Annotated in this window: 54 protein-coding genes; 19 read left to right on the top strand and 35 right to left on the bottom strand. The window is 39.5% G+C overall.

Annotated elements, in window-relative coordinates:
• Positions 1-757 precede the first annotated feature (757 nt).
• Together ACSLUH_RS17450 and trmA are read left to right on the top strand one after the other, a co-directional pair.
• Positions 758-1201, top strand: a complete 444-nt coding sequence (locus ACSLUH_RS17450) for an RNA recognition motif domain-containing protein (protein ID WP_448569381.1) — start codon at positions 758-760, stop codon at positions 1199-1201.
• 165 nt (positions 1202-1366) lie between these two features.
• Complete coding sequence (gene trmA, locus ACSLUH_RS17455) at positions 1367-2464, top strand: tRNA (uridine(54)-C5)-methyltransferase TrmA (protein WP_448569383.1); 1098 nt, start codon at positions 1367-1369, stop codon at positions 2462-2464.
• Here trmA and fabR read toward each other — a convergent pair.
• A complete protein-coding gene (gene fabR / locus ACSLUH_RS17460; protein WP_448569385.1) occupies positions 2461-3084 on the bottom strand; it encodes an HTH-type transcriptional repressor FabR in 624 nt (207 codons plus the stop codon). The two genes, trmA and fabR, sit on opposite strands and share 4 nt — an antisense overlap.
• A 192-nt stretch (positions 3085-3276) precedes the next feature.
• Between fabR and ACSLUH_RS17465 the strand changes: the two genes are divergently transcribed.
• Both ACSLUH_RS17465 and sthA read left to right on the top strand, forming a co-directional pair.
• Positions 3277-4395: a fatty acid desaturase gene (locus ACSLUH_RS17465; RefSeq protein ID WP_448569387.1), complete on the top strand. Its 1119-nt coding sequence runs from the start codon at positions 3277-3279 to the stop codon at positions 4393-4395.
• 78 nt (positions 4396-4473) lie between these two features.
• A complete protein-coding gene (sthA, locus tag ACSLUH_RS17470; RefSeq protein WP_448569389.1) occupies positions 4474-5910 on the top strand; it encodes a Si-specific NAD(P)(+) transhydrogenase in 1437 nt (478 codons plus the stop codon).
• 166 nt (positions 5911-6076) lie between these two features.
• Here sthA and hemE read toward each other — a convergent pair whose 3' ends face one another.
• From hemE to ACSLUH_RS17485, 3 genes are all read right to left on the bottom strand, one after another.
• Positions 6077-7144 (bottom strand): uroporphyrinogen decarboxylase, encoded by a 1068-nt coding sequence (hemE, locus tag ACSLUH_RS17475; protein WP_448569391.1) that lies wholly within the window; start codon positions 7142-7144, stop codon positions 6077-6079.
• 424 nt (positions 7145-7568) lie between these two features.
• Entirely contained in the window at positions 7569-8054 is a 486-nt protein-coding gene (locus ACSLUH_RS17480) for a hypothetical protein (RefSeq protein WP_448569393.1), read from the bottom strand.
• Between the two features lie 240 nt (positions 8055-8294).
• A complete protein-coding gene (locus ACSLUH_RS17485) occupies positions 8295-10217 on the bottom strand; it encodes a metallophosphoesterase family protein (protein WP_448569395.1) in 1923 nt (640 codons plus the stop codon).
• A gap of 137 nt (positions 10218-10354) precedes the next feature.
• Between ACSLUH_RS17485 and ACSLUH_RS17490 the strand changes: the two genes are divergently transcribed.
• Positions 10355-11245, top strand: a complete 891-nt coding sequence (locus ACSLUH_RS17490) for a S1/P1 nuclease (RefSeq protein ID WP_448569397.1) — start codon at positions 10355-10357, stop codon at positions 11243-11245.
• 96 nt (positions 11246-11341) lie between these two features.
• Here ACSLUH_RS17490 and fkpA read toward each other — a convergent pair whose 3' ends face one another.
• Complete coding sequence (fkpA, locus tag ACSLUH_RS17495) at positions 11342-12100, bottom strand: FKBP-type peptidyl-prolyl cis-trans isomerase (protein ID WP_448569399.1); 759 nt, start codon at positions 12098-12100, stop codon at positions 11342-11344.
• A gap of 102 nt (positions 12101-12202) precedes the next feature.
• On the opposite strand from fkpA, the gene ACSLUH_RS17500 reads away from it, so the two are divergent.
• Positions 12203-13225 (top strand): WD40 repeat domain-containing protein, encoded by a 1023-nt coding sequence (locus ACSLUH_RS17500; RefSeq protein WP_448569401.1) that lies wholly within the window; start codon positions 12203-12205, stop codon positions 13223-13225.
• Positions 13207-13449, top strand: coding sequence for a SlyX family protein (locus tag ACSLUH_RS17505; RefSeq protein ID WP_448569403.1), 243 nt, complete (start codon positions 13207-13209; stop codon positions 13447-13449). The genes ACSLUH_RS17500 and ACSLUH_RS17505 overlap by 19 nt, the downstream gene beginning before the upstream one ends.
• Before the next feature lie 14 nt (positions 13450-13463).
• On the opposite strand, the gene ACSLUH_RS17510 is transcribed toward ACSLUH_RS17505, so the two are convergent.
• Positions 13464-13664: a YheV family putative zinc ribbon protein gene (locus ACSLUH_RS17510; RefSeq protein ID WP_448569405.1), complete on the bottom strand. Its 201-nt coding sequence runs from the start codon at positions 13662-13664 to the stop codon at positions 13464-13466.
• A 91-nt stretch (positions 13665-13755) separates the two neighbouring features.
• On the opposite strand from ACSLUH_RS17510, the gene ACSLUH_RS17515 reads away from it, so the two are divergent.
• From ACSLUH_RS17515 to ACSLUH_RS17540, 6 genes are all read left to right on the top strand, one after another.
• A complete protein-coding gene (locus ACSLUH_RS17515; RefSeq protein ID WP_448569407.1) occupies positions 13756-15654 on the top strand; it encodes an ATP-binding cassette domain-containing protein in 1899 nt (632 codons plus the stop codon).
• A gap of 94 nt (positions 15655-15748) precedes the next feature.
• Positions 15749-16489: a tetratricopeptide repeat protein gene (locus ACSLUH_RS17520; protein ID WP_448569409.1), complete on the top strand. Its 741-nt coding sequence runs from the start codon at positions 15749-15751 to the stop codon at positions 16487-16489.
• 93 nt (positions 16490-16582) lie between these two features.
• Positions 16583-16714 (top strand): DUF3149 domain-containing protein, encoded by a 132-nt coding sequence (locus ACSLUH_RS17525; RefSeq protein ID WP_448569411.1) that lies wholly within the window; start codon positions 16583-16585, stop codon positions 16712-16714.
• A gap of 174 nt (positions 16715-16888) precedes the next feature.
• The gene (locus ACSLUH_RS17530; protein WP_448569413.1) at positions 16889-17578 is read left to right on the top strand and encodes a flagellin; all 690 of its coding nucleotides are present in this window, start codon (positions 16889-16891) and stop codon (positions 17576-17578) included.
• Positions 17579-17649: 71 nt separating this feature from the next.
• On the top strand, positions 17650-18621 hold the full coding sequence (locus tag ACSLUH_RS17535; RefSeq protein WP_448569415.1) for a hydrolase: 972 nt from the start codon (positions 17650-17652) through the stop codon (positions 18619-18621).
• A gap of 8 nt (positions 18622-18629) precedes the next feature.
• On the top strand, positions 18630-18869 hold the full coding sequence (locus tag ACSLUH_RS17540) for a YheU family protein (RefSeq protein ID WP_448569417.1): 240 nt from the start codon (positions 18630-18632) through the stop codon (positions 18867-18869).
• Here the strand turns inward: ACSLUH_RS17540 and ACSLUH_RS17545 are convergent.
• Genes ACSLUH_RS17545 through nudE form a run of 3 tightly spaced genes read right to left on the bottom strand, consistent with a single transcriptional unit; the run spans position 18866 to position 20885 of the window.
• Entirely contained in the window at positions 18866-19456 is a 591-nt protein-coding gene (locus tag ACSLUH_RS17545) for a YceI family protein (protein ID WP_448569419.1), read from the bottom strand. The two genes, ACSLUH_RS17540 and ACSLUH_RS17545, sit on opposite strands and share 4 nt — an antisense overlap.
• Before the next feature lie 56 nt (positions 19457-19512).
• Positions 19513-20331 (bottom strand): 3'(2'),5'-bisphosphate nucleotidase CysQ, encoded by an 819-nt coding sequence (cysQ, locus tag ACSLUH_RS17550; RefSeq protein WP_448569421.1) that lies wholly within the window; start codon positions 20329-20331, stop codon positions 19513-19515.
• The gene (gene nudE, locus ACSLUH_RS17555; protein ID WP_448569423.1) at positions 20331-20885 is read right to left on the bottom strand and encodes an ADP compounds hydrolase NudE; all 555 of its coding nucleotides are present in this window, start codon (positions 20883-20885) and stop codon (positions 20331-20333) included. Before nudE ends, cysQ begins: the two co-directional genes overlap by 1 nt.
• A gap of 102 nt (positions 20886-20987) precedes the next feature.
• On the opposite strand from nudE, the gene yrfG reads away from it, so the two are divergent.
• Positions 20988-21656 (top strand): GMP/IMP nucleotidase, encoded by a 669-nt coding sequence (gene yrfG, locus ACSLUH_RS17560; protein WP_448569425.1) that lies wholly within the window; start codon positions 20988-20990, stop codon positions 21654-21656.
• Here yrfG and gspN read toward each other — a convergent pair.
• From gspN to gspC, 12 genes are read right to left on the bottom strand one after another with little or no spacing between them, the layout of a single operon-like run.
• On the bottom strand, positions 21645-22385 hold the full coding sequence (gene gspN, locus ACSLUH_RS17565) for a type II secretion system protein N (RefSeq protein ID WP_448569427.1): 741 nt from the start codon (positions 22383-22385) through the stop codon (positions 21645-21647). The genes yrfG and gspN overlap by 12 nt on opposite strands.
• Entirely contained in the window at positions 22385-22855 is a 471-nt protein-coding gene (locus ACSLUH_RS17570) for a type II secretion system protein M (protein WP_448569429.1), read from the bottom strand. Before ACSLUH_RS17570 ends, gspN begins: the two co-directional genes overlap by 1 nt.
• Entirely contained in the window at positions 22852-24093 is a 1242-nt protein-coding gene (gene gspL / locus ACSLUH_RS17575; protein WP_448569431.1) for a type II secretion system protein GspL, read from the bottom strand. The genes ACSLUH_RS17570 and gspL overlap by 4 nt, the downstream gene beginning before the upstream one ends.
• Before the next feature lies 1 nt (position 24094).
• Entirely contained in the window at positions 24095-25093 is a 999-nt protein-coding gene (gspK, locus tag ACSLUH_RS17580; RefSeq protein WP_448569484.1) for a type II secretion system minor pseudopilin GspK, read from the bottom strand.
• Positions 25077-25727 (bottom strand): type II secretion system minor pseudopilin GspJ, encoded by a 651-nt coding sequence (gspJ, locus tag ACSLUH_RS17585; protein ID WP_448569433.1) that lies wholly within the window; start codon positions 25725-25727, stop codon positions 25077-25079. The genes gspK and gspJ overlap by 17 nt, the downstream gene beginning before the upstream one ends.
• A complete protein-coding gene (gspI, locus tag ACSLUH_RS17590; protein ID WP_448569435.1) occupies positions 25724-26110 on the bottom strand; it encodes a type II secretion system minor pseudopilin GspI in 387 nt (128 codons plus the stop codon). Before gspI ends, gspJ begins: the two co-directional genes overlap by 4 nt.
• On the bottom strand, positions 26100-26717 hold the full coding sequence (gspH, locus tag ACSLUH_RS17595; RefSeq protein WP_448569437.1) for a type II secretion system minor pseudopilin GspH: 618 nt from the start codon (positions 26715-26717) through the stop codon (positions 26100-26102). The genes gspI and gspH overlap by 11 nt, the downstream gene beginning before the upstream one ends.
• Positions 26718-26740: 23 nt before the next feature.
• Complete coding sequence (gene gspG / locus ACSLUH_RS17600; protein ID WP_448569439.1) at positions 26741-27184, bottom strand: type II secretion system major pseudopilin GspG; 444 nt, start codon at positions 27182-27184, stop codon at positions 26741-26743.
• Between the two features lies 1 nt (position 27185).
• A complete protein-coding gene (gspF, locus tag ACSLUH_RS17605) occupies positions 27186-28409 on the bottom strand; it encodes a type II secretion system inner membrane protein GspF (protein ID WP_448569441.1) in 1224 nt (407 codons plus the stop codon).
• A gap of 11 nt (positions 28410-28420) precedes the next feature.
• Positions 28421-29974, bottom strand: a complete 1554-nt coding sequence (gspE, locus tag ACSLUH_RS17610) for a type II secretion system ATPase GspE (RefSeq protein WP_448569485.1) — start codon at positions 29972-29974, stop codon at positions 28421-28423.
• Positions 29967-32048: a type II secretion system secretin GspD gene (gene gspD, locus ACSLUH_RS17615; protein ID WP_448569443.1), complete on the bottom strand. Its 2082-nt coding sequence runs from the start codon at positions 32046-32048 to the stop codon at positions 29967-29969. The genes gspE and gspD overlap by 8 nt, the downstream gene beginning before the upstream one ends.
• Positions 32049-32064: 16 nt before the next feature.
• Positions 32065-33012, bottom strand: a complete 948-nt coding sequence (gene gspC, locus ACSLUH_RS17620; protein WP_448569445.1) for a type II secretion system protein GspC — start codon at positions 33010-33012, stop codon at positions 32065-32067.
• Positions 33013-33195: 183 nt separating this feature from the next.
• On the opposite strand from gspC, the gene hslR reads away from it, so the two are divergent.
• Positions 33196-33603, top strand: coding sequence for a ribosome-associated heat shock protein Hsp15 (gene hslR, locus ACSLUH_RS17625; protein ID WP_448569447.1), 408 nt, complete (start codon positions 33196-33198; stop codon positions 33601-33603).
• A 3-nt stretch (positions 33604-33606) separates the two neighbouring features.
• Positions 33607-34470, top strand: a complete 864-nt coding sequence (gene hslO, locus ACSLUH_RS17630; protein ID WP_448569449.1) for an Hsp33 family molecular chaperone HslO — start codon at positions 33607-33609, stop codon at positions 34468-34470.
• Positions 34471-34627: 157 nt separating this feature from the next.
• On the opposite strand, the gene ACSLUH_RS17635 is transcribed toward hslO, so the two are convergent.
• Genes ACSLUH_RS17635 through ACSLUH_RS17645 form a run of 3 tightly spaced genes read right to left on the bottom strand, consistent with a single transcriptional unit; the run spans position 34628 to position 36860 of the window.
• Positions 34628-35383: a TIGR04219 family outer membrane beta-barrel protein gene (locus tag ACSLUH_RS17635; RefSeq protein WP_448569451.1), complete on the bottom strand. Its 756-nt coding sequence runs from the start codon at positions 35381-35383 to the stop codon at positions 34628-34630.
• Between the two features lie 7 nt (positions 35384-35390).
• Positions 35391-36383 carry a DUF2333 family protein gene (locus ACSLUH_RS17640; protein WP_448569453.1) on the bottom strand — a complete coding sequence of 331 codons (993 nt, stop codon included), beginning with the start codon at positions 36381-36383 and terminating at the stop codon, positions 35391-35393.
• 3 nt (positions 36384-36386) lie between these two features.
• Complete coding sequence (locus ACSLUH_RS17645) at positions 36387-36860, bottom strand: copper chaperone PCu(A)C (protein ID WP_448569455.1); 474 nt, start codon at positions 36858-36860, stop codon at positions 36387-36389.
• A 68-nt stretch (positions 36861-36928) separates the two neighbouring features.
• On the opposite strand from ACSLUH_RS17645, the gene ACSLUH_RS17650 reads away from it, so the two are divergent.
• Entirely contained in the window at positions 36929-37669 is a 741-nt protein-coding gene (locus ACSLUH_RS17650; RefSeq protein WP_448569457.1) for an enoyl-CoA hydratase-related protein, read from the top strand.
• Between the two features lie 218 nt (positions 37670-37887).
• Here ACSLUH_RS17650 and ACSLUH_RS17655 read toward each other — a convergent pair whose 3' ends face one another.
• From ACSLUH_RS17655 to ACSLUH_RS17690, 8 genes are all read right to left on the bottom strand, one after another.
• On the bottom strand, positions 37888-38232 hold the full coding sequence (locus ACSLUH_RS17655) for a hypothetical protein (RefSeq protein WP_448569459.1): 345 nt from the start codon (positions 38230-38232) through the stop codon (positions 37888-37890).
• A 43-nt stretch (positions 38233-38275) separates the two neighbouring features.
• Complete coding sequence (locus tag ACSLUH_RS17660; protein ID WP_448569461.1) at positions 38276-38485, bottom strand: PspC domain-containing protein; 210 nt, start codon at positions 38483-38485, stop codon at positions 38276-38278.
• Between the two features lie 69 nt (positions 38486-38554).
• On the bottom strand, positions 38555-39217 hold the full coding sequence (pspA, locus tag ACSLUH_RS17665) for a phage shock protein PspA (RefSeq protein WP_448569463.1): 663 nt from the start codon (positions 39215-39217) through the stop codon (positions 38555-38557).
• A gap of 10 nt (positions 39218-39227) precedes the next feature.
• Positions 39228-39518, bottom strand: coding sequence for a hypothetical protein (locus tag ACSLUH_RS17670; RefSeq protein ID WP_448569465.1), 291 nt, complete (start codon positions 39516-39518; stop codon positions 39228-39230).
• A 300-nt stretch (positions 39519-39818) separates the two neighbouring features.
• Entirely contained in the window at positions 39819-40682 is an 864-nt protein-coding gene (locus ACSLUH_RS17675) for a sulfurtransferase (RefSeq protein WP_448569467.1), read from the bottom strand.
• A 116-nt stretch (positions 40683-40798) separates the two neighbouring features.
• Positions 40799-40936 carry a hypothetical protein gene (locus tag ACSLUH_RS17680; protein WP_448569469.1) on the bottom strand — a complete coding sequence of 46 codons (138 nt, stop codon included), beginning with the start codon at positions 40934-40936 and terminating at the stop codon, positions 40799-40801.
• A 335-nt stretch (positions 40937-41271) separates the two neighbouring features.
• Positions 41272-42258 carry a tRNA dihydrouridine(20/20a) synthase DusA gene (gene dusA / locus ACSLUH_RS17685; RefSeq protein WP_448569471.1) on the bottom strand — a complete coding sequence of 329 codons (987 nt, stop codon included), beginning with the start codon at positions 42256-42258 and terminating at the stop codon, positions 41272-41274.
• Positions 42259-42801: 543 nt separating this feature from the next.
• Entirely contained in the window at positions 42802-43647 is an 846-nt protein-coding gene (locus tag ACSLUH_RS17690) for a hypothetical protein (RefSeq protein ID WP_448569473.1), read from the bottom strand.
• 1460 nt (positions 43648-45107) lie between these two features.
• Between ACSLUH_RS17690 and ACSLUH_RS17695 the strand changes: the two genes are divergently transcribed.
• Positions 45108-46079 carry an alpha/beta fold hydrolase gene (locus ACSLUH_RS17695; RefSeq protein WP_448569475.1) on the top strand — a complete coding sequence of 324 codons (972 nt, stop codon included), beginning with the start codon at positions 45108-45110 and terminating at the stop codon, positions 46077-46079.
• Positions 46080-46308: 229 nt separating this feature from the next.
• On the top strand, positions 46309-47769 hold the full coding sequence (locus ACSLUH_RS17700; protein ID WP_448569477.1) for a coiled-coil domain-containing protein: 1461 nt from the start codon (positions 46309-46311) through the stop codon (positions 47767-47769).
• A gap of 39 nt (positions 47770-47808) precedes the next feature.
• Here the strand turns inward: ACSLUH_RS17700 and ACSLUH_RS17705 are convergent, their stop codons facing one another.
• The 3 genes from ACSLUH_RS17705 to ACSLUH_RS17715 all read right to left on the bottom strand — a co-directional run.
• Positions 47809-48405: a peptidylprolyl isomerase gene (locus ACSLUH_RS17705; RefSeq protein ID WP_448569479.1), complete on the bottom strand. Its 597-nt coding sequence runs from the start codon at positions 48403-48405 to the stop codon at positions 47809-47811.
• Between the two features lie 40 nt (positions 48406-48445).
• Positions 48446-48715, bottom strand: coding sequence for a hypothetical protein (locus ACSLUH_RS17710; RefSeq protein ID WP_448569481.1), 270 nt, complete (start codon positions 48713-48715; stop codon positions 48446-48448).
• A gap of 307 nt (positions 48716-49022) precedes the next feature.
• Positions 49023-49264: EF-Tu C-terminal domain-related protein (locus ACSLUH_RS17715; RefSeq protein ID WP_448569483.1), on the bottom strand; the 242-nt coding region annotated here is incomplete at its 5' end.

Raw genomic sequence — 49264 nt, forward strand, 5'->3', positions numbered from 1 at the left:
TCAAACTCTTCAATTAAAATCGTTTGTGAGAAATAAATTCTCGGCTCAATGAATCTGTACATATAAAACTTGCATTACTTAAAAAGTAAATTTTGTCTTGTGTGTCATCATCATTAAGTTTAGTTTTGCTACCTAAGTAGCTGGTAAAACCAACATCAATGTGAGTGCCCACACAAATTGCATGATAACTACTTGTTAAAGAACTTCTTCAAAACACATTTGCTTGAAGAAAAAGTTAAATCGCATTCGTTTAACTCATTCCGCTTTAGGCCTTGCCCGAAGCGAGATGCGCATTTTACGCACCTGGTTGTTAATGTCAACATTTATTTTGAAAAAAGTTTTAAAAAGTTCAACTCGTTTTCAACTGTTTCATTAACCCGTTCCTGCTCAATCTCTTGACAAAAACGTCGTAAAATAATCTTTTAACCTTTTGTTTAAAACGAAAGCGTTAAAAACATTACTTTACTGCTTTCAACGTTTCCCCTGAAAGCGGATGCGCATTGTAGGCATTTGAGAAAAAGGATCAAGATCTTTTTTCATATTTTTTACTGTTTGTTGGTAAAAACAGCAAATTGTCGATTATTAAAGCTTTTAACTATTTTTAATGGCCATAATTCAATAAAAGAACAGAGTAAAGACCGCCAAGAAACGATAATTGTAAGAAAATTATACAGATTATCTTGCACAATACTAAAAGCTGGGTAACATAGAATCGGCACTGTTTTGATTTTTATATAATAATTATTAGGTATTTCGTATGAAATCTTCTCACATTACTACGCTCATCATAGCTATTGTCCTAGCTGGTATAGCGTTTTTTATCGCTCAATCTATTGAAGTTACCGGAATAATAGCAGCAGCTATTGCATTTATCAGCGCAATTCTTCCGTCACTGTTTATCAGTAAACCTACTTCAGAAGACGAAGCTACTCTTGAAATAAAAACCCTTTATGTTGGTAACTTACCCTACCGAGCAAATGAAGGCGCAGTTAGAGCGCTATTTGCTGAATATGGTCAAGTGCAATCAGTTAGGTTAATGAAAGACAAACAAACCGGAAAAAGAAGAGGTTTTGGTTTTGTCGAAATTTCCGCATCTGATGCTGATCACGTAATTCGAAAACTCAATGATTCTGAGTTTCAACAACGAACATTAAAAGTTCGAGAAGCTAAAGAACGACCAGAAAAGTCCGACGACGAATAAAAGAATCCGCCAATTGGCGGATTTTTTTTATCTTAATTTACGCGCCATCATTAATTTAAGTTATCACGCTCCCTTCGCTATAATTAATTGCCAGCAAGTACTGGACAAAACTGCGTGTAACGATAAAATTCGCGCTTTTATTTTCCCCGATAGATAGGACAACACATGCTCAGTCATATTAATCCCAAGTTTTACGATGCGCAGTTATCAGAAAAAAAACAAAGAATGACTGACTTGTTTGCCAAATTCAATGGACCAGAATTTATTTTGTATTGTTCAGAGCCTTTAAACTATCGACAACGTGCTGAGTTTAGGGTTTGGCATGATGGTGATGATTTGTATTACATCATGTTTGACTCAAGTACCAAGCAAAAATTCAGAGTGGATGAATTTCCTGTTGCTAGCACGCTGATTAATACACTCATGACAGCCTTGATTAAAGAGATTAAAGATTTTCCGATATTAAGAGAGCGCTTATTTCAAGTAGACTTTCTTTCGACATTAAGTGGCGAAGCATTAATCAGTTTGTTATATCATCGCCAGCTTGATGACGAATGGCAAAAAGCGACATCTGTATTACGTGAAAAGCTGTCAACCATTGCACCTGTCGATATTATTGGTAGAGCACGTAAACAAAAAGTCATTATAGACAAAGACTATGTCACGGAAACACTTAATGTTGGTGAAGACGTTTTTCGTTATCAACAAGTTGAAAATAGTTTTACTCAACCTAATGCCAAGGTAAATGAAAAAATGCTGTTATGGGCCCAAGAGGCGACTCAGGGTAAAGGCGGCGATCTTATCGAGCTCTATTGTGGGAATGGCAACTTTAGTATTGCTTTGGCTAAGAATTTTAACCGTGTATTGGGTACTGAAATTTCAAAATCATCGGTGAATTCTGCGCAGTTCAATATTAAAATGAATAACCTGGATAATATCGATATTGTTCGTATGTCGAGTGAGGAATTTAGCCAAGCAATGAACGGTGAGCGAACTTTTCGTCGTTTAGAAGGCTTTGATTTAACGGGTTATGATTATGATACGGTGCTTGTTGACCCTCCGAGAGCAGGTTTAGATCCAGACAGTGTTGAACTTGTAAGCCGTTTTAATGACATTATTTACATTTCATGTAATCCACATACATTAAAAGATAATTTGCAGCACTTAACTAAAACCCATGAGATAAAAGAGCTTGCTCTCTTTGATCAATTTCCTTACACCGACCACGTGGAAACGGGTGTCATACTGACACGAAAAAACTAAGTTTTATGACTTTCTAGGCGTTGACTGAATTCAGCTGCGCCTCGCGCGATAAAACGCAGTTGTTGAATAGTTCGCTCTGAAAGTTGCTCTCGTTCCTTTTTATTCATATCTAAAGCATCTGAACCTGCACTAAAGACAATAGTTACCGCAGCATTGGCTTGCATATATGCAACTTCAGCATTCATCTTATTAGCCTGCTGCAAGTAATCACACAACTCCAAAGTAAAATAACTGATTTCTCTGTTGACCGCGGCACGAAAAGCAGCGGAAGTACCGGAACGTTCTCGCAATAACAATCGGAATATATTGCCGTTATTTTCGATAAACTCCATAAAGGTTAAGACGGAAATTTTAATAACAGAGCCGCCTTTTTCAATTCGCTGTCTTGCTTGGCGCATCAATTGTCGTAGCGTCAAACCCGCTTCATCCACCAGCGTTAAACCTAGTTCATCCATATCACTAAAATGACGGTAAAAAGATGTTGGTGCTAGTCCTGCTTCTTTGGCCACTTCACGTAAACTAAGACTTGAAAAACTGCGTTCACTGCTCAGTTGCCCCAATGCAGCATCAATTAATTGTCGCCTGGTTTTCTCTTTTTGCTGTGCTCTAATACCCGCCATTAATGATGGCTCCTACTCGTTTTCGATCTTGGTCATAATACTGAAATATTCGTGTATTGCTAGTCGCTTAGATTATATCCACTAATTTCTTCACTAAAAATTACCACAAAGCACTTGACTCAAATTACGTCAACATTAAAATAGCGTACATGTGTACACTGAAATATTAAAGATAACTCTGCGGACAACTCAATGAATAAACCTAAAATCATTTGGCTGAATGTCAGCGTATTCCTGATCACCTTCCTTTTTGCTGCCATTGCCGTTCCTTATCGAGCTATAACTCATGGATTTGATAGCGCAGAAATTATTATGGCAATTATTTGTTTTATCTATTGCGGTATGTCAATTACGGCGGGTTATCATAGATTATGGTCCCATAAAACTTATCAAGCCCATTGGTCGCTACGATTACTTTATGCGCTAGGTGGGGCTTTTGCGCTGCAAAACAGTATATTGCATTGGTCTTCTGATCATCGTATACATCACAAACACGTTGATAATAATGATGTCGATCCATATTCAGCAAAACGTGGATTTTGGTATTCACATATCGGTTGGATGTTAAGAGAGTACCAAGCGCATCGTTATAACAATTATGACAATGTAAGAGATTTGCAAAAAGACGCTATTGTGATGTGGCAGCATAAGCATTATCTATTGTTAACTGTCTCGCTAAACTTTGGTATTCCATTAGCCTTTGGTATGTGGCATGGTGATGTAATTAGTAGCTTATTACTCGTCGGCTTCTTACGCCTGGTATTGAGCCATCACACCACATTCTTCATCAATTCTTTAGCGCATATATGGGGTAAGCAAACCTACACCGAAAAGAATACAGCTCGAGACAATGGTTTTTTAGCATTTTTCACCTTTGGAGAGGGCTACCACAACTATCATCATATCTTTGAAAATGATTACCGTAATGGCATTCGTTGGTGGCAATTTGACCCAACAAAATGGTTGATAAAGAGTTGTTATTATTTAGGACTGACGCGAAATTTACGCACCAGCCCAGAAGATAAAGTTGAAAAAGCACGCCTAGCTATGGTGTTAAAACGAAAACAACAGAAATTAAAATATCACCCTGACGCTGAACAGCTGCTGCTTAAGCTTCAACAAGAGTACGATGCGCTTATTGTTAGATTGAATGAATTTTACGATGCCAAAAAACAATTACTGGCAGTGAAAAAACAACAACTGGTTGCTGACGTCGAGAAATCTGAGTTGATGAAGCGTTATCAAGAACTTAAGAAGCATCTTCAAGAACAACAACAAAGTTGGCATGGTTTTATTGAAAAATATGCTTAACTGGTGATTAGCTAGTTACCTCTCGCCTAATTCCTGCTACTATTTTTTTAATTTTAGTGTGGAATTAGGATCATTGCTTTGACCAAGAAAAATAATCAAACCGAAACAGATCAGCCTCGCACCACGTTTGACTACGACGCCATCATCATTGGTACAGGCCCCGGCGGAGAAGGGGCTTCGATGGAGCTAGCAAAGAAGAACAAACGCGTTGCCATCATTGAACGTTATAAAGATGTTGGTGGCGGTTGCACTCACTGGGGAACCATTCCTTCTAAAGCATTAAGGCAAAGTGTTTCGCGATTAATCGAATACAATTCAAATCCACTATTTCGACAACATGAAAAAGCAAAGCACTTAACCTTTTCAGATATTTTAAGTCATGCTTCTGCTGTTATTCGCAAGCAAGTTCAATTACGTAGTGGCTTTTATGACAGGAATCGCGTTAGCCATATCGTAGGTGAGGCCTCGTTTATCGATCGCCATAGCTTAAAGATTGTTAAGCCAGATGGTTCAATTGAAACATTAACCGCCGAGCAAATCGTCATCGCTACCGGTTCTCACCCATATCGTCCCAATGATATCAACTTTGACCACCCAAGGATCTATGATTCAGATACTATTTTATCACTGCAACATGATCCTCGCTCTGTGATCATCTATGGTGCAGGTGTTATTGGTAGCGAATATGCGTCAATCTTTAGAGGGTTAAGCGTTAAGGTAGACTTAATTAATACGCGCGATCGCTTGTTGTCATTTCTAGATGACGAAATGTCAGACGCACTCAGCTATCATTTTTGGAACAATGGCGTTGTTATTCGTCATGGTGAACAAATTAAGCGGGTAGAAGCAACAGACGATCATGTTGTGGTTCATTTAGAGTCAGGCAAGAAGATGAAGGCTGACTGCTTATTATGGGCAAATGGCAGAACCGGCAATACTGCCGCACTAAATTTAGAGAACGCCGGCTTAACCGCCGATGGCCGCGGGCAATTAAAGGTTAATGACCATTATCAAACCGCCATCGACAATATCTATGCTGTAGGAGATGTGATTGGTTATCCAAGCCTCGCCAGTGCAGCCTATGATCAAGGTCGTTTGGCTGCATCAGCAATGCTGGATAATAAGAGTACCGCCAAGTTAATTGCCGATATTCCAACGGGTATCTACACTATCCCTGAAATAAGTTCAGTCGGCAAAACTGAACAGGAGTTAACGGAAGCTAAAATTCCTTATGAAGTTGGACGTTCTCAATTTAAACATCTCGCCAGAGCACAAATAGCGAACAGCTTAGTCGGTTCTCTGAAAATTCTTTTCCATCGAGAAACTAAGGAAATATTAGGTATCCATTGCTTCGGTGAAAATGCCGCGGAGATCATTCATATTGGTCAGGCAATAATGCAACAAAAAGGTAAGGGCAATACGATAGAATACTTTGTCAATACTACCTTTAACTACCCAACCATGGCAGAAGCATTTCGCGTTGCGGCATTAAATGGCTTAAACCGCCTATTTTAGTTAGCTAAAATTACCATGGGTAAATAGTATTTAGCGAGCCAGTCACAGAAAAGCTTGGGTGTTACTGGCATTGGCAGAGATTTAAAACGAAACCTTAGCGAAAACTGTTGTTTATCATTAAAAAAGGAGCATTAGCTCCTGTTTTAATGATTGGCGATTATTTTGGTTATTTATGATAAGGCTGACTTAATCGACGCACCGCATCGATAAAATAACCCGCATGCTCAGGATTAACATCTGGATGAATGCCATGCCCAAGGTTAAATACATGACCGGTACCCGTATCGCCAAAGCCAGCCAAGATTTTAGCCACTTCCTGTTCAATGCGCTCTTTAGGCGCATAAAGCATTGAAGGGTCCATATTACCTTGTAACGCTACCTTATCACCAACTCTGGCTTTAGCGTCTTCAATATCGATAGTCCAATCAAGACCTACCGCGTCACAACCTGTTGCAGCAATAGACTCTAACCACATGCCACCATTTTTAGTAAACAAAGTTACCGGAACGGTACGACCATCAGCGTGGCGAGTTAACCCATCAACAATTTTCGCCATATACTGTAAAGAAAATTCTTGATAATCACGTGGTGATAAAACCCCACCCCAGGTGTCAAATACCATCACCGATTGCGCACCATTCGCGATTTGGGCGTTGAGATAACTGATCACCGATTCTGCTAACTTGTCTAATAACATATGCAAAGTTTGTGGCTCAGCAAACATCATTTTTTTAATTTTTGTAAAGGCTTTTGAGCTGCCACCTTCAACCATATAGGTAGCCAATGTCCAAGGGCTACCAGAAAAACCAATTAATGGCACTTCACCTTTAAGCTCTCGACGAATTGTCTTTACCGCGTTCATCACGTAACCCAATTCATCTTCAGGATCAGGAACGGCAATTTTTTCAACATCTGCTTTTGATAAAATTGGTCGTTCAAATTTTGGACCTTCACCGGTTTCAAAATAAAGCCCTAATCCCATTGCATCGGGAATGGTTAAAATATCACTGAATAAAATTGCCGCATCTAATGGAAAACGACGTAAAGGTTGCAAGGTAACCTCACATGCAAACTCTGCATCACGACACAATGACATGAAATCACCTGCGTTGGCTCTTACTTCACGATATTCAGGTAAATAGCGCCCTGCTTGTCTCATCATCCATACTGGGGTGTAATCTACAGGTTGACGCATTAGTGCGCGAAGGTAAGTGTCGTTTTTCAATTCAGTCATTGACCAGATTCCAATAATTAAAGTGCGCGCATTCTAACAATTAAATTTTTTTTGATCCATGTTCTACATCAAAACTTATTGTGAATTCAAAATACAATTTTCGCTTATCATGATAATCGCTTTGTATGTCATAGCATTAAAAAAAACGTTGCCTTTATGTTAAGAAATTTAGAATTTAATACGAAAAAAGTCGTGGTATAAATGCTCTAATAAAGTTGTTGCATGGCTAAAAATGCTTTGCTATAAAATACCCCGCGCTAGTTAAGAAGATAACTAAAAAGAAGCTAGATAATAACTAGACCATACAGCGAGCATTTCAGGCCTTACCTTTTGGTAAGGCTTTTTTATTACCAAAGTTTCCCCACGAACGCACGGACATCCTATTAAACTAATTTATCAAAAAGCGAGGGGCGCCTCTTCAGATTTAATTGTCCTGACTTTCATCAGTTAATTGCTCCTTTAGTCTACTAATTATTCCCTTTTCACGATTAATTAGAGAATTATATTTATTAGTAACAGCAATCATTTCTTGGCTTAATGCATCCTGATAAATAGCTCCCGCTAGGTTGTTATTTGCATAAGTTGTTCTTACTTTTAACAATTCAACTTCTTTTTTCATCTTATTGGTGTACATGCTGATTTTAGCTTCATGTCGTCTGATCTTTCGCTTCAGGATAAATGACTGTGTGTTGTCACTTTTGACTTGGTTACTATGCGTATTAAGTTGCTCCTTTGGTCGCCCTCCAACAACATTCGCACTCTCTACAGTTAGTTTTTCTTCATTTACACCACAGGGTATTTGACTATAAGTGGTAACGCCATCTACTTCACACTGATATACCTCAGAGGCTCCTATGGAAGAAGAAAACGTTATAATATAAAGAAATGTAAAATTCCAATGCACTTTCATACACAATCATCCTTAATTTTTAATGTAATGCCGATACAACTATATAACAAAAAAAAATACAATATCCCTCTTCAAAAAACAAAGCCACTTCACAGAGGAAATACATTTATAAGCAAAAATTCTACAATTTTTCAGGCTTAATAGTAAAAACGTATACTAAATCTGGGATAAAGAGCTTTGCTTTTAAGCACTCACTTCGCTCTTTCCTTTAATACAGAAAGTTTTTAGATGTACATTGTATTAAAACCGCTCATCACTCTCTTGAGCCCGCTGAAAGCGAATGGTTTGCTGATCACTGGTCAGCAACACAGTCTCTATTTCAGAGGCATCATCAGATAGTTGCAACAATCCGATACCACTCTGATTAACTAAGGTACTTCGAGCAGGTTTACCAGCTAACATCGGTTTGCGTACCTTAACTTTCATACCACGGCGCTTAGTAAACCAATTTAGCGGTGAGTAGCTGGCATATAAAAAGCGGTTTAGCCGCTCAAACCATAACAATAACTTAGCAGGAAACTGGTTTTTAATGCCGCTACAAGTTACTTGCAATATTTTAGAACTACTGCGTTTAAAGCGGTGAGTGACCTCATAGACAAAAGAGTAATGGACATCGCCGGAGAGAATTATAAAGTTCGGCGGCGTTTTTGCGTGACGAAAAATATTTAACATGACATTAGCGGTACCTTTGTGAGCCATCCAGTTTTCGGCATCAACCATCAGCGGCTGACCAAAAAAGGTAAATATCCGCTGTACAGTTTCAATCAATTTCACGCCATAAATCGGCGCGGCTGACACCAGAATAACACTTGGCTCATTGATTAGCTCTTGTTGTAATTCAGACAGCGCTTCCCAATCCATTAGCCCTGAAGGTTTACCCGCATTGCTTTCCGAGCGCCAACGCCGAGTACGGGTATCAAGAACTATCATTTTAGGTGACGTTGCTAAACTGTAATGCCACTGTTGCCAATTAAGCATGATTTCAATGAATTCATCGAGAGATTGGTAACCTTGTTCGGAAAAATATTGATGATGCTTTTCAGTGATGTCACCGAAGTTATCCGGTGCATTCCCCCACCCTTGGCAAAAATAATAGCCAATAAGGGCATTACCAATAATACGTTTTGAAAATGGGTGATTGTAGGCGGCTTCTTCCCAACCTCGGGTTAAGTTCCAATCATCGGTAACGTCATGATCATCAAAAATCATATACACAGGCAAATGCGCCAGCACCCTTTTAACGTTGGCTAAGCCGTTAACAAACGACTCAATCGATGCCTTTTCCTTTTGGTACAACGCAAGATGCGGCTCTGCGATCGCATGTTTAGATAAATCAACGCGTTTCCACAGTTCATCAGACCACACTAACATATACATTGCCAGTACCTCTGCCAAGGTCACTAGATGGTTTTTCGCATTAACAGAGGTAAAAATAGGTTTTTTGCTGGCAGCAAAAAATTTGTCATACAATACTTTATTAGCGGAATTGTAGGGCAGCAATTTATCACGCTGATAATAGCAATAAGGACTTTCAAATAACGCTTGGCTGTTATTAGCCTGAGCACCTTGCCAGCTTTCTTCATAGAGCCCTAATAGCTCAATAACTTGATGGATAGCGACAATCATCGGCCCAGAAACATCATCGGTATAAACCTGATCACCAGACATCACCAGCAGGTTAGGCCTTAGCTCTGGCTTAATTAAGCACTCACTTACATGTTCATCTAGTCTAACTAAAGCATCGTCACTATCGCAATGCGGTTTTCGACAGGAGCCATGAGCGACCGAATGCAAGGTACTATTAATAATAAAGCTTGGATAATCCTGTTCTGCGTAGCAAATCTCAGGCATCAACTCGACTAAACGTTGTTGTTTTTGCTCATGCTGTAAAAGCAGATCGTAGTAAAGTACCTGTTTAACGGGTAAAGGCTTATCGAGTTTAATCGAGAGTAGATTAATAAACGCTCGCTCACCAACTTGCACTTGATTGACCTGCTCTGGCAACAGCTGCTGGTCAAAAAGTGGTTGAGAACCACCTAGTGCCTGTAACCAAAAGCCAAACTGAAAAGGCTTACTGGTCACCAACCACAGCGTTATTTGATTTGGTGTCACATGACGCAAAATGGGCCCAGCTATAATCGCTGGCAATTGAGCTACATTCAATTCACTATGTCCAATACTAATTTATTTTTAGGTAAAGATGTTATCGTCTTGCCCTGCTTACAATCAACCTTTATAAACTCGCTTTTCTTTTTAAACCAATATATCTTTGCTTTTAACAATATTTCTTCAACAACATTATGCGAAACAAAATAATTATCCGACTGTTGGCTTTACTAACGCTATCTTTCCCGCCTCTGAGTTATGCACTGAGTAAATTAGGACATCAACTCGTGTGTCAGCTTAGTTATGACTTATTACCTGCCCAATCACAAAAAGAGATTGACGGCATTCTTAGTACGTTATCGAAAGCGGAAGTGACATTAATTAACCAATATAATTATCAAAAGGGCGACGCTATCGTTAATTTTGCCAGTGCCTGCACCTGGGCCGATGCAATCAAGAGAGATAGTCAATATGACCGTTACAAATCATGGCACTTTATTAATGTGCCTAGAAACCAAGCGAAAATAACAGCAAGATCTTGTCAGCAAAACTGCCTCACTCAAGCAATCATTTTTCATGCTAGGCAATTAAAACAGGCAAAATCGATAAAAGAGAGAAAAGAAGCACTTTTGTTTTTGGGGCATTGGCTTGGTGATATCCATCAACCTCTACACGTTTCTTATGCCAGTGACTTAGGCGGAAGCAAAGTCAAGGTTGTGCCAAAGTTTGGCCGTTGTAATAACCTCCATTGGTACTGGGATCAATGCTTACTCTATATCGAAAAGCTACCCGTTGACTCAACACCTTTTGCCTACCTTTACCAACAGTTAAAGCACTTGGATTTATTGTCCGCTCAATCAGTGTGGCAGGAAGGGCATGTCTATCAGTGGGCTAGCGAATCAATCTCATTGGTTCGCAGTCAAAGGTTTCAATACTGCACGTTAGCGGGGGAGTTTTGTAAAAGTAAAGATGAACAAGCGATAGTTATCACTGAAGGTTATCATCAACACTATCAGGACGTACTTCTTAAAAGAATTCATCTCGCCGCGCAACGATTATCAAATATTTTGCGTTATACTTTATAAAAACGTAACAAATCATAGAAAAAGAAAAGGCTTTGCAATGCAAAGCCTTTTTTATCATCAATAAACAAAGGTCTACAGACCCAAGTCAATGACCAATTATTTTTCACCTAACTCTTGCGGAGCTTCTGGTTTTTGAATCTCAAGTAATTCAATTTCAAACTCTAATACCGAGTTACCAGGAATGCGTGGTGGATTACCATTTGGACCGTAAGCTAGGTCTGATGGAATAGTAAACTTATACTTAGAACCAACTGGCATTAATTGAACACCTTCTGTCCAACCTGAGATAACACGATTTAATGGAAACTCAGCTGGTTGACCGCGCTCTACAGAACTATCGAAAACTTCACCATTTAAGAAAGTACCAGTGTAGTGAACTTTAACGGTATCAGTAGCCGCTGGCTTGTCACCGCTACCTTCAGTGATCACAGAATATTGAAGGCCCGATTCAGTGACTTGAACGCCTTCTTTCTTAGCATTCTCTTTTAAATATTTTTGACCTTCTGCTAAGCTTTGCTCTGCCGCTAACTTAATTTGCTCTTGTTGCTTAGTTTTCATCGTTTGATCTAAGCTCATAAGTAACGTCTGAATTTCTTCTTGTTCGATTACTGATTTGTCAGCCAAGCTATCCATAAAACCACGAACGATAAGATCTTGGTCTAAAGTGACACCTAACTTCTCTTGCTCAGCTAAGTTGCGTGTCATGTACATACCAATTGACGCACCTAAGCCATAAGCTTGCTTTTGAATTTCAGTATCTAATACCGGCGCTTTTTCTTCTTGTTTTGCTTCTTGTTGACAACCAACCATTGAAACTAACGCAATTGCCACTAGCGTGGGTTTAAACAATTTCATTTAATTCTCCGTTAAAACCAGCCGTGCAATCTTATTTCACGACCTTCAATTATTTTGGTAATGGTATACATTACTTGTAAAAGGCACTTATACTAACGATAAATGAACCGAGAAAAAAGCATTAATCGATTGGAATTTAGTAAGCACGCTTTTCGCCCGCTAATTTGGGCTGTCTTTGCCTTGACATCAATTGCCTGCCAACCCGTTGCAGAGCAACCTATCCAGCGCTGGCAACATGCTGGAGAGGCCGCTTATGCTGCAGATATATCGTATGATGCAAAATATAGTGTTGTTTCCTCAGTGCATCATGGAATCAACCTCTGGGATCTCGAAAGCAACACGTTAAAATACAATTGGTCTCAACAACAAGATGACGCCGATAATTTGGTTCTCGCCTTAGATATTGCTTATGACAATAGCCATGTACTCGCCGCAAGTCGCAGTAACTTTTCAATTTGGAGTATTGAAAGTGGCGAGGCTATCGGTTTTTGGAAAATAAGCGACTCAACGATTCGCGACGTTGCACTGGCCAATAACGCTAATTCATTGTTACTTGGTCAAGCAGACGGGAAAGTCATTCACCTTTCGCCAAAAACGGGGCGTAGACTCGAATTTCTAGGCCATAGCGAAAAAGTTAATTCGGTTGATTTACTGCCCAATGGTCGCATCGCATTATCTGGTGGCAATGACTTTATCGCCTATGTGTGGGATACACAAACAGGACAAGTGATTTATCGCTTTAATCATCCTAGTCGAGTCACGTATGTCGCTATCGATTCAAAAGGACGTTTTGCCTTTACCGCAGATAGCAAAAAATCCGCGAATATATGGAGCTTAAAAACTGGAGAATTGATCAGTCAGCTTCATTTTAGCAATCGACAAGAAGTTTTTAGCGCGGTTACTTTTTCAGATGATGGCTTATTTGTGGCAACAGGTGCGCCATCTCGAAAAGTCAGTATTTGGGATTTACATACCGGCAAGCGCCTGAGAAGTTGGCGTGTCACCCCTAAAAAAGGTACTCGTCCCGCCGGCGCAGTTGTTTATGCTATCGCTTTTAGCGATAATGCCCACATTATTACTGAATCTTCCTCTGGGTACGCTGAATTATGGCCGATAAGCCAATAGACCTAACCATCGAATATCTTGAAAGTAAAATAGAAACGCTAGAGTCTCGTAACGCTTTTCAAGATGATGTTATTGAACAATTAAATCATGAACTCGCCATTCATCAATCGCAAATAGGTGAATTAAAGGCACAATTACAGTTACTGGCAAAACGAATTAAAGAATCTAATCAACAAACAGGTATCAGCAGACCTGAAGATGAACCACCGCCGCCACATTATTAGAAACCGTTCTAAATTTAAGGTTTGAAGACGCCGATCACCTGTTCGTTTGCTCTAACTTCCTTTTCGACTTGCTGTTCTGGTTGCGTCATTTTTTCACCACAACTAACACAGGTAACGGTTTCAATATTGTTTTCTTTGGTCAGAGCCATGGTATCCATTGCCTGACATTTGGGGCAAATAGCCCCTGCGATAAATCGTTTTTTCACACTAATCATTATAATTTATAAGCCTAGCCCTCATTTTACCTTGAAAGCAAGGGGGTGTAAAAGCGACAATAGTACCCAGCGTAGTTTTTCAAGGAAATATATGATCATTGCAACTGATTTAAGTTTAGACCGCGGGGTAAAAAACCTCATTAATCAGTCAAACTTTACCATTCATTCCAACCATAAAGTCGGATTAGTAGGTGCTAATGGTTGTGGTAAATCATCGTTGTTCGCCGCTTTGTTAGGTCAATTGCAACCTGATGCAGGAGATCTAACACTTCCAACAAGCTGGAAAATTGCCACCGTAAAACAAGAAACCCCGGCACTGGAATGCTCAGCGCTAGACTATGTTATCGATGGCGACAAAGAATACCGACAATTAGAAAGCGCACTTGAGCAAGCTAGAGCTGACCAAGATGGTAACAAAGAAGCCACGATATTAAATCAAATCGATACCATTCATGGTTATAGTCTTCCTGCAAGGGCAGGTGAATTGCTTCACGGTTTAGGTTTTTTACAAGATCAACTTACACAACCCGTTAAAAGCTTCTCTGGTGGTTGGCGAATGCGCTTGAACTTAGCACAAGCATTAATTAGCAGAGCCGATTTGCTGCTGCTAGATGAACCGACTAACCATTTAGATCTCGACGCGGTAATTTGGTTACAGCGATGGTTAAAGCGCTTTACTGGCACCTTGGTCTTAATATCTCATGACCGAGATTTTCTGGATGATGTCGTTGGACAAATCTTACATATCGAACGTCAGCAAGCGAAATTATACTCTGGCAACTATAGCTCATTTGAGCGACAAAGAGCTGAGCAACTTGCGCAGCAAGAAGCCCAATATCAAAAGCAACAAAAAGAAGTCGCTCACTTAACCGCATTTGTTGACCGTTTTAGAGCTAAAGCCAGTAAAGCTAAACAAGCTCAAAGCCGTTTAAAGCGCTTACAAAAATTACCAGATTTAGCGCCAGCTCATGTTGATAGTCAATTCACCTTTCAATTTGAAGCGCCCGAACATATGCCATACCCGCTACTGTCGCTCGACAACGTTGATTGCGGCTATGGTGAGCATATTAAAATTTTAGAACAGGTTTCATTAACCTTAGTCCCTGGTAGCCGTATCGGATTGTTGGGGCGTAACGGGGCGGGTAAATCTACGCTAATTAAAACACTTGCCGGTGACATTCATTCGCTTTCAGGACAGCGCTACTGTGCCCAAGAGCTTAGAATCGGCTATTTTTCTCAACACCAACTAGAGCAGTTGCACGCAAGCTCAAATGGTGTCGAGCATATTTTAAGAGCCAAACCTGAATATGGTGAACTGCAAGCAAGAAGCTTTCTTGGTCGTTTTGGGTTTAGTGGTGACCAAGCTCTCGATCCAGTTGCTACCATGTCAGGGGGTGAAAAAGCGCGTTTAGTTTTAGCACTTATCGTGTTAGAAAAACCGCAATTATTGTTACTCGATGAACCCACCAACCATCTCGATTTGGAAATGCGCCAAGCGCTTGTTTTAGCGTTACAAGATTTTGATGGCGCAATCATCCTAATTGCACATGACCGCTATTTATTGGAATCATGTGTCGATGAATTTTACTTGGTTGGCAATGGCAAAGTTATCGACTTTGATGGTGATATTGATGACTACCAGCAATGGTTAAACGACGATAAAAAATCCATTGTTAAATCAACAAAATCTTCTCCTACTGTTACCATTGATAAGAAACAATTGCGCCAGCAACAAGCTAATTTGAGACAACAAGCAGCACCTCTTAAAAAAGCAGCCACTAAGTTAGAAAATCAGTTAAGTGATTTACAAAACGAACTAGAGACAGTGGAGCATATCTTAGCCGATAGTGAAATCTATCAGTCTGAACACAAAGATAAACTATCAGCGTATCTCAAGCAGCAGGCTACGTTAAAACAATCAATTGAATCTGTTGAAACTGAATGGTTAGCGTTAGAAGAGAAAATTGAAGAAATCATGTCACAAAGCTAGGTGAAAAATCTAATGCTTTGCTACACTTAGGCTAACAACAAGATAATATTTTCAGTTGATGTTATCAAACTAATGCAGAGAGATGGGAATTCCAATGAAAACAATATCACTAGCGGCGCTATCACTGGCTCTTGTATTAAACCTACCTGCACAAGCTTTTGACGGTGATTATGAACTCGGCATGTTTGAACTTAATCGTGGAGAGTTCAAAGCAGCAATCGCTCAATTTACTCCGTTACTTGAAGAAGAGTATGCTCCAGCTCAATACCAAATGGGGCAAATTTATCTTAACGGCTATGGCGTATCAAAAGACCCTCAAAAGGCGGTTGAGTTAATTACTAAGGCTGCAATGCAGAATTACCCCGAGGCTCTTTTTAACTTGTCTGTTATGCATTCAGAAGGAACCTTGGTACAAAAAGATCTCAAAGCTGCTTTTGAATACATGAAGAAAGCCGCGGATAAAAATTTACCAAGCGCACAGTTTAACCTCGGCGTTATGTATGCTAATGGTGAAGGGGTGCCAAAGGACAGCTACCGGGCGGTTCGCTGGTATGAAAAAGCTGCACGACAAAACTACCCACTAGCTCAGTTCAACCTTGCTTTGATGTATTTTGAAGGAAATGGCGTAAAACCAAGCGTTATTGAGTCTTATATTTGGAACACCATTGCTGCAAAAAGTGGTTACGAACCCGCGATAAAAAGTCGTGATATGGATGAGCGCAAGTTAAGTATTGAAGATATCAAAGAAGCAAGAGCTGCAGCCGAGAAACGATATCAACAAATATTGGTGCAAGTAGACTTACGCACTAAAATGTTGTCCGAGAATAGCTTTTAAGTACTTTATTGATCCTGATCACGCTTTTAATATAGCCCCTTAATTACAATAGTTTCAGTAAATTTATCGAACTTTGTAATTAAGGAATTTCGCATGAACTTTTTTAACATGTTACTCAATGATCCTGTGGTTTATATTTCTATCATCGGCCTTTTAGTCGTCCTCGGCATATGCAGTTACTATGTTTACTTTTTTATGAAACATATCGCAGAAGATAAACAATAACGGTTAGACCCTAAGCGCATATTGGGCAAAAAAACGCTAACAAATTACAATTAAATTTCACCTAATTACAACCATCTGCTTGAGAGAAGCAGAATTAACCCTGCAAAAATTAGAGCCTCAGTCATAGATCTGCTAGAATTAGTGTTAGGTCTTTGCAACTTGAAGGACAACACTGTGGCTCTAACCATTACACAAAACAGCAATGCTATCAGCACACTTAACAACATTAACGAAAACCGAAAAGCTGAAGATGAAAAGCTCGCATCAGGTACTCGTATTAACCGAGCCTCTGACGATGCCGCTGGTTTGCAAATTACAGAAAGACTGACCACTGAGATTAATGAAGCTGAACAGCGTAGTGTTAATGTTCAAGACCAAATCAATCAAAACAACACCACTGAAACTGGTCTAACGGCCATTAATGAAAACCTGCAAAGAGCAAATCAGCTATCGATTCAATCCGCCAACGGCAGAAATGACAATAGCGCGATACAACAAGAGCTTGACCAAATTACCGAGCAGGTTAATTTGCTAGCGGAGGAAGTCCTTGGAAGCGGCGGCTTTGTTAGCGGTTTAGATGCCAATGACCCACAAGCCACGCAACAAGCAATTAGTGATGCGTTAACAACAATCACTCAATCTAACTCAAATTTAGGGGCAAATAGTAATACCCTTGCTAGCCTTGGCAGCACCTATCAAACAGCGCAAGTAAATACCACACAAGGACGCTCAACAATAGAAGATACCGATTATGGAGCCGTGACTTCTAGCGAACAACGCAACCAATTGCTTCTTCAAACGGCAATAACCAATAAGAAAGATGAAGAAACTCGCAAAGGTTTGTTAGTTAATCAATTGGTATAGCTAGCCAGCAATAAATCGAGAGTTATAAAGTACACTTTGCTATAGTATCGATTTTTAGACGGAACCGTAGTTTGCAAACGAAAGATTTTACACCAGCATGGTGGCTTCCCAGCGCCCACTTACAAACCATGGCAGCAAAATGGCTTCGCAGACATCAACACATTACCACATATCGGGAAGTTGTTGAGACTCCTGATCACGATCACCTTGAGTTAGCTTGGACAGAGATCCCGCAAAGAGATACACAAAAGCCGATGGTGATTTTACTACATGGGCTCGAAGGCTCTGTCGATAGTCACTATATCAAAGGGATGCTGCAGGCAATTTCCGATAAAGGTTGGATTGGTGTATTAATGCACTTTAGAGGATGTGGGCAGTATCCCAATAAGCACGGTCGTTCTTATCACAGCGGTGATACAACAGATATCAGTTACTGCTATCAACTACTGTCAAAAAGATACCCGTTGACAAAAAAAATGATGATAGGCTTTTCCTTAGGAGGGAATGTCTTAGCAAAATTTTTAGCACAATCAAACGACGTTGACCTTTGCGCTGCTGCGATTATCTGCGCGCCACTCGATCTTGCTAGTTGTAGTAAGCGTATTAATGTTGGCTTGTCTAAGATCTACCAAAAATACTTGTTAGATATGCTTAAACATAGTGCGCGAGAAAAAATAAAGCGTCAGCTTGTTACCCATATAGAAAGCTCAACACTTGAACAAATCAATACCATGTGGGATTTTGACCATCATTACACAGCACCTGTTAATGGCTTTTCCAGCGCCGAAGATTACTATCAAAGGGCGAGTAGTAAACCTTTACTTGAAAAGATTACAACCCCATGTTTAATCATTCACGCCAAAGATGACCCCTTTTTATGCCATCGAAGCATCTGTCAAAACCTAACATTGAGTGAGCATATCTCTTTTGAAATACTCAAGCGAGGTGGTCATGTCGGTTTTATTGAAGGCAATAGCCCTTTAAAGCCAGAATATTGGCTTGAAAAACGTATTCCATTATTTTTACAACAATATTTAAACTAAGAGACGTTATGATCATTCCTTATCAATCTTTAGCATCGACAACACTTGAGAATATCATTGAGTCATACATTTTACGCGAGGGTACAGACTATGGTGAATTAGAATGTTCCCTCGACGACAAAAAAGCCCAACTTAGACATCAAATTAAACAGGGTGAGATTGTTATCGTTTATTCAGAGCTTCATGAAACAATAAATTTACTCCCTAAGCAGCAATTTAACCAATCAGGGAGCCAACACGTCGATTAGTCTGAATGTGCTCGAAAGTGCAGTGCGAAACTAACTGGCACGGTCTGACCAATACTCGTTAATCCGGCTAACTCTTGTAATTTTTTGATACCATCAACGAGCTCAAAATCCGAAGCTTTTACCAGAACTGGCGCTGTACTAACAACGGTAAAGCTATTCTCTGATAATGGCGTCAGTAAATAGTCAATGGCTATCGTTTTGACTTGTCCATGCAATGAAAGCTCGCCTTGCAATGTCCCTCTCTTAATCTGCCCTACTTGCATGTCTTTTAACAAACTTTTCATCGATTGCGCTGACGTAAACTGCGCTTGGGTGTATTTTTCGACGTCAAACAAGAATTCTTTCATGCGAGTGTCACGAATAGCGATCCCAGTATCAACACTACTCAAATCGATAGTGAACGCTAATTTTCCGTCAGCATTAACGTTACTTTCAAACGCTCTAAATTGATGGTGTTCAACAACATGCTCTTTCTTTGTTGAGGAAAAATGAATACTTGAGTTCTCTTTGACTAATTGCCATTTTGCAAAAGCGTCCAATGGTAAAGTGACAAGTAAAATGACGCTTAACGCGATAAAGTTTTTCATAAAAAGTCCTATTTGAGTTAAACAATTAATAAGGAAGTTACCTACCTAAGGTATTGTCAACGCCTTGCTTGGTGGGGTTTAATAACGCGTTGCCAAGGAATTTCACTCGTCCCTAGTGAGATAAAATCAGGATTAAGCAAGCTTTCACGTCGATTATAGGATAGTGGTAAAAATTCACTGTCAATAATCGTTCCGCCAGCCTGCTCCAATATGCACTGACTCGCCCCAGTATCCCATTCACCGGTTGGACCAATGCGCAGATAGCAATCGGCTCCACCTTCTGCAATCAAGCAATTTTTAAGCGAACAGCTACCCAAGGCGATATATTCAAAATCAAACGATTTTTCTAAATATTGCCCCATCAAGCTTAATTCTTGTCGGCGACTAATAGCGACTTTAATTTTTCGCTCGCCATCATAGGGGCTCACATGAATGCGATGACTTCCTAGGTTATCTTCTTTAAATGCGCCTTTATCTTTTTGAGCAAAATATGTCAGCTGATGATGAGGAGCATGGATAACACCAATAACAGGCCAACCATCCTCTATTAGCGCAATATTTACTGCAAAATCACCACTACCAATAATAAACTCACCTGTTCCATCTATTGGATCGAGCAACCAGTAGCGTTGCCAACTTTTACGCTCTGAAAGTGGCAGCGCACCAACTTCCTCGGAAATTATAGGTATTTCAGGGGTCAAGCGTTTCAGCTCATTCATAATAACATTATTAGCTGCAATATCAGCGCTGGTTACCGGACTGTCATCATCCTTAACTTCAGCGGTATAGTTGCCTTTGTGGTAATACTGAGCAACTTTTTTACCGGCTTTTTTGCTGGTACTTATCGCGATATCTAACAAGTCATCTAATGTCATTACTTTCCTCTAAGCTGATCAACGACAAGCATCAACGCGGCTATACTGCGCGCTTCTTGAAAGTCATCTCGTGCTAATAATTCCATATAATCTGATATTTTCCAAGGCACGATATCAAGCGGCTCTGGCTCATCCCCAGGGAGTCTTTCTTGATATAAACTTTTACCTAGATAGATTTTCATAAAACCAGAAAAAAAAGCCGGAGCCATAGCAACCGATTTAAGCAAGGTTAACGAGTCTGCTCCATAACCAATTTCTTCTTTTAGTTCGCGATTGGCTGCTTGCTCTGCAGCTTCGCCTTGGTCTATCAAACCTTTAGGAAAGCCTAGCTCATAACTATGAGTGCCGGCACAATATTCCCTAACCAGTAGCATTGTCTCATCATCTAGCATAGGCACAACCATCACCGCACCTCGGCCACTGCCTTCCATACGCTCATAGTCTCGCTCGGCTCCATTACTGAATGTCAACGCCAACTGTTCAATGCTAAACAATTTACTTTTAGCAACATTCTTACGCTGGCGAATTATCGGTAATGTCTTGTTTTGTTCCATAAAAATCGTCGCATGTCGTGAAGGCTCTTTATCAATTTAATACAATTGATTAAGCTTGTTCGGTATACTTTCTATAATAAGTCGTTTTAGTAGAAGAAATCTATGCTTGATTGGTCAAAAATTACAACAGTTTTACTCGATATGGACGGTACCATTTTAGATTTACACTATGATAACCATTTTTGGTTGGAGTATCTGCCTAAGCGATACAGCGAAATGGCCAATATGAGTTTTGCGCAAGCACAACAAAACTTAGTTGAGCATTATGAACGAGTTCAAGGGACAATTGCCTGGTATTGCCTAGATTACTGGGCTGAGCAAACTAAGCTGCCTATTGTCGAGTTAAAAAAAGAAATCGCACACTTAATTAGTTTAAGAGAGGATGCCAAGGCCTTTTTAATCGCCTTAAAAAAGAGTGGCCGAGACATAGTGTTAGTGACTAACGCTCATCCAAAAAGCTTATCATTAAAAATTGAACGTACACAATTAGATCAATACTTTGATACCTTATATTCTACTCACGAATTCGGAGTAACCAAGGAATCACAAGCACTATGGCAAAAACTACAAGCCCATCATGGTTTTGCAAAAGAGCGCTGTCTTTTTGTTGATGATAGCCCGACAATCCTCGAATCAGCTCAACGTTTTGGTATCGGTCAATTGCTTGCTGTCGCAAACCCAGATAGCAAACGTCCTAATCAAGAGATCACAGGTTTTGAGACAGTGACTGACTTCACCACCTTAATCCCTGCACTTCACTTAGAAAGCTAAACGATATCGCCCTTGTCGATCGGGTTGACCAAGAAATGGCAGTATTTGACTAATTGCGGGCGGTAAGTTATCCGAAGGCATCAAAAAGCCTTGCCCTTTCAATTGATTTTTTGCGCCCAAAGTGGCGGTAAAGGTAACACCGAGCTGATTGTTATCATCTAATTTAGCCATTAGTTCACCTTTATCACAACTTAAAATGGCACTAAGCCCACCCAGCTCGACGGTTTCATCCATCGCTTTAAAACCTGCTTTTGACCATTGAACTTGCCCGCGCATTGTTTGGCATACTGGTTGTCCAAATTGGAACTCTTCAACAGCTAAGGCCACTGAATTTTTGGCGACAACAGGTATAGGTAGCGGTAAATGTTTTGCTACTTCATTTGCCGACACTAACATCTCAAGTTGGCTTATTTTTATCTCTGACATCAAATGAGATATTTCAAACTTACCTTCAGGACCTGGCATTAACGCATCGCCAAAGGTTACTACTGCTGAAGGATTGAGCAAAAAAATAGAAAGAGGACTCACATCAACATTCACACGGTTAATCACGATGTTATTGACCGACACTTGCGCAATTTGGCTATTCCAAACCGTTCCTTCAATTTGTCCTATTGAAATATTTTTAGGTAATGATAGTTGGTTAACAATAAAACTTGCCGGCATTAAGGCAATTAATGAAAACAGATAAACACCACTAAACACCACATAAGGTAACCATTTTTTCATTAAGCTTTTCCTAACTGTAAACGACGCACACGTACTTCGCCTGCACTATCACCACTATCTAAATCAATATTCTTAATCACTAACCCTTGCTGATTAGCCAACCCTTCAAGCCATTGCAATAGTACATTAAAAGCGACATTTTCTATCCATACTTGTAAGTCATCCCCTTGAGGCTGAATACGCGTAATCGTTATGCCTGTTCTGGCTGCCGCTTGATTAACAATACTTGATATACTACCGCTACTGACTGGTCGTTTCTGACCACCCGAGAGCGCTTGATAGCGAGCAATTTCTTGATTCATCCAAGTAAAAAGCTCTTGCTGGTTTTCAATTTTCTGTTGGTATTTTTCGACACTTTGATTAAGTGGTAACCAAATTGCCTGATACAGAATAAAAATAATAACAAACACACCTAAGGCGGAAACTAATTGTTGTTCACGCTGATTAAGCCCTAACCACCATGCTTTCATGAGCGTCCTCCTTTCTTATTTTCAATAATGCTAAAGGAGCCTGAGATAACGTCACCTTGATTGTTTTGAGCTCCCTGCGACACAGTAAACTGCTGCTGTTCAAGTGCTCGTTTAAATTTTTCAAACTCTTGATAACCTTTTGCGGTCGCCTGCAAACGAAGTTCATTTCGTTTGCCATCAAACTTTATTGATTCTGGCTTTAATTCAGGCACCTCTGCAAATGCAGGTTGCAACTGAGTTAACATCGTTAAGAAATCAGCGGAATCTTGGCTACCACCAATGTCGGACATCTTACGCTTAAGTTGTGACCGCAGTGTCGTTATCCGAACACGCTTAGTTTCTGGAAACGCCTGTTTATAACGCTCAACAATCGTTTGCTCTAACTGAGCTTGTTGACTGCTCAGTTGCCAGACCGTTACACCTTTGTACATCACATTGAGTAAAACAGCAGCGCAGCATACCGAAGCCGCTACTAACCATGATTTTAACGCTGGAGATGTTTTATCTTTTACTTTGTATTGTTCTTGCAACAAATTGAAAGGTGTTTCCTGCCAATGGGCAGCAAGCAACGCCATCGGCAGTTCTTCAGGTAGTGCGGTTAACTGAATGGCAGCGTCAGTCTGCGGTAATACACTGTAATGCTTAATTTCGGATTGTTGATTCTCTCCCTCGGGTTGCATCAATGCTGAAGACACAATTGGCCATAAGTTACAATCCACTGTGTAGGCATCCCAAGATGATTTTCTCAGTAAAACCTGCTCTCCCAATTGAACTGCAGTCCATGCTTCGTTATCGATTGGCATCGCTAACATATCAGGCAACATAATACGTGTTTTTAAATTGGCTTTATCGAGCCATTCGAGCCAAGTATCCATTTGGTGCTTGTCGACGGCAGCAACAAAGCAATTATGGTCGCTAGCATTATCATTTAGCTTGGCATAGGCAAAAAACAAACTATCAACATCTTGCGCCAAATCGTCTTCAAGCATATAGGGCACGGCAAGTTTAACGGCTCTTGCTGACTTTGCAGGTACATTGAGTTTTTTTAAGGTGACGTCGCTGCCAGGTACAAAAACGACTACCTTACGCTGTAGCGCTTTATCACTCAATTGTTCTAAAGCTGCAGCATTAGGAAGCTCGCCACTGGCGATAATATCTTGCTCTGTAGAAGAGTTTATCATCCAATGTATTGGGCTATCCGCCTGACTGGCTAATCTAATATATAAAGTTTCCGCCATATTAATTACGTCCTATCGTGCGGCTTACAACGTTAACCTGTTCGTTATTGGTAATCGTCATTATTGAATTCATTGCAAAATAACTTTCATTGAATTTTGCAGAGGCCTTTAAAGTAAAATATTCACTATCCACAACAAACTGTTGCTTTAATTCGTCTTTCAAATTGAGTTTGCTAACAGAAGGTAGATTGAAAAAATCTTCAATATTTTCAAAACCTTCCTCTTTTCTATCCGTTAATAATGTTTCAGCATCAACTCGATTAATATTGAGTAATGCTTGTAACAGCTGAGGCTGATCTGACTTTAGGGTATTAATGTTAATCTCATGGCGACTGTCACCTGGCAATATGCAAACATATGGCCTTAACGCCTCAATAATCTCTGGCGTAAAATGCTCAATCACTCTTAACTCATTGACACTAACCATTAAGCTATTTGCCGCCAAATAAGGATGTGCCTTACCAGCATAATCATTATCTTCAGCTCCGCCTATATTGGTTAAATTACCATCAGAATCTAACCAGTCGGTTAATGCATCAGCTAACATTTCTACTTCAAAGCTAGATGAACCGATACCTTCGATATCCAGTGATAATACCAATCGTTCAAACGCTTCTCTAGCCTGATTTTTTGTTGGTCTTGAACCATTACCATCTTCATTACTTTGTAGAGCATTTAAATTTAAACACGAATGTAAATCAATTATTTCACCGCTAATTTGCCCATTCTCAACGGGATAACTTGTTTCGCCCTGCGCCCATATCTGTTGCAAGTGAGTAAAATTCGACTCATCTTTAAACGACGTAATCAGGACTCTTTTAGCGAAAGCCTCAGCTCCCATCGCATACCAATAAGCCTGCTGATTAAACGCGATATTGGTGGTTCGCTGAATTTGTAATTGTAATCTTGCAAGCATCTGTGTCGCAATAATAGCAGCAAGCGCAACAAGCAACATTACGGTGATCAAAGCGACACCACTGTTTTTATCTTTCACTGTCATCACCTCGTTCACTGCTTTGAGGTTGGCCATTGGCTATGAGAAACTTTCGAGAAATATTTCCTAAATCTTTAGTATCGATATTGACCCAAATCGCTTGTGGCAATACATCATCTTTCAATTGCTTCTGCCATTTTTTTTGGTAAAAAAACTCAAAGGTCATCGAATCAACATGGGTTATCAATGGCCGAATAATCGGCTCTTGACCGACAACGCTATCGACAAAATTGTAATGAAGACGTTGCAAGGTATCTTCAACTAGGCGATAAGCCACCGCTTGGACGTCTGAGCGCGGTAGTATTAACCCAGGATTAGTCCAACCATTACGTACAAACGCCAAAGCATTACTATCATTGCTATAACTGTCAAAGCCATTGTGTAGGTATTGACTACTTGGCTCCTCACCCTCGAAACGAATTTTTCTTGGTGCTAACTGAATAATATCACGCTCTATAACCATCCACGCTCGTTGGATCTCATTTAGGCGTTCCATTTGGGTTTTGGAGGTTTGCTCACTTTTTAAAACACCATCAAAAAGGCTGTAACTGGCCAAACTTACCAACGCAAAAATAGCGACAGCAACCAATACTTCAAGTAAAGTAAACCCTTGTACCAAATGCTTTTTCCATCGACTCATTGGACACCACCTGGCTTAGATACATAAGTCATTAAGCTAGTAAGTGCCAACTTTTCTTTCTCATTAAGTCGAACTTCAATCACAATAGCACGCATATTATTATCATTGGTTTCAAGCACTTTTTGTTGCCAAAACCATTGATGACCTGCCATTTCTACTTGCCCCTTGATATTATTTTTAGGCGGCCATTGTTGCGATAAGTTTGCTTCAACTAATTGATCTGACGCCACCCAGTCAGCATAAGTTTTCTGCTCGAGTGCGGATAGTTGCATTAAATGGGTATCTGAGGAGCTTAACAGCGCTAGACCTGCAATTGAGAATATTGCCATTGCCAATAATACTTCAATTAACGTAAACCCCGATAAAAAGTGCTTACGACTCATTACGGTATTCACCATCTATAATCGGGCCTTTAACCTCTAACGGTGTCGTATACTGACCTATGACTTGGTAAGTAATTTCTTGCTCAAATTGAACTGAGTGATGATAAGCAAACGTCAAGGTAAATGGGGTAATGTCGCCACCTGATAAAATATAAACTTGCGGAATGATTGGTTTGTCTTCTTGCTCATCCAAGGTAAAGTCATCATCATCTGGTTCAAAGAGTTCACGATCAATGAGTGCGTTTTCATCTGGAGCCAAGTCATCAAAACTGACAGTGATTTTCATCTTTTCTGGCAGCTGATAAGCTGAAAATCCATCTGCGTTAGGCAGCTCTACCCACTGAGTTCCATCATAACCAACAAACTGATAACTATTTTCTTGAATAACAAGCCCGAGCTCGACATTGTTAAGCAAACCATATTGAGCGGCGAGATCAAAAATGCCCGCAAAGCGGACACTTTCTTGCTGAAGCTGCGTTTCAGGTTTATTGCTTTCAAAACTAAACTGAACGGCGGCAACCATAAGGCCAACAACAACAATCACTAATAGCACCTCTATTAGCGTAAAGCCTGTCGTCCTAAGAACTTGTCGAGATTCTTTTATCATTACCGCGCTGCAAAATATTCAAATTACTGATAATCACCAAGGTTCCAGTTACCAATATCATCATCAGTACCGGGTTCACCATCTGGCCCCATTGAAAAGATATCCATTTTGCCATGCTCACCTGGATTGAGCAGTTGATAATCATTTCCCCAAGGATCTTTCGGTAAGCGCTTAATATAGCCCCCTTCTGGAAATCGTTTTGGCAACGGTTCAATATCAGTTTCCGTCACGAGCGCTTCTAGCCCTTGCTCTGTCGTTGGATAGTTATAATTTTGTGAGCGATACATACCTAATGCCGTTTCCAACGCACCTATATCAATCACTGCTTTTTGCTCTCGTGCTGTATCCTGGCTACCCATTAGGTTAGGAACAACCATACTTGCCAAAATTCCCAGAATCACGATGACAACCATGATCTCTAACAAGGTAAAACCTTTCATTTTATGATTACGTGTTAATGATTTCATTCTAACTTCCTATCATCGTATTAAGTTGTAATATCGGTTGTAGTATTGCCATAACGATAAACAACACCACACCAGCCATACTCACCATTATCGCTGGTTCAAGCGCTTTCAATGAAATATTCATCAAAGCTTCAAATTCTCTATCTTGGTTATCAGCAGCACGAGACAACATATGCTCTAACTGACCACTTTTTTCACCGCTAGCAATCATGTGTAGCATCATAGGTGGAAATAATTTCGTTTGCTCTAACGAATGCCTAAGGCTTGCACCTTCGCGAACTTTATCTGCTGATTCTTTCACCTTTTGCTTGATGTGTAAGTTATCTAGCACTTCTCCAGAAATCCGCATACTCTCAAGTAAAGGTACGGCACTTGCCGTCAGGATACTTAACGTACGCGCAAACCTTGCCGTGTTTATTCCACGTGCAACTTTACCTAACCCTGGTAAGGTCAATAGCTTTCGATGCACTGATAATTTAAAAGCAGGCTTTCGCATCATTTGATTGAAGCCAACCATCACTAAAAGAAAGGCTATCAGTATATACAAACCGTAATTCTGTAAAAAATCACTGGTAGCAATTAAAAATTGTGTTGTTTGCGGAAGGTTGGCGCCCATATGCTCAAACTGACCAACTATCTGTGGGACAACTTTAGTTAATAAAATAACAATAACGCCAACAGCCACCACCGTCATGATGATGGGGTACACTAGTGCTTGTATCAATTGCGAACGCAACTGTTGTCGTTGTTCGGTGTAGTCTGCTAGTCGGTTTAATACTTTGTCTAAGTGGCCGGATTTTTCACCTGCTGCCACCATCGCCCTAAACAAATGGCTAAACACTTGCGGGAACTCAGACATACTTTCTGCTAATCCATAACCCTCAGTCACTTTAGTGCGTACAGCCATGACCATACTTTTGATGGTATTTTTCTCGCACTGTTCAGCAACGGCTAACAATGATTCCTCTAATGGAAGACCTGATTCGACTAATGTTGCTAACTGCCTGGTGATTAACGCTAATTCGGCTGCTGAAATTTTTTTACTGCGGCGAAATGAGCCTCCGACCGAGTTTTGTTTCGACTTTTGTAAGCTGGCGGTTACTTCGATAGGGATTAAGCCTTGCTCACGAAGCATTGAACGCACCTGTCTTGGTGTATCGCCTTCAATGACCCCTTTTTTGTTTTTACCGCGTTTATCTACCGCTTGATAATCAAATGCTGCCATAAGGAGAACTCTTAATCTTCTCGTGTTACACGTAGCACTTCTTCAAGTGTAGTGATACCTTGCAATACTTTATCAAAACCATCACGGCGTATACTTGGTGTATGTTTGCGAATATATCGCTCTATCGCCTGCTCACCTTTACCGTTATGTATTAGCTCTCTGACATGCTCATCAACAACCAGCAACTCATGAATACCGGTTCGGCCTTTATAACCTTTAAAATTACACTCTTCACAGCCAACAGCGCGATAGATCGGTGTTTGCTCTCCAGATTCAAAGGATAATATCCGTGCTTCTTCATCATTGGGCATATGACTTTCTCGGCAATGAGGGCACAGCGTACGTACTAAGCGTTGTGCCAAAACCCCAAGCAAGCTAGATGATAGTAAGAATGGCTCCACCCCCATATCTTCCATACGCGTAATCGCACCAGCAGCCGTATTGGTGTGTAGCGTTGACATCACTAAGTGACCGGTTAAACTCGCTTGTACACCGATTTGTGCTGTTTCTAAATCGCGAATTTCACCTACCATCACCACATCAGGGTCTTGACGTAATATCGCTCGAAGACCGCGAGCAAAGGTCATATCAACTTTAGTGTTAACTTGCGTTTGGCCAATACCTTCAATTGCATATTCAATCGGATCTTCAACGGTTAGTACATTACGCTCTTTGTGATCAATTTGGCTTAAGCCAGCATACAAGGTAGTACTTTTACCTGAGCCCGTTGGTCCAGTCACTAATAGAATTCCATGTGGCTTTTCTATCAACTGCGAAAACAACTCTCGGTTACGTTCAGTCATGCCTAAATCTTGCAAATTCAAGCGCGCTGAATTTTTGTCTAGCAAACGTAATACCACACGTTCACCATGACCTGTTGGCATTGTTGAGACACGAACATCAACAGCCCGTCCTGCAATTCTTAAAGATATACGGCCGTCTTGTGGAATACGCTTCTCAGCAATATCCAGTTTGGCCATGACTTTAATACGCGATACCAGCAATGATGCGAGTTTTCGGTTAGGGTTGAGTACTTCCCTTAAAACGCCATCAACACGAAAACGAATTTGTAGGCTTTGCTCAAACGTTTCAATATGAATATCTGAGGCACTTTCTTTTATCGCCTCACTTAACATCGCATTGATCAACTTAATGATAGGTGCATCGTCTTCATTTTCAAGCAAGTCTTCTGTCTCGACCATCTCATCTGCTAATGAATAAAGATCAACTTCATTACCAATATCTTCCATCATTTGCTGGGCTTCTGAGGAATCTCGTTGATATGCTGTCGTTAGCAGTAATTCAAAATGCTCTGGCGTTTCAATTTGAATCGACAGTGGTTGTTTAACCAATCGACGCACTTCGGTAAGTACATCAACATCAATCGATGCTAAACAATGGGCTATATAGCTTTCATCTTTGTGCTCTAACAAAATGTGATGACGTTTAGCAAAGCCAAAAGGCAAATAAATTGGCCCTTTGGGTTGTTGCTGTTCAACTTCCTCTCCAATAGAGAGCGTTTCAATTAATTCACTTTCAACAACGTCAGACATTTCACTACTCATTATCATCTAATAGCTTCTTGACTTTCTTTTGTTCACTGTACTCTTCGAAAGACGGTGGTAGCACAAGCGCATCATTCCACTCAGGTAACAATGGTAGCTTTTCATCATCCATTAACGATAACCCACTCTCACGTCTACGAAGCTCATCAGCACGAATATAGTTGTATTTTTCTTTACTGATATCGTTCATTGCAACACCATCTCGAACAATGGTCGGTTTTAAGAATACCATTAAGTTACGCTTTCGCGTTGTCGTACTTGTTGACTTGAATAAATTCCCTAATAACGGGATATCACCAAGTAATGGTACTTTCTGTTGGCTTTCTTGCACGTCTTCATCAATCAATCCGCCCAATACGATAGTCTGGCCAGTATCTGCCATCACCGTCGTTTTGATATTACGTTTGTTGATTGCAATATCGACACCTGTTGCACCACTTACAGAAGATACTTCTTGCTCAATGGTTAACTGCACACCCGTTCCTTCATTAACACGAGGAGTGACTTTAAGCTTAATACCAACTTCTTGACGCTCAACCGTTTGGAATGGGTTACCATTATTACTGCCAGCGGTAGAGCCAGTCAAAATAGGTATCTCTTGCCCCACTAAAAACTCAGCTTCTTCGTTATCAAGTGTAGTGATACTTGGTGTTGCTAAGATATTAGAGTCCGTATCTGAGCTAACGGCTTGAATAACCGCACCCCAATCATTTTTCAATAAACCGAACATCATACCATTGACAGAGCCAAGTACTTGAGCAGCTAAACTGTAATCACCTTCAATATCAGGTTCATCTGGGTTTCTAGTCTCCGATCCGTTTTCACTAATAACTACAGTACCTTTTTTTCCAGGTTTTGAACGAGCAGCTTCTGCCGCTGCGGCAATTGAGCTTATTGGTGCAGGGCCATTATTAAATTGAGTAAAGCCGCCATCTTCGGAGTACCATTGTACCCCTAAATTCACACCGTCACTTTCAAACACTTCAACGATAATCGCTTCAACTACCACTTGCGCACGACGAATATCAAGTTGACGGATCACCGCACCTAAAGAACGCAACATGTCGGGCTCTGCAGTGATCACTAAGGTGTTAGTATCTTCGTGCGCGTCAATACTAACATCTCGGTTACTTTGTCCACGCTGACGAGTTTTCGTTGAGTTTTCTTCAGCTTCAATTGAGGCACTTACCCCTTCAAGCACCTTCACTAAATCCTCTGCTTTAGAGTACTTTAAATAGAAAACCCGAGTGTTGCCGTTAGTTTCCAGTTCACTATCAAGACGAGAAACCAATTTAGTCACGCGATCACGCGCCTGTTTCTCGCCACTAACAATAACACTATTAGTGCGATCATCTGCGACGATTTTAGGGATCAAAAAGGTTGGTGTACCAGCGCCTTTACCACGAGAATCTTCACTCATCGCTTCAATGATTCGCACCATCTCTCCCGCAGAAGCATGCTCTAACTTGATGATCTCAATGCCCTGATCACCTGCTTTATCCACTCGCTTGATAATGTTAACTAAGCGATTAACCACCGCTGCAGTACCCGTTAACATAATAACGTTAGCTGGGTCATAATTCGTTACTGTGCCACCGCCGGCTTGATCTGACATTTGCCTTAAAAGCGGTGTTAATTCACGAACCGTGACGTTTTTAACTTCAACAACACGGGTAACCATTTGGTCACCCACACCTGGATTGCTCTCATCGACGACAGGAATAGAAGAAGATTTGGCTTCTTTATTACGAATAACTTTAATTATATTGTTATCCATTTCTACAGCTGAAAAGCCGTAAACTTCAAGGACATTTAAGAAGAATTGATAGTATTGCTCTTCGCTGAGCAAATCATAGCTTCTAACATTAACCTTGCCACGAACATTGGGATCAACAATCATGGTTTTTTTAAGGTTCTTGCCAACAATATTAACAAACTCTTCCAAGTCAGTGCCTTTGAAATTGGGTGAATACTGTGCTGCCATCGCAGAGCTTAACATTCCACCACATAAGGCTACTGTTGAAAGAAGTACCGATACTTTTTTGTACCACGGCGCAGCTACTGATTTGCGCATGAAAAATTCCTTAACACTAATTGGTAATACTAAATAAAATCTCGGTTAAATCGCCATCGCGATCTACCACTAACGAGATTTCCTGTTGTTCTTTTAATTCTTGTAATGCTTGAGCCGCATTACTTGGAATAGTCAAATCATAACCGTTAATTTGTACCGCGACATCGCCAGCTTTGAGGCCAGAAGCGGTAAAAAATTCTGCCTTATTACCCGGCATTAAACTATAACCGATGATATCGCCATTTTTTCGTTTCGGACTGATCCGCAGATAATCGATGATATTACCGGGATCGTCTTGAATATCTTCTTTTAGTTGTTGAACCGATTGCGATAAAGGCGCATCATCACGTCTATCAACAATCTGTGGTGCGTCAAAGCGATTTTGGTTATCCTCACGTGAACGCTCATTAGTGACTCTACGTTCATTACGTTCTTGTCCTTTGCGATATTTAATACCATCGAGCATTAACGTTTCTAAACTGCCACTAACATTGATAATTACCCGATCAGAATATACCGTTTCTAACGTTGCTCGAGTTCCGGTAATCTTATCATCGATACCATAGGTCTCTTGTTTGCCACTTTTTTCAATGATTGCTGCGGCTGTAGAGGTTTCATTAGTTGCAACGACACCGGTTAAAGTTAAATTTAATTTTGTCTCTGGGGCATCTTGAACTTGTACCGGTGCAACCTTAGGTTTGTCAGGGCTGTGGACACCAAACAAGTTCATCTTCTTTAATGCAGTAAGATCGACTGTTTGCTGATTCTTATCTTGAAAATTTGATGATTGAACCGCTGGAACCGTCAAAAAATTCGTCGCATCATCAACCGTCAACCAAGTAATTTTTGCCAATAAAAACGCCATATAACACAGCACCGCTAGGGTAAGCACCTGTGCTACCTTCTGCTGAGGAACTTTCGACAGCATTTCATCAATATTTGATAAATTATTCGGGAATTGCATATGGCTCTTTACTTTAAAATCGAAAAGTTAATAAATCGTTACTGATAATACGTGAGTGTTGGCCAAGCAACAAGTTTACTATGTGAATTTTTACTAATATTTACAAAGAATGTATTATTGTCTGTTATAACACGAGCAAAGATATCCTTTGCTCTAAAAAGTAAGTGGTAATATGGCAAAATAATGCATTCAAGTCAAAAATCAGAACAGCCTTCAGTAACTCGTCTCGATAAATGGTTGTGGGCAGCAAGGTTTTATAAAACAAGGGCGATTGCAAAACAAATGATCGATGGTGGTAAAGTGTTTTATAATGGCCAAAGAACGAAATCAGGCAAAACCGTCAGCATAGGTGACGTCATTACCCTTCGCCAAGGTTATGATCAAAAAGACGTTAAAGTTATTGCCTTAGCCGATAAGCGGCGCGATGCCACATTTGCCCAAACCTTGTATCAAGAAACAAAAGAAAGTATTGAATCAAGAGAAAAAAATGCTCTGGCTCGCAAACAAGGTATCTTGTTAAGCCCAGCTAGTGATACTAAACCAGACAAAAAGCAACGTCGACAAATTCGACAACTTAAAGAAAGGATCTAATTCGTGAGCAAATCATTCGATCAATTAAATCGTTATTTATTCGATGATCTTCATGTACGAGGTGAGCTTGTACAACTTGAAAAAAGCTTTACAGAAATGATTGCGAATCATGACTATAGCGAAGGTGTAAGGCAGCTAATCGCAGAATTACTTGCTGCGACAAGTTTACTTACCGCGACCTTAAAGATAGAAGGTGAGATCACCGTGCAATTACAAGGCGATGGCCCTGTCGGTTATATTGTCATCAACGGAAACCACTTACAGCAAATGCGTGGCATTGCCAAAGTAAGTGAAACAACCGAAGCTAAAGGTTTGCGAGCGCTTATTGGCAAGGGCAATATGGTTATCACCATCAGACCTAAACAAGGTGAGCCTTATCAAGGCATTGTTGCTTTAGAAAAAGATACACTTGCTGCTTGTTTAGCCCATTACTTTGAAGTTTCTGAGCAAATCCCAACTAAGATTTGGCTTTATTATGATGATCAGGCCAAGAAGGTCGCAGGTAGTTTAGTTCAGTTACTTCCTGATGGTGATAACAAAGAACAACAGTTATTAGATTTCGAACACTTGTGTCAGTTAACCGACACGATCAAGGCGGAAGAGGTTTTTAATCTCGATGCAGAAACGCTTCTTTACCGCTTATACCATCAGGAAAAGGTTCGTCTTTTTGAACCTCAGCACGTAACATTTCAGTGCAGTTGCTCTGAAGAAAAGTGTTTGAATGCCATTGCGCAAATTGAACCTGCTGAGTTAAAAAATATTATTGCAGAACAAGGGAGCGTCAACATGACCTGTGACTACTGCCTTACTGAATACATTTTTGATGAGGCAAAACTAGAAAGTTTCATTAATGAGACCAAGCACTGATAGTAATAGTTCCCTAGTATTCTACTAGGGAGCCATTTCCTCTGGACTGTCATCTCGTTTGCCTTGCTCACTAAATTATTTTCAAACAAAGAAGAGCACAAATTTACAATAAGGTTACAAAAAATAACAACACTATGAATTGGTGCTCAGTTTGTCACTAAAAATGTACAACTGTACCTAAAAATGCACCATTAAAGCTAATATCAGAGTAAAGATTATTTAAATCATCTAATGTTAATTTAACTTCACGATAGCCCATGGTGATATTGATATCAATTGCTAAGTTATCAACCAGTTCATAGCTAATACCTGCTTGGTAGTCATACAAGGTATGATCTTTTACTGAAAGAAAATTACCTTCAGCAAAGAAGTTAAATCCTGTAAATGGCAAACCAATATTAGTTCTTGCATAAAGCATAGGTACGATTTCGTCGGTAGATATTCGACTTGTTTCTACTGAGCCATTTATCTCCCCAGAAATACTAACACTACCACTAAAATCTCGCCCAGTTACACCAAAATCAAACGATAATAAATCATTATCAAACAACTCATAGTACAAGGTGTAATCAGTAAACTTAACATCAAAGTTTGCCATGGCAGTTGAGTTACTTTCAAAAGTGGTATTATTAAACTCAAACTCCGTTGTCAGTAACGCTTGACCATCAGATTGAAGTGTGGCCTGAGAAATTTTGGCGTTCGGTATCAATGGCAGTGGATGCTCAACAGAAATGAAATAACTGGTTTGCTGTTCATCTGCTAAATTAAAGTCAACTTGCTGGCTACTACTACCAAACTCTCCGGAGCTTGCTTGATCCCAATAACTGGCTCCAAGATAAACTCCAATAGCATCTGCTTGCGCATTTGAGCTTACACCTAACGCCACCAGCGACGCCAATATTACTTTATTCATTGTCATTTTATCCTTGACTAAGTAGATCGTTTAAATCAATAAGTGCCGCATTGGCACGGGAAATATAATTCGCCATTACTAAAGAGTGATTAGCAACCATACCAAAGCCGGAACCATTTAATATCATTGGGCTCCAAATTCCTTCTTGACTTGCCTCCAACTCGCGCATTATTTGCTGCAGACTTACCACTGCATTTTTCTTCTCGAGTACATCGTGAAAATCAATTTCAATCGCTTTTAAAAAGTGTAGCAAAGCCCATGTCGCGCCGCGAGCCTCATAAAATACATTGTCGATTTGCCACCAACTGGTTTTTAGTGCTAGTTGGCTTTGACTAAAGGTTGATTGTCTGGCGGCATTGTCGCCAGCTAAATCGATATTTAATTGTTCTCTACCAACACTAGCACTTAGCCTTTGTGAATAGCTTCCCAATCGTTTTGTAACTTCGTGAAGCCAGTCTCTTAAGTTATCTGCACGAGCATAAAATTGTGCATTTTGAGTGTTAACGTCAGCCAATTCTTTCCGATATGCATACAGGGCGTTAATTGCTTTTCGATATTCTCCCTCTGCACTTGGCATTGCCCAGCTAGTGTGATCAATATTTAATTGCGGTTGAGCAATTTTTAAATGCTTGTTTTCCATTGACTGAGATTGAGAGCGGCTTAATTCCTGCCTCATGATCAGTGCCATATCTCGCACCATCTCAAGTGCACCAAGTTCCCATGATGGGATATTGTCTAAAAAAACCGATGGTGGCAAAGCATCATTCGCTAAATACCCTCCAGGCTTATCTAGTAGTGTTTCAGTCACAGCGATTAATGTTGTGGTGGTTGTATAACCGACCACGGGGGTAACATTTTCTTTATTGGCATCTTGTTGAACCCGAGCTTTAATATCAATTGCTGAAGGCTCAAAGCTCCAATATACCCCAACAAAGTAAAGCAATACAAAAATTGCTGTGACTAGTGAGGCTATGGTTTTATATGAAAAATTAACAGTCATCTTTTACTCCTCATGATGGTGTTGATGGGAGGTGCTTTGACGCTTAATACTTTGTACAGGTATCGTGATAGTTTTCTTTTCGTTGCCTTCAAAAAACAGAGTTAAAGTCGCTTCATCACCATCATTCAATGGTTTGACGATATCAAATATCATTAAATGATAGCCACGGGGTTGCAAAGTAACGTCACTTTTAGATTCAATTGTTAAACTATCTCGTTGACGCATGCTCATCATGCCATCATTCATTACATGCTCATGAATCTCAATACGTTGACTAAAATCTCCTTGAGCCCCAACCAACACTGCAGCCTTATCACTAGCATTACTGATTGTCATATATGCCGATGTCACAGACGTGCCGGGGATTAGTGCGCGGATGTGACCATCTGTTACGGAAATATTCTCTTGAGCAGCGCTTATTGGAGCTATCACACTCGATATTGTTACGATCACAGCTACTAAAAAGTGTTTCATCATTGTTGCTATACTTCCTTTGTTAATTTTACTAAGGTAAAGAGGTTTTATTTAATCTAAGTTAATGACCTATGAATAATTTAATTATCTCTCAAGAAGAAAATAACGTACTCACTATTACCCTTAATCGTTTTGATAAAAAAAATGCCCTTAATACAGAAATGTATGCTGAACTGTGCCGACTTTTTCAACACGCACAAGCGCAGTCTTCCATTCATTGTGTGCTTATTCAAGGCAATGAGCAATGTTTTTGCGCCGGTAACGATTTAGCCGACTTTATGCAACATAATCACGATGAAGAGTTTATCGCCTTCACCTTTATTAAAATTTTAGCGCAATTCACTAAACCTATTGTTGTTGCAGTTGCTGGCCCTGCTGTTGGTATTGGCACGACACTATTATTACACAGTGATTATATTATTGCTGCTAACAACAGTAAATTTAAGCTGCCATTTTCACAACTTGGTTTGTGTCCAGAAGCTGCATCTAGTGCATTGCTAAGTCTAAAGCTTGGTCATAACAAAGCGTTCGAATTACTAGTGCTTGGCGAAACATTTGGCCCAGAGCAAGCATTATCTTATCAACTGATTAATCAACTTTGCCAACCAGAAGAGTTGCTAACCTTGGCAAAAGCGGTGGCCGATAAAATAGCGCAGTTGCCAAATGACTCAGTACTAACCTCGAGAAAGTTATTGAAGCAAGCGATGCAAGAGAATGTCTCAAAAGCGCTTGAAAACGAAGCTGAACAATTTTCGCGTTTACTCGCGACTACAGAGTGTCAGGCTATTCTCGCTAGTTTTTTTACTAAATAACCTCAGCTCTGCATAAGGAACGCATTTCTACCGCCTATTTTTACTTACTTCAGCGTTTTATTGTGGTGAAATAGCTGGCTATTCCTACCACAATACGCCTTGAATTAAGTATAAAGTAGCGCGCTAGAAAGTCACAATAAACTTAAGCGTTTGATTATATTATTTTCGTGCGATTTCTTATACAAACCTGAGATTAAATAAATCATACTGGCCAGTTTTTATTCTGCGTAGGTTTTATTAGGTTTATCTCTAACCAGCAACCAAATTAACACCGCAGCGATAAGAATTGGCCAGAACATACCAAGCACGACTAACGCAATTGAGCCCGCAACCAATATTCCCACAAAGATAAGCGTACCAAACACACTAAGTATAACCGCAACAACCGCTACCATAATGACAACCACCACCAGCGCTGATATGCTGATCGCTTTTAATGGCTCAACAATACTGTCTCCCGCATAAACATTAATATCAAATAACTCGATTAAGCTCGCCCCAAATACAAAAGTTAAAAAGAATGTCGCAAGTGTTGCGATAAATAATGATTTTATAAATGACATAAATCCTCCGAGAATCTTAACTTTTGTTTTGGGTGATTAATAATTAACGACTAGGTAAGACCATGGTCGCAATGATATACGATACTGCTGTAACAACAGGAAAGATAAACAATGACACTAAAGCAGCAATTCGCACTCCTGTAACCGACAAGTCATAATGCTTTGCAACACCGCTGCATACGCCCGACAGTTTTTTATTTACGTTGTCTTTAGCCAATTCTCTTTCAATACGATATTTCCCGTGATAACGCATATTCTTCTCCTTACCACATTGTTAGTTAACGTGGTGGCACCTTATTTAAGTGTGCCACCTAGGTTAGCGTTAGCCATTAACGACTTTCTTTTTTAACTCAGCAAGTTCTGAATCAATGGTTTCATCTTGCTCTAAAGTTTTGAATTGACTATCAAGGTCTTTGGCTGCTGTTAAGTCATAAGCCTCAAGTTCAGCCTCAACACGGTCAATTTTTTGTTGGTAGCGTTCAAACTTACTAATCGCTTCCTCAATGTTGTAAACATTTTCTTTTTCTCTTACTTTTAAGCGAACTTGCGCTGATTGTTGACGTATTAACAATGCATCTTGACGGCGTTTTGCTTCCGTAAGCTTTTCTTGAATTCTGGTACCGTCTTCTTGTACTGCTGTTAAAAACTCTTCAACAGTCGTTAATTCTTCCTTCAAAGCCGCTAACTCATGACTTGCTTTATGCTTTTCAGTGAGCGCTGCTTTTGCTAAGTCATCCCTGCCTTTCGCTATCGCTAGTTCAGCTTTGGTTTGCCATTTATTCATCGCTTCAGTGAGTAAACGCTCTTGTCGCATTAACGATTTTTTTTCTGCGATATGCTTCGCTGCCGTTGTACGAACTTCTACCAATGTTTCTTCCATTTCGTTGATGATCAGTTTGATCATCTTTTCTGGATGCTCTGCTTTGTCCAACATGTTGTTAATGTTGGCATTGATGATGTCGGTAAATCTTGAAAACATGCCCATAATTGTTCTCCTAGTCTTCTGAGTTTGTTAAGTTAAATGCTGAGTTGCTAGGTAAGTTGTTACTTGCTACCAACACCTTTTTGTCACCACCTTTGATGGATAATGCTAATTGATGCATACTCTGTTGAAATGATTGCTTAATTTCTTTCTCAAGTGCTTCTTTTACTTGCACCTCTTGTGCTGTTAACGTCGCTTCAATAGATTGAGTTAACTCTGTGTCTTGTGCGCTAGCGGTTGCTGACATACCTAAACTAACGACAATTGTCACAATGCCAAATAATGTCTTGGTAAATTTCATCATCGATATCCTTGGTTTTGGTTAATTACTATTTTTAATACTGCTTTGCCATTCTCTATTACAATTGACGTGCCAAAACTTAAAATTTACGTAAACCACTGTAATAAAACAAAAAATAATACAACCTACCGATCACTCACCATGGAGACATATTATGTCGCAGCAAAATTATCGTCATATTGACGATGCGATTGGTCAAATTGACTACTTGGTAATTATCAAGATATAAATCAATTCAGAATTGAATTGCTGCGCGGTATCGCAGCAACTAGAAAAGCTAACAATGAAAGGGTTGATGATCGATTATTCGCTCGCACAAGTGGCTAATGGTAACTCTGTGCGTGCCCCCCACTCTCCCCACGAGCCATCATAAACACTGATTTTTTCATAGCCACAAAGCGTTGCTGCAAGTGCTAAAATACAAGCAGTGACACCAGAGCCGCACGACATGATTAATGTTTTATCATCAGAAATTTCCTGAGAAAACGTCGCCTTTAACGCCTCAACTGGTTTGAGCTTGCCATCATGCAACAACTGCTGATAAGGTAAATTGATTGATTGAGGTATGTGCCCTTTTCTGACGCCAGGCCTAGGCTCTTCAACTTTACCAGCAAAGCGTTCTTTAGCTCGAGCATCAACAATGGAGATATCTTCATTTGATATAGCTTCGAAAACTTGCTCAGTCTCGCAAAACATATCAATGTTTTCTTTGGCGATAAAGTTACCTTGAGCAATAGAATTATCATTGATAACTGCTGGTTCAGTGGGTAACCCTTGTCGAATCCATTCAGGTAAGCCACCATTTAACACCAACACATCCTGATGTCCCATTGCTTTAAACATCCACCACACTCGAGCTGCAGAGAACAAACCTAAATCATCATACACCACTATTTTAGAATTTTGGTTGATGCCTAGGGCACGGGCTTTTTCTTGAAAGATGGGGTGTTGCAATCGAGCATGAGGGTATGGTGCGCTGTGATCTGAAAAGTCTCCATTGATATCACATCGTCGCGCATTAGCAATCACTGTCAAAGGCCAGCTTGCTTGGGGTTTTGCCGTATTGCCAATCGGAGGAATACTGGCGTCTAAAATAATCAATTCAGGGTGTTTTAAAATATCAAAGAGCTGCTGACATTCAATGAGTGGCGAAGTAGGAGTATTCATATTGGTAGCAATCGATTTATCAATTATTGCTGTTAACTATGCACCAACATTAAAGAAGAAAAAAGGGAAAGGTTACTCCAATAGTCAAATTTATATTCAGATTGGTAAAGTAGTAGTTATGCGTCAAGACTACCAATGCAATCTTGGTTTAATCGATAGCTTTTATCTTCTATAAAACTAACAATGATTGATAATCCCATAATCAATAAAGCTGGGGATACTAATAGTAACGCCATCATCGATAAACTTAACATGATTCATTTCCTTTGCTTACGTTTAAATTTTATTAATTCTGCTGCGTTTAATTGCAGCAGATATTACTTAAGACGTAACATACGTAACAAAGGTTGTGCCATATATAGCACTTTTTTTTAAGTTACTGTAAATGAAGAAGTTTTAATTAAGAAAAATATCGTAGTCATTGAAGCTCCGTTAATCCATTACACTTATCGAACGGATTTAGCGAATTATTGGTCAATATCACCACTTTTTTACTTTATTTTATCAGTCGGACAAACGTCGTATTTCCCATTATCAGGACATCATTTCTCGATATCGGGATATTTTTCAATATCGAGAAAAAATTAACTTAAGGCTGTACAGTACCAACTAACGAGAATGCCTCTCGTAATAATTCACTACCACGGATATCTTTGCTGCTATTTTCACTTAAATAGCGTCTAAATTGTCTCGCACCTGGCAGACCGTTACATAGCCCCAACATATGACGCAGTACATGCCACGGTCGGCCGCCTTCAGCCATATACCTATCAATATACTCAGACATAATCTTTACAACTTGCTCACGAGTGATAACCGGCGCAGTGCTCTGCCAAAGCTCTTGATCAGCCATGGCGAGTAGGTAGGGGTTCTGATAAACCTCACGACCGATCATCACCCCATCTATATGCTCAAGATGCTCTTTTGCCGAGGCTAACGATTTAATACCGCCGTTAATCGAAATCTCTAACGCATTAAAATCGTTTTTAAGTTGATAGACTCGTTGATAATCCAATGGCGGTATTTCACGGTTTTGTTTTGGGCTTAAACCACTAAGCCACGCTTTACGGGCATGGACGATAAAGTGCTGACATCCCGCTTGAGAAACCACCTCGATAAAGCGATGCAAAAATTCATAACTGTCTTGATCGTCAATACCAATACGTGATTTTACCGTAATTGGTATATTAACCGCATTTTGCATGCTGCTAACACATTCTGCGACCAATTCTGGCTCGGCCATCAAACAAGCACCAAAACGCCCGTTTTGCACGCGATCAGAAGGACAACCGACATTAATATTGATTTCATCGTAACCGCGCTGCTCAGCAATTACTGCACATTCGGTCATCGCGTTAACATCGCTACCACCGAGTTGTAGCACCACCGGATGCTCTTCTTGGTTAAACGCTAAGTAATCACCACGGCCAAATAATATCGCACCCGTGGTAACCATCTCGGTATACAGCACCGTGTGTTTAGATAGCACGCGATAAAAATAGCGACAATGACGATCTGTCCAATCGAGCATGGGCGCAACGCTTAATTTGTGGCATATTGGCTTTTTTTGAATCATTTACAATCACTATTGGTAGATTTATCGAACAAAAAAGGAGTATTTTGAAAAAATATCTCTATTAAAGAAACATCGGTGCCCCTTTAGTGCCTCTTAAATAGTAGGAGTAAAGAAATTCCGAATACTAGCAAGTAGCATTTTACTTTTTAAATGCCCAAATTTGAAGTTCATTGAACAACTCTTCTCATACTGGCAGTAAGGTGATATCTTTAAACAAAGATATAAATTCGGCAAAAACTGTAAAAGAAAGCAACCCTATAATCTGTACCAACTGCAAAACTTCTTCTTCATCTACATTAGGGATTATTGAGTTACCTTTACCCTGTTGTCTGACGGCATTTTGTAAGCAACCATGGCTAAAACTTGGTAAGACTCCACGGAAACTTGCCGCCCGCAACTTACCGAGAAAAATTAGAAAACTCTAGTTTAGAGGTGATTCACTAACGGGGAAGTGGACATTTTATTTGGGAGGAGGAATCTTGGCTTTAATAAATAGATTCTGTATTAATTGACCACTACAACTATATGAACTATATGCTGTATTTAGGAGTTAGTATCTATCGAAGCTTTCTTTTTATCGATAATTTTTTCATCGGAAAGTCCGACTTTTTTACCTGGTAACTTTTCCACTAATGCCGCAGGTTCTTCAGTATTCAATAATTTAACTACAGCAGTCGTCGCAATAATACCCGCAAAAAAAGCAGACAATGCGGTTATATATAATGGCTTTCGATTTTGTCTTATATGCGTATGGAATTGATCTTCAGATACATGAAGCTCCCTGCTAAACTTTTTTAATTTATTTAGAGAGTTAGCTACTTTATGAAAATGCTCTTGTTTATCTTTATAATTGGCTCCAAGCAAATCTTGCGCTTCATGTGCGTCAGCCATTTTTTCTGACCAATTACCTATTATATCCGACAGCTTAACTTTGCCTGAATATTTACGTGTAATAGAGTCAATATCTTCCAGTATCGTTGTCAGCCCCAACTCTAAAGCATCAAATGAAGCTCTAAAGCAATGCCTTTCAGCTCGGCTTAATTCCTCGTATTGCTCACTTACTGACGTTGCATAGAAAGCCTTGGTTATGTGGTAAGAACAATAACGTAGCTCATTAATGGCAGGGATTAAAATGCCATTTTTTATGGGATCAGAAATTTCAGCACTTTTTATATCGACTTCAGCTTGAATAAAGCTTTTAATAAAGGCTTCAAATTTATCTTTATTCTCAGATTTGATGGCTTTGAAATCACCCGATACGGATAAAGATTCTTTTAACTTATCTATAGGGTGCAAAGAATAGGTATCATCTTCAACACACTCATTTTCTTCAATCAATTTTTCAATTTTAGATAGAGGAGAGCTTTCACTTGTAAAATCATTAGCCAAAATACTACACCAACATTATTAAGGTTACGCTTTGACAAGTTTTCTCTTACTTATAGCACGCTTACGTGACTCTAACTGAGCACGTGTTGTGTAATTTTTCATTTGTAAAGAGTTACTTCCTGAGGAATATTTGCTGATTAAATTATCAACAAATTCACGTATCCTTGTTTCTTCTTTAGTTTTATTTCTATCAAAAAATTTTAACATTTAAAACTTGCAACTGAAAGAGAATTTCAATTACATTCCTCATATTTTATTAAATAACTATGTTTATTTTGACGAGCAAGACGCACAGACGTACTCATAAGTATAGACTAACTAACATTAACCATACTCCCATACATCCGATTGTCAACTATAAATACATTAAAAATTCAGTCAAAACCCATATATTGGCGCAGAATTATACAGAAGTTAACGTTAAAGGACAACCAAATATTATTCAAGAAGCACACAGACAAAGAACTGTCTAGTAGATCACTCATTAGCAGAGCGTTTAAATACCCTATTATACCCTAAAAAATAAAACTCACTGTAACCTGATATAAAAGGGAAATAAATTAAATCAGTCCAATCGAGCATCAAAATAACTCTACCTCAATGTTTTATTAAGACTTTTAGTTCTTTGTAAATTTGATTTAGATCGAAATAAACTCGTTAATAGACTTTAAATTCACCGAAGGTCCATAGCAAATAATTAGAGTTCTCCCATAAGTTCCCCAGAAAGAGTAGGACGATGGTTATTTATGTTTAATTTCGAATAAAAGTAAACACTCAAAAAAAACACTAAAACCATGTTTTATATGGCTTTTTCAGCATAGTTAATTGTGTTTTTTTGAAAGTTTATTTAGAGCAAATGAAAATGGAATTGATCCAAGCAAGCTCTTAAAAAAGCCTTGTAATGTAGCATCAGAGGAAGCATAAATTATGAAAAAAAAGAAAAAACCACATAACTCATTGATAAATAAAAGGTAGGCAGGGTTAAACGTGAAGGGCTTTGGGTATTGTTTTATGTCAATTGTATATAAAACAATCAAAACTAAAAGTTCCCTTTAATCACCTCAAGATACAGACTTTGCTAAAAAATTTGTCCGATCGAGCATCGGAGCTACAGAGAGTTTATGAGAAAGAACGTTATTGAGATTAACTGGTTGTGACAACACAGAATTAGCCTTTACAAGAAAAATCGATAAGCAACCGAGCGCTCATCCAAACAATATTATATAACGGTTATTATATCACCCTCGACGCGCTATGCCTCTGTTAATTACAACAAGGTTTGTTCATAGGTCATTATTGCAAATTATGGAATAATCAATTGTCTTTAATAGCTATTCCTAAAAACTTTAACAAGCTTCACACTATTCCATTATTACCACAAAACATATCCTGAAAAAGCGCTTTAATCTAGCGTTAGCTTTAGCAGGGTTATAGTTAATTTATCTCTTAAGGAGAGTGAAATGAAGCGCCTTTTTTCGGCTTTTTGGCTGTTGTTGTTAATAGTATCTTCCCAAACATGGGCGAAGAACATTGAAAAATATACTGAAGAATATATTGATAGCAAACATGGTAAGATTTATATAGCGACACTCGGCGAAGGTGAACCAGTTATTATCGTTAACGGAGGACCTGGAGCTGGACACCGCGTATTCTTAGGACACTTGGATTTCATAGCAAATGCTGGTTTTAAAATAGTTTATTTTGATGATACTGGCAGAGGGCGTTCTACACGGGAAATTGATGACAAATTCACTCCTCAAATGACTACTGATGATATTGAAACCATAAGAAAACATTTAAAAGTCGACAAAGTTACACTTTTAGGCCATTCATTCGGTGGCATTCCAGCAATGCAATACGTATTACAATATCCAAATAACGTTAGGAAGTTAATGATGATTAATGCTTCTTACGATGATAAAAGCCAACAAATGAATGCCGATAACTTTATCCATATCATGAAAACACGTTACCCAGAGAAATGGGAAAATCTTTCAGCTATTGCAGCATCCGGAATCTCAGTCAATGATATGGTTTATCTTAAAGAACTATTTAAAGGCCCTTTTGCGACAGAATTACAATGGTATGACGCAAACAACAGTGAAAAGTTATTTAAGGTACCTTCAAAAGACCCTAGAGATAAATTCAATCTACAAGTTTATGCTGATATTATCGGTGATCGACACGACGGTATCATCAACGGAACATTAGTTGGTACGTCCATCATCAATAAACTCGACAATTATAAAACTCCTACGTTAATTACTGCCGGTAGATATGATAACGCTTCAACTCCTCAACTTGTTTTAAGGTTGAAAAAAATGCTACCACAAGAGATCACGTCTTACACAATTTTTGAAAAAAGCGGACATTGGCCATGGATAGAAGAAGAGCATTTTTTTCAAACAACAATTTTGGGCTTTTTGAAGTAATATAATAGGAAAATAAAGATTTTGATTTAATTAAGGCTTACGAGTATCGTTGGCCTTTATGAAAATAAGACATAATTAGATAGATATGTTTTATTTTAATCTCGCCTAGTTATTATTATTTTTGCGTCAGGACAAAAAACATCCGTATTACCCGTTATAATTACTACTATGCGTCATTCTATGATTGAAAGACTATCTGTGTTTTCAGTTGTACTTTGGAGGTAACCCTATGGCACAGACACTAAGCGCACTTACCTATGAAGATATTGAATTATTTTGTCAACAAGCACTACAAGAAGGTGCTTCAGTAACTTTAGAGTCTTTGCTAACTGAATTTCCCAATGACCCTATTGATGCAGTTGCTTATTTTCATCAATGGCGTCAACATCAACTAAATCAATCGCTAGCCGATTCGCCACAAGGATCTGAACTTAAAGCCGAAATACCGCCCACTATTACCCAAATATTGCAACAAGAGATAGCCAAGTTGCAAGCCAGCCAGGTGAAAGATCAACAAAATTTACTTGCTCAACAACGTGACATTGAAAAATTTCTTATCGATAAAAGCCGAGAGTTACAAGCAAACCTTGCCAGTCAATCTAAGTTTGTAGATGAAAGTCATCGACAGCTTGAACAACAAGCGAAAGAGTTTCAAGAGGAGTTGAAAAAACTCACCAATGATTACACTCAAGAGATTAATACTTTAAAGCAACAACATCAGCAATCGTTAATCGCACAACAGCAAGCACATCAAAGTGCCATCGAAAACGTCATCAACGAAAATAAAGCGCAACTTACTCATCTTAATGACCAAGTAGAGCGGTTAACCGAACAAAATAAGCAACTTAAAGCAAAGGCTCAGGAATACTTATCGAGTCATCAACAATTAAATGATTTACACACAAAGGCCATTCAACTTGAACAGCAATTAGCCGAAGAGAAAGCAACGCAAGATCAGTCTACTTTAGCTGCAAAGCTGCAATACCAAGAAAGCCTCAACGCATTGCGCGATGCTCATCAACGAGAATTAAAAGAGTTAAACGCTATTCACCAAAACGAACTGGCTAACATTCTCTCTGAGAAGGAGACGACGATACAAAAAGTTAATCGGCAGCTAAACCAAGCTTTAGCTGAAAACCAACACCTGAAGACCCAGCTTGTAGCTACTCAAGATAAAGCGAGTAACCAAAAAAATCGTCATATTAATACAAGCAATGACGCTGCTAACCAGGATGATAGGAACGCTAAATGGCAAGCTACTCTTGACCAAGCCAATGCGAAAATTAGTTTACTTGAGCAACAATTATCTCAGCAAGAAGTCGGCGCTAAGGAAGAAAGCGATGCCAACGCCCTTGAAAAAGCAGAACGCATGATCACCATCTTACGCAATGAAAACAATAAATTAGCCAATCAACTTGCTCAAATTAAAACGAATTCAGTTGCAACAATTGAACGTTTAACCAGTAAATCCGATCAAGCGGTATCTCGTATAAAAGAACTTGAATCACAACTTGATTTAGAGGTACAAACCAACAGTTCAGCCAAAGAAGAACGAGTGAAACTCAAAGAGCAGCTCGAGCTAATGAAATATAATCAAGCGTCAACTTTTGAACGATTAACAAACAATGCAGAACAGGCAAAAGCCAAAATACAAGCATTGGAGCAGAAGCTTGCCAATCTTAATCGTTAACTCAAATTTAAAAGCTTAGATTATTAAATAACGGTTCTATTAACGTTTTTTGATGTAAGCATTAGTAATCTGAACAGGAGAATTAATAATCTGCCCTTTCGTATATCCCTCACCGCTAAGCTTTTCTTTGGGCATTTGGTGGATTTGGTCGAGTATTTCCATCCCTTTGATCACTTGACCAAAGACGGCAAAGCCTTGTTTATCTTTATTTCTATTGGCGCCATGATCAAGGCCAAATGAATCTTTTACTACGATAAAAAAGTGAGCTGCGCTGCCAGTTCCAACTTCGGCTCTTGCTAACGAAATAGCGCCACGCTTGTGAGTTAGGCCTGTTTGTTGAGTAGATTCATGTTTTATCCCTGGTAAGGAAGCGCCTTTTTGAACAAAACCACCTTGTACAACATCGATTTGGGGCGTGCCTTGATCATTATCCGCCCTCACTATGCGATAAAAACCTTTTTCATTGTCACTGTTTACGTAGTCAATAAAACTATTAACCGACAGTGGTGCCTTGTCTTGATAAAGTTCAATTTCAATAACACCGTATGGCGTAGTTAATTGTGCTATCGAGTTCGCGAAGACTGGTGTTGAAAGGCTAACGAGAAAAATAACGAGTGACGGAATAATTTTGCCCATTGGAAGTCCTTGCCGATTCAGGTTAGCCTATTAGACACTATTAAGAGCCACAGTGGTAGTAAGGGTTTCCATCTTCGGTTAGTTTTGTTCGGCACGACAACACCATATAATCACCATTGGTGCTGACACATTCGTAAATGTCATCGCTACTACTAATCAATGCTTCATTAGCTACGCATTGCTTATATGAGCTACCTGACATATTTTTGACATCATTGTAATTTTGATTAGCCTCTAACCTTAAAGAGACAATCACCGCACTCAGTACCGCTATAACTAAGCAAATTTGGTTGCAGTAACGTTCTAGCATGGCGTTCACCTTTTCTACTTTTTATTATCAACAAACAATTAGCAAAAAGTGAGCCTATTTATTAAACAATTCTAATTTTTATGAAAAAAAACAAAAAAGGCCGCTTGCGCGACCTTTTTCTTTAGACGTGATGTCTATCTAACTATCAACAATTAGTATTCGGGCTGTCCTTGCCCTCACTTCTTCTAAGCCGCACTTTGTGCGTGCTAATTTGCTCCAGACAAATTAGTCGATGATTTTACTCATAACAAATGCAAAAAGGGCCGCTTGCGCGACCCTTTTCTTAAGCACTTTGGCTAATCAAAAATTAGTCAATAATTTTTGATACAACACCAGCACCTACTGTACGACCACCTTCACGGATAGCGAAGCGTAAACCTTCGTCCATCGCTACTGGGTTGATTAGCTCAACAACAAACTTCAAGTTGTCGCCTGGCATTACCATTTCTACACCTTCTGGTAACTCTACTGCACCAGTGATGTCCGTTGTACGGAAGTAGAATTGTGGACGGTAGCCTTTGAAGAATGGTGTATGACGACCACCTTCAT

This window comes from Thalassotalea ganghwensis, assembly GCF_053485795.1.

Bases quoted from the DNA above. Each gene is read 5' to 3' on its own strand.
- ACSLUH_RS17525 (WP_448569411.1), top strand. From the start codon at position 16,583: ATGAACTTTTTTAACATGTTACTCAATGATCCTGTGGTTTATATTTCT.
- ACSLUH_RS17705 (WP_448569479.1), bottom strand. From the start codon at position 48,405: ATGGGCAAAATTATTCCGTCACTCGTTATTTTTCTCGTTAGCCTTTCA.
- gspF (WP_448569441.1), bottom strand. From the start codon at position 28,409: ATGGCAGCATTTGATTATCAAGCGGTAGATAAACGCGGTAAAAACAAA.
- ACSLUH_RS17450 (WP_448569381.1), top strand. From the start codon at position 758: ATGAAATCTTCTCACATTACTACGCTCATCATAGCTATTGTCCTAGCT.
- gspE (WP_448569485.1), bottom strand. From the start codon at position 29,974: ATGAGTAGTGAAATGTCTGACGTTGTTGAAAGTGAATTAATTGAAACG.
- ACSLUH_RS17520 (WP_448569409.1), top strand. From the start codon at position 15,749: ATGAAAACAATATCACTAGCGGCGCTATCACTGGCTCTTGTATTAAAC.
- gspG (WP_448569439.1), bottom strand. From the start codon at position 27,184: ATGAAATCATTAACACGTAATCATAAAATGAAAGGTTTTACCTTGTTA.
- ACSLUH_RS17515 (WP_448569407.1), top strand. From the start codon at position 13,756: ATGATCATTGCAACTGATTTAAGTTTAGACCGCGGGGTAAAAAACCTC.
- ACSLUH_RS17545 (WP_448569419.1), bottom strand. From the start codon at position 19,456: ATGAAAAACTTTATCGCGTTAAGCGTCATTTTACTTGTCACTTTACCA.
- ACSLUH_RS17640 (WP_448569453.1), bottom strand. From the start codon at position 36,383: ATGACTGTTAATTTTTCATATAAAACCATAGCCTCACTAGTCACAGCA.
- ACSLUH_RS17655 (WP_448569459.1), bottom strand. From the start codon at position 38,232: ATGTCATTTATAAAATCATTATTTATCGCAACACTTGCGACATTCTTT.
- ACSLUH_RS17675 (WP_448569467.1), bottom strand. From the start codon at position 40,682: ATGAATACTCCTACTTCGCCACTCATTGAATGTCAGCAGCTCTTTGAT.
- ACSLUH_RS17660 (WP_448569461.1), bottom strand. From the start codon at position 38,485: ATGCGTTATCACGGGAAATATCGTATTGAAAGAGAATTGGCTAAAGAC.
- ACSLUH_RS17570 (WP_448569429.1), bottom strand. From the start codon at position 22,855: ATGAAAGCATGGTGGTTAGGGCTTAATCAGCGTGAACAACAATTAGTT.
- ACSLUH_RS17700 (WP_448569477.1), top strand. From the start codon at position 46,309: ATGGCACAGACACTAAGCGCACTTACCTATGAAGATATTGAATTATTT.
- ACSLUH_RS17635 (WP_448569451.1), bottom strand. From the start codon at position 35,383: ATGAATAAAGTAATATTGGCGTCGCTGGTGGCGTTAGGTGTAAGCTCA.
- ACSLUH_RS17480 (WP_448569393.1), bottom strand. From the start codon at position 8,054: ATGAAAGTGCATTGGAATTTTACATTTCTTTATATTATAACGTTTTCT.
- gspN (WP_448569427.1), bottom strand. From the start codon at position 22,385: ATGAAAAAATGGTTACCTTATGTGGTGTTTAGTGGTGTTTATCTGTTT.
- nudE (WP_448569423.1), bottom strand. From the start codon at position 20,885: ATGGAACAAAACAAGACATTACCGATAATTCGCCAGCGTAAGAATGTT.
- ACSLUH_RS17645 (WP_448569455.1), bottom strand. From the start codon at position 36,860: ATGATGAAACACTTTTTAGTAGCTGTGATCGTAACAATATCGAGTGTG.
- gspL (WP_448569431.1), bottom strand. From the start codon at position 24,093: ATGGCGGAAACTTTATATATTAGATTAGCCAGTCAGGCGGATAGCCCA.
- pspA (WP_448569463.1), bottom strand. From the start codon at position 39,217: ATGGGCATGTTTTCAAGATTTACCGACATCATCAATGCCAACATTAAC.
- ACSLUH_RS17500 (WP_448569401.1), top strand. From the start codon at position 12,203: ATGAACCGAGAAAAAAGCATTAATCGATTGGAATTTAGTAAGCACGCT.
- gspD (WP_448569443.1), bottom strand. From the start codon at position 32,048: ATGCGCAAATCAGTAGCTGCGCCGTGGTACAAAAAAGTATCGGTACTT.
- hemE (WP_448569391.1), bottom strand. From the start codon at position 7,144: ATGACTGAATTGAAAAACGACACTTACCTTCGCGCACTAATGCGTCAA.
- fkpA (WP_448569399.1), bottom strand. From the start codon at position 12,100: ATGAAATTGTTTAAACCCACGCTAGTGGCAATTGCGTTAGTTTCAATG.
- ACSLUH_RS17465 (WP_448569387.1), top strand. From the start codon at position 3,277: ATGAATAAACCTAAAATCATTTGGCTGAATGTCAGCGTATTCCTGATC.
- gspI (WP_448569435.1), bottom strand. From the start codon at position 26,110: ATGAGTCGTAAGCACTTTTTATCGGGGTTTACGTTAATTGAAGTATTA.
- ACSLUH_RS17505 (WP_448569403.1), top strand. From the start codon at position 13,207: ATGGCCGATAAGCCAATAGACCTAACCATCGAATATCTTGAAAGTAAA.
- gspK (WP_448569484.1), bottom strand. From the start codon at position 25,093: ATGACAGTGAAAGATAAAAACAGTGGTGTCGCTTTGATCACCGTAATG.
- ACSLUH_RS17510 (WP_448569405.1), bottom strand. From the start codon at position 13,664: ATGATTAGTGTGAAAAAACGATTTATCGCAGGGGCTATTTGCCCCAAA.
- ACSLUH_RS17670 (WP_448569465.1), bottom strand. From the start codon at position 39,518: ATGATGAAATTTACCAAGACATTATTTGGCATTGTGACAATTGTCGTT.
- gspJ (WP_448569433.1), bottom strand. From the start codon at position 25,727: ATGAGTCGATGGAAAAAGCATTTGGTACAAGGGTTTACTTTACTTGAA.
- ACSLUH_RS17710 (WP_448569481.1), bottom strand. From the start codon at position 48,715: ATGCTAGAACGTTACTGCAACCAAATTTGCTTAGTTATAGCGGTACTG.
- fabR (WP_448569385.1), bottom strand. From the start codon at position 3,084: ATGGCGGGTATTAGAGCACAGCAAAAAGAGAAAACCAGGCGACAATTA.
- dusA (WP_448569471.1), bottom strand. From the start codon at position 42,258: ATGATTCAAAAAAAGCCAATATGCCACAAATTAAGCGTTGCGCCCATG.
- ACSLUH_RS17680 (WP_448569469.1), bottom strand. From the start codon at position 40,936: ATGTTAAGTTTATCGATGATGGCGTTACTATTAGTATCCCCAGCTTTA.
- yrfG (WP_448569425.1), top strand. From the start codon at position 20,988: ATGCTTGATTGGTCAAAAATTACAACAGTTTTACTCGATATGGACGGT.
- trmA (WP_448569383.1), top strand. From the start codon at position 1,367: ATGCTCAGTCATATTAATCCCAAGTTTTACGATGCGCAGTTATCAGAA.
- ACSLUH_RS17490 (WP_448569397.1), top strand. From the start codon at position 10,355: ATGCGAAACAAAATAATTATCCGACTGTTGGCTTTACTAACGCTATCT.
- ACSLUH_RS17540 (WP_448569417.1), top strand. From the start codon at position 18,630: ATGATCATTCCTTATCAATCTTTAGCATCGACAACACTTGAGAATATC.
- ACSLUH_RS17695 (WP_448569475.1), top strand. From the start codon at position 45,108: ATGAAGCGCCTTTTTTCGGCTTTTTGGCTGTTGTTGTTAATAGTATCT.
- cysQ (WP_448569421.1), bottom strand. From the start codon at position 20,331: ATGACATTAGATGACTTGTTAGATATCGCGATAAGTACCAGCAAAAAA.
- gspC (WP_448569445.1), bottom strand. From the start codon at position 33,012: ATGCAATTCCCGAATAATTTATCAAATATTGATGAAATGCTGTCGAAA.
- hslR (WP_448569447.1), top strand. From the start codon at position 33,196: ATGCATTCAAGTCAAAAATCAGAACAGCCTTCAGTAACTCGTCTCGAT.
- gspH (WP_448569437.1), bottom strand. From the start codon at position 26,717: ATGATAAAAGAATCTCGACAAGTTCTTAGGACGACAGGCTTTACGCTA.
- ACSLUH_RS17650 (WP_448569457.1), top strand. From the start codon at position 36,929: ATGAATAATTTAATTATCTCTCAAGAAGAAAATAACGTACTCACTATT.